Source organism: Sphingobium estronivorans (genome assembly GCF_008692605.1).
GTDB lineage: Bacteria > Pseudomonadota > Alphaproteobacteria > Sphingomonadales > Sphingomonadaceae > Sphingobium > Sphingobium estronivorans.
The window spans coordinates 57,672-114,702 of sequence record NZ_LFCT01000018.1 but is presented as its reverse complement, the minus strand read 5'-3'; the positions used below and the strand labels follow the sequence as shown (position 1 = coordinate 114,702).

Genomic DNA, 57,031 nt, shown 5'->3' with positions numbered 1-57,031 from the left:
TAGGTAGTTTCCATCGGCAATCAGGCACCTTTTAGTGTGAAGATTTCCTCGAGGTAACCAAGGGATGAGCATGACGGAAATAGGCTATCAGGCGTTGACGCTGGAGATCATGGACCTTGTGGGCAATAAATGGTCGCTGCTTCTGGTTTATACGCTAGACGATGGTCCGCTTCGTTTCTCCGAATTGCGGCGCCGCGCGGCCCCCATCAGCCAGAAGATGCTGACACAAACCTTGCGGGAGTTGGAACGCTTTGGCATGGTTAACCGTTCTGTCTTGCCGACAGCTCCACCGCAGGTCGAATATGCACTGACAGGCCTGGGGCGCTCATTCCTTCAGACCGCCCGCATTATGTGTCAGTGGACTAAGGACAACCTTTCCGATTTGGACGCTGCACGAAAACTGTTCGACACCGCTATACGTTGATTGGCTGACCACCCAGCCCGATGACCGCCTTCTGACATTTGCGAAAATGTGTGAGGTTGGTTCGTTGACGTCATGTTCTGTGTCTTTAAGGTGTGGAGCGGCCTGAAGGCGGCGGCAACGGTTTGAAACGTGCTGGCCTCGGGGCAAGCTGACGCGAACGCGATGCGAATGCGTGTGGCGGTTTCGATGACGCGGGCGGTGACCTTGAGCAGCCGCAAGCGCAAGGTGGCGAACTCAGCAACGGCGAGCGCGGTTGTCTTGGGGATTGCCTGCTGGATGCGCCACATCAGCCAGTAGGCCGCGGTATGCAGGATCAGCCGCATTTGGTTGGCGTTGGCCGAGCAGCACGAGGCGCGATCGCTGGCGAGCTGGGTCTTGTGCATCTTGATCAGATTTTCGGCCTGACCACGGGCGCAGTACAGCGTGTCGTAGACATGTTCGGCCGAGCCGTCTGCCAGCGAGGTGACGACATAGCGGATGTCTATGCCAAGCATGCTGGCTTCAATCCGGGCAACGACCCGGCGCTGGCATTTCCAACTCTTCGCGCCGTAGCGGGTTTCGGCATAGTGGCGCAGGGCCACCCGGTCTTCCTCGGCGCGCTTGACCGCGCAGGCATCGGCGGCAGCGACGATGACCGGATCGGCGCGCAGCGCGGCGTTGGTCGGCAGGCCGAACACGTAATCGACCCCGGCTTTCTCGCAGAAGGCCATGACCTCGGGCCTGCCATAATGCCCGTCGCCGCGGATGGTGATGTGCGTTTCGGGCCAGTGGCGACGAAGCTGGCGAACGAGACGCCAAATGTGCCCGGCCGCCTCAACGCCCGATGGTGTCTTCCCGGTACGCAGCAGCATCGCCACGGGCCGCCCTGTCGCGGTATCGTAAACATGGATCGGCAGGAAGCAGCGTTCGCCATGATGCCCGTTCCAGAAGGAAAGCTGCTGGTAGCCGTGAACGACGTCGCAGGTGTCATCAATATCCAGCGTCACCGCCTTGGGTGCCACCGGATAGCTGGCACAGTAAATGCCGACCATCGCGGCCATCATACGCGCCAATTCGCGCGTGGTCGGCGCGTTCTCCCACCGGCTCATCGTCGGCTGACTGGCAAGGCCCGCGCCGGAGCCCGGCAGCTTGCCCAGCGCCAGGCGGAAGCCAGGATCGTCGCGCAGAGCATCGAGGTCGTCGGCATCTTCGTAGCCGCAGCAGATCGCCAGAACCCGCGCCCGCAGGATGTCTTCCAGCGCATGGATCACCCGAGAGGGATCGCGCGGATCGGCAATACAGCTGGCGAGCCGCGCGCAAATCCGCATCTCGCGCTCGGCCTGTGCCAGCAGCAGAACGCCGCCGTCCGAGGTCAACCGGCCACCGTCGAATGCCGCGCTCACTTTCTTGCGTCCGATGGCTGGAAACGAAAACCGGGGCGCGCTCACCTCGCTGCCGGCGGGTTTGGCTTGTGGCATTTTCTGTCCTGAACAGGAGATGGCGTAGACAACCAATTTCCTACTTCAGAACAGTGCTTTAGGCCACTCCCGCCAACCCCCTCTCGCGCTCCGGTGAATAACAGAGGCTAGGATTTTGAGCGGCGTTCTGGAGGAGCGGCCTTCCTTCGTTGCATCCAGGGACAAGGCAAACGGGCCATTAGGCGGCGGTCCGGCCAACAGTGATCCCGGCACTTTGAAATTACCGATCGAGATCGAGATCAAGTGCAGCCAGAGGTCGATATGTCGGCCCGGCTTGCCCCATTCATCATCTTCTAGCGGTCGGACAACATAGAGACTGATATTCTGATGCGCAGCCTCCCGAATCGCACCGCTCTGAAAACCGCACGTAGAGAAGATGACACCGCGCGACGCACCAACTTCGCGGATTGTCGTCGCCATGGCATCGACCTGCTCGCGCTTGATCGGTGATTTGCGGAACTTGCATTCGACGACGATTAGGTGCTCGTAAAGCCCTTCCTTATGACGAACCAGCACGTCAATTTGGCGTGAAGCGCCCGACCTTCCGATCAGCGTGACGTTATGTTCGACGCTCACGGAGCCCGTGCGGTGGAGTTCTGCCACGAACTGCTCGAACCCACCCCAGTCGGTGAACATTTCTGAGAGCGAGGTCGCGGCGGGCATGGCAATCCTGTTAACGGTGATGCAGACTTTCTGAAACGCATAGCCGACGGTCGGCACTTGGTAATGAGAATTCGGCCGCTGAGCGGCAAGGAAGGGTCGCTCCCTTCGAGCGTTCTTCTGTCGGGCCATTGTGGCCCGAGGAGAAGTGTCATGGGATTATCAGAATTTGATCCCGCCGCACGCGAACGAGTGTCGTGGAACACTGGGCGCAAAGTAGGTGCAAAGCGTGCGCTCAAACCACGCCAAATCTGGGCAATCCGCTTCTTTCTTGATCAAAATGGGCGGCTCCGGGATCGCGCCCTCTTTGACCTCGCCATCGATAGCAAGCTCCGCGGCTGCGACCTGGTGAAGATCAAGATCGGCGACATCGTTTGCGACCGGACAATTCGGACACGGGCTATCGTCGTTCAGCAAAAGACCGGGCGGCCTGTTCAGTTCGAACTGATGGACGATGCCCGCGCCAGCCTGCTGCGATGGTTGGAACTGAGGGGCGGTGCGCTGGAGGATTACGTCTTCCCCAGCCGTACCGATCATAAGAACCACATGAGCACCCGCCAATATGCCCGCCTGGTGGATGAGTGGGTGACGGGCATTGGTCTGCCGGGCGAGGATTATGGCACGCACTCCCTGAGGAGAACAAAGGCATCGATCATTTACAAGGCGACTGGAAACCTCCGCGCGGTCCAGATTCTGCTGGGCCATACGAAGATTGAAAGCACGGTCAGATATCTCGGCGTGGATGTGGAGGACGCTCTGACTCTGGCAGAAGGTACGGAAATTTGAAGTCGGCTGACTCCTCGCGTCTGCGAGGAGCCAGACTCCATTCGCGTCTGTCAGGCGCAATTTCTAGCCGCCCCAACTCAATCTGGGTGGTCCTGTAACCGGACACCCAGATAACATCACAAAACGACGGCTCTGACTGGGGCTGGGATTTTTTCTCAGCCGAATCTGGAGCATCTAATGTTGAAAAGCCGCCGTTTTTCAGCCGTCCAATGTTGGCTTGTCGGGGTTGGACATAATCGGGGAGGAACTATACACATGGGGGTCGCCGCGCCCGGCGTGCTTCCATTTGGCTGGAAAAACATTTCAGTAGAGCGCTGTGAGCCGCCGGAAGACCGATGCGGATTGTCGCCGAGCACGGGGCAGGGTGCGCCTGTTCGAAACCGTTCAAGGCCATCTAGTCGCGTCGCGGGACAATTATTTCTCGTCGGCTGGGAAAGCCGCCGCCAGTTCCTCCAGCCAAAGGGTTGCGGTGGAATCCGATGGCGCCCGCCAGTCACCGCGAGGAGAGAGCGCCCCGCCCGCTGACACCTTGGGACCGTTGGGCAAAGCGGACCGCTTGAACTGGCTGATCGTGAAGAAGCGGAACAGAAAATTTTCCAGCCAGTGGCGGATGGTGGGGAGATCGTAAGCCAGTTTCGCGCTATCGGGATAGCCGGGCGGCCAATCCCCCTTGGCAGGGTCACGCCAGGCATGCCAGGCGAGGAAGGCGACCTTCGACGGCGGCAGGCCCGCACGCACAATATGATGCAGGAAGAAATCATTGAGCGCATAGGGGCCCACGCGGCTTTCGGTGCTCTGCATCGCGCCGCTGGAGTCGGCCGGCACCAATTCGGGCGAGATTTCCGTGTCCAGGATAGCGGACAGGATCGCCTTGGTCGGGGCGTCGAACTGATCGGTCGCGATGCACCAGCGGATCAGATATTGCATCAGCGTCTTGGGGACGCCGCTGTTCACGCTATAATGGCTCATCTGGTCGCCCACGCCATAGGTGCACCAGCCCAGCGCCAGTTCGGACAGATCGCCCGTTCCGACCACGAAGCCACCATGACGATTGGCCAGACGGAATAGATAATCGGTGCGGAGGCCCGCCTGCACATTTTCGAAGGCGATGTCATAAACCGGCTCGCCCCTTGCATAAGGATGGTCCATGTCCTTGAGCATCTGCATGGCGGCCGGGCGGATGTCGATTTCTTCTCCGGCGACGCCCAGCGCCCGCATCAGCGCCCAGGCGTTGGACCTGGTATGTTCGCCGGTCGCAAAGCCGGGCATGGTATAGCCCAGTATCGAAGACCGCGGCAGGCCCAGCCGATCGCACGCCTTGGCAGCGACGATCAGCGCATGGGTAGAATCGAGACCGCCCGAGACCCCGATCACGAAATGCCGGCCCGCTGTCGCGCGGAAGCGGGTGACGAGCCCCTCCACCTGGATGTTGAAAGCTTCATAGCAATCGGCGTCGAGGCGCAGCGGATCGGCAGGCACGAACGGGAAGCGGCGGACGGTTCGATAAAGCCTGTCATCTTGCGCAGGCGGGCGGCAAGGAAAACCAATGGTGCGAAACCGTCGTTCGGGATAGCCCGACGCCGCCGCATTGTCATGAAAGGTGCCGTTACGCATGCGTTCGAGCCGCAATCGCTGCACATCGACATCGGCATAGATGATTTCGGGCTCGTCGCCAAAACGAGTGGACTCGATCAGCAACTCGCCCATTTCATGCACCATCGCCTGCCCGTCCCAGGCAAGGTCGGTCGTGCTTTCGCCCACGCCCGCCGCGGAATAGGCATAGGCTGCAAGGCAGCGCGCCGATTGGGCCGCCGCGAGCAGATGCCGGTCCCGCGCCTTGCCGATGGTGATGTTGGATGCCGACAGGTTGCAGAGGATCAACGCGCCCGCCAGCGCCCCGAAGGTGGAGGGCGGCAGCGGCCCCCAGACATCCTCGCAGATTTCCATATGAAAGATGAAATCCGCCATGTCGTCCGCCGCGAACAGGAGGTCAGTGCCAAACGGCGCGCGGCGGCCGGCTAGGATGATCTCCAGCCCCTGCATGCCAACTCCGGGCGCGAACCAGCGCTTCTCATAATATTCGCGATAGTTGGGCAGGTAGCTTTTAGGCACCACGCCCAGCACTTTGCCGCCCGCTATCGCCAGCGCGCAATTATAGAGCCGCGCGCCGTATCGGATTGGCGCACCGACCAACAGGACGGGCAGGTCTACGCTGGCCTCGCACAACCGGTCGATCTCCGCTTCGACCCGGTCCAGCAGTGTCTCTTGAAGATGAAGGTCGTCTATGGCGTAGGAGGACAGGCAGAGTCCCGGGTAGACGATGAGATCGGCGCCCGCATCCTGAGCCGGGCGAGCCAGATCGAGTATCGCTTTGGCATTGGCCCCGACGTCCGCGACGCTGGCAGCCGGGGTTGCGGCGGCTACCCGCACCAGGCCATGCCGGCGAAGGGACTGGAAGGGTTCAGTCATGACCTAAAGCATCCATCATCATTTTGAGGGCTGTCCGGATCGTGGCGATCCTGATCGGACCGCGCCCGATGTCGCCGTAATGCATCTCCAGATGCTCGATCGCACCGCCGCGGCGGGCGCAGGCCAGATGGACCAGCCCGGCTTCTTCGCCGACGGGCGCTGCTCCTGCATAGCCGGTGACGGCCAGGACGATATCGGCGTGGGAGCCCTGCAACGCCCCCTTGGCCATGGCAATGGCGACTTCCCGGCTGACCGCGCCGCACCTGTCGATGCGATCCTTGGCGATGCCCAGCAATTCGCACTTTGCCTCCTCACTATAAACGACAAAGCCCCGCTCGAAGGCGTGACTTGCCCCCTCCACATCGGTGAGGAGCGACGCGAGTAGACCGCCGGTACAGCTTTCGGCAGTGCCCAGTTTCAGCTGGCGCTCGCAACTGGCCCTGAGCAGGCGTTCCGCGTCTCGCTCGACTTCATTAGGCAGCGCGGGGGACAGGGTTTCCGCTGGGCCTTCCATGATGGCTCAGCGCTGCGCCCCCTCATGATCTGATTGGGTTCCGGTATCCGGTTGCACCTTGTCCTGTTTGGTCACTCGAGTGGGTTCAGGGTCAGCCCCGGTCGCCGATTTTTCCTCGTCACGGGAGCCGATGTCGCGCGCGACATTCCCACCGCCCGTGCCGGACTGCTCCGGCATATCCTTTTCCTTATCGGTCATTTCTCATCTCCTTGCCGCCCCATCGCCCCCGCGCCTTCCCGGCCTACGCGGCTGTCGTCTTCCTCGCCCCGCCGCGTCATCGTCGCGGGATCGTAGTTGGAGGGAATGGGCGCGCCGCTCTGGGGATCGCGGTCAGGTTCGCGGTCCAATGTATCGCTTGGCCGGCGCGCGGCGCCTTCCGGCTGATTTTCGGTGGAAATATTGGGATCGCGCGTCTGTTTCGTCGGGACGACGCGCTCGTTGCGGCTCCTGTCTTCCATGATAGTCGCTCCTTGTCCTGCTCAGGCGAGCTTCAACCCTTCCTGGTTCATCCGCCGGGTAAGGCGCGTGGTCGCCTTCCGGTCCAGCGCAGCCTTGAGCTTGGGGAAAAGGTCGTCCTCCTCCTGCCGCATATGGCGTTCGATATCGGTGCGGAAGGCGGAGAGCCTGGCCTGGAAAGCGGCGTCATCCTTCACCAGATCGGTCAGATCGTAGAGATGTTGCTTCACATAACCATGATCGGTGTTGAGCGCGTCCGCTTCCGCCTGCATTCCCGCTTCGCGCAGCGCTGGATAGATGGCATTTTCCTCCTCCATCGCATGTTTCCCCAGCGCATGCTTGAGCTGCATCAGCAGCATCGTGCGCCGTCCGCTGGCGCTCCCATGACTATCCTGCAATTTGTCGAACAGGCCGAGCGCCATCCGATGTTCCGCCGCAAGCGCCTTGTCCCAGTCGCCCGCCAGCGCGGTAGGCGCCTGAACCGCCAGCTTGCGCCCGACCATGCCAATCAGCGCGAGGCCGGCGCCGATGCCAGCGCCCTTCCACGAAGACATATGAGACAGAGCCATCATGTTCCTCCAATGATGCAGGGCGTCAACGAGGCTGGATCGCGCCTGTTCCTTCCGCGCTTCTTCATCGGCGGCCTATGTGGGGCGAAAGTAATTTACATCAGTTTTATCTGCCTCATTTGCCCGTCATCCTTCATTCGACCGCAAATTCCGGTTATTTTATTGGATCGACGGAACAGGGGAAGCCGGCCGTTATTTGTGTCCATGAACCAAGATCAGGAGAATGTTCATGGGCGACGTGCGGGACAGCACGGGGCGCGATGATGCCCCCTTGACGGTGGAGAAGGCGGGAGGCGCCGGGGCGGCGGCGGACAAGCTGCCCGAGGCGCAAGGTCATAGCCTCAGCGGCAAGACGGTGACCATCAACCGCCCTCGTCAGCCGCTCTACGACTTTTGGCGTGATTTCACGAACCTGCCCGCGTTCATGGACAATGTGGTCGCAGTCGAGCTTCTGGACGAGAAGCGTTCGCGCTGGACGGTCAAGGCGCCCGGCGCGCGGACCGTGCAATGGACCTCCATCATTACGGAAGACGTGCCTGGCCGGACGATCGCCTGGACTTCCGAGGAAGGGGCCGACGTGCCCAACAGCGGCCGCGTCGAATTTCTGGACGCACCCGGCGGCAGGGGAAGCTGGGTCGTCGCGACCATTCTCTATGATCCGCCTGCCGGGATTATCGGCAAGGTCATCGCGAAGATGTTCCAGCGCGAACCGGCGATCCAGGCCCGACGGGACCTGAGGCGCTTCAAGCAATTGATGGAAACAGGCGAGATCGCGACGAGTGCACGGACCCGCAGCCAGCATGAAGAGGAGACGGACTGATGCGCGCGCTCACCTGGCACGGGAAGCATGACGTCCGCGTGGAGACGGTCGACGATCCCGAAATCATCAATCCGCGCGATGCCATCATCCGGATCACCTCCACCGCGATCTGCGGTTCTGACCTTCATCTTTATGACGGCTATATCCCGACCATGAAGGCCGGCGACATATTGGGCCATGAATTCATGGGCGAAGTGGTCGAGACCGGCTCTAGATCATCGTTGAAAAAGGGGCAGCGTGTCGTCGTGCCCTTCACCATCGCCTGCGGCGGATGCTTTCATTGTTCCAAACATCAATATTCGGCCTGCGACAATGGTCTGCCCGCCGACAATCAGGACATAGCACAGGCAATTTACGGCCAGCCCATGTCAGGGCTGTTCGGTTACAGCCACATGACGGGCGGCTATGCCGGGGGGCAGGCGGAATATGTGCGCGTGCCCTTTTCGGACGTCGGGCCTATCATCATTCCCGATGGGGTCGAGGACGACAAGGTGCTGTTCCTGTCCGACATCCTGCCGACCGGCTGGCAGGCGGCGGAATATGCCGAAATCGAGCCGGGTGACACGGTCGCCGTCTGGGGTTGCGGGCCGGTGGGCCTGTTCTGCGTCCAGTCGGCCTTCCTCATGGGCGCCGAGCGAGTGATCGCGATCGATCATTTTCCACGTCGGCTCGATCTGGCGAGGAAGTTCGGCGCGGAGACGATCAATTATGAGGAAAGCAAGACCTACGAAGCACTGATGGAGATGACCGGCGGCATCGGTCCTGACGCCTGCATCGACGCTGTGGGGCTGGAAGCGCATGGCTTCTTTGCCGACAATGTCTGGGACCAGATCAAGGTATCGACCTTCATGGGAACCGATCGCGCCCATTCGATCCGGCAGGCCATCCTTGCCTGCCGCAAGGGCGGGCGGGTTTCCATGCCGGCGGTCTATGGCGGCTTCGTAGACAAATTCCCGCTGGGCGCCTTCATGGAAAAGGGGCTGACGCTCAAGACCGGCCAGACACATGTGCAGCATTATATGCCCGCATTGCTGAACGCGATCATGGAAGACAAGATCGACACCACCTTCCTCATCAGCCACCGCATGCCGTTGGAACAGGCGACTGAGGGCTACAAGATGTTCCACGACCAGCAGAATGAAGTGACCAAGATCGTGCTGAAGCCCGGCATGGCCCTGGCCCCAGCACCGGGAGAGAAATCATGACGGACAAATTCGCAATCGTAACAGGCGCATCTACCGGCATCGGGCTTGAACTGGCCAGGCTGGCGGCGAAGGACGGCTATGACCTTCTGCTTGTCGCCGACACGGGCTTTACCGACGGGTCAGCGGGATTGGACCATTTCGGTGTATCGGTAGAAACGCTCGAAGCGGACCTTGCCACCATCGACGGAGTTGACCGTCTGCTGCTTGCGGCCGGGGCCCGGCAGATCGACCTGCTCTGCGCCAATGCAGGCCATGGCCTTGGCCATGGCTTTCTGGAACAGCCTGTCGACCAATGGCGCCATGTCATCGACACCAACGTCACCGGCACGCTCTATCTGCTTCAGAAAGTGCTCAGGCAAATGGTCGCGCGGAATAGCGGCAAGATTTTGGTAACGGGCTCCATCGCCGGCTTCATGCCCGGCACCTTCAATGCGGTTTATAATGGGACCAAGGCGTTCGTGGACAATTTCACCGATGCGCTGCGCAACGAGATCAAGGAGGCAAAGGGCGTGACATTGACCACCTTGATGCCCGGCCCGGTCGAGACGGAGTTTTTCGACCGCGCCAATATGAGCGACACGAAGGTTGGCGCCGATCCCGACAAGAGCGATCCGGCGGACGTCGCACGGGACGGCTATGACGCGGTGATGAGCGGCAAGGCGTCGGTCGTCTCGGGATGGAAGAACAAGATTCAACAGGCCGTCGCCAATGTCACGCCCGCTTCCGTCCTGGCGGAACAGCATCGCAAGATGGCGGAACCGGGAAGCGCGCGGCAGGACTGACGGTCAGCGCATCAGTTGCGCCAGCTCCGCGGGGCGCAGCTCGGCATGGAGCTGATCGCATGTGCATTGGCGGGGCGCTTTGTCCGGCCTCCAGCGAAGCAAGCGCGTGCCGTGGCGGAAGCGGCCGCCCGTCACCTGATCATAGGCGACCTCGACCACCAGATCAGGCCGCAGCGGCTCCCAGGGCGTCTCCTCGCCCTTGTTCCAGCGGCTGGGGCCTCCCGGTGCCTTCCCGGTAAAGCCGGGACCTCCGAGATGCTGCTCCAGCCTGGCGAGCAGCGCGGTTCGTTCACTCGCCTTGAAGCTGGAGCTGAAGCCGACATAGTGGAGCATGCCCCCCTCGTCATAAAGGCCCAGCAGCAGCGAGGCGGCGCCCTTGCCGTCCGTCATCCGACGAAAGCCGCCGATCACGCAGTCTGCGCTACGGACGTTCTTCTGCTTCAGCATCGCTCGCTCGCCGGACCGATAGGGTAGATCGAGCGGCTTGGCGATGATCCCATCCAGGGCGCCGCCGCTCCGTTCGAGCCAGCACCGCGCATCTTCGATTCTCTGGCTCGCTGGCGACAGCAGCAGGGTCGCGTTCCCGTTCGCGGCGTGGAAGAGTTCCAACGCCGCCCGCCGTTCCTTGAGCGGCTCATCAGCAATGGCTTCGTTGCCAAGGTGCAGGCAGTCGAACAGCATCAGCTGCGCCGGCGTCTCGCGCGACAGCCGTTCGATCCGGCTCGCGGCGGGGTGCAGCCGCTGCTGCAGGGCATCGAATGACAGGGTCTCGCCGACCGGCAGGATCAACTCACCATCCAGCACGAAGCGATCTTCGCGCGTGCCAAGCAGCGCCTCGACGATTTCAGGAAAGAAGCGGGCCAGCGACTTGCCGGACTTGGATCGATATCCGCTCTTTTGCCTTCCCGACCGACAAGGGCGCGAAAGCCGTCCCATTTGGGCTCATATTGCCAGCCCGGCGGCGCAGGCAGTTCGGTGACGGAGCGGGCTTCCATCGGCAAGGGAAGGGTCTGCATCATGATGTTTTCTGTCTCCGCAATCGTCACCCGATCCGGAACCGCCGTCCCCTCCGACCCGTTCCCGCTTAAACACCCAGGGACATGTTTGGAGAGCAATGATGGCAGGAAATGAAAACGGTCTTGATCCAGCCGCGGGGCAGGACAGGGAAATGCCCCGCCGGAGCCCTGCGGGCGATGTCCGTCCCAACCAGGATGATCCCGACCCCCGGACGCGCGGCGGACAGCCGCAGGAGGACGTGGAGGACCGACCCGCCGTGGGCAAGGTCAAGCCGGAGGATTATCCCGAACGCGATCGCGCCGACTCCCGTCCAGACTGACCCATTGACACATGCCACGACAATGCAAAGGCCGCCCTGGAAACTCGGGCGGCCCAGCCAGCCGTGAGCCTTGCCGCCCCAATTGGATGGGCAGGCAGCGCCCGCGCAGCGTCAGCTGTCGCTAATCTCGATCAGCACGATTCTTCGGAACGGCGCCGTTCTCTCACGAGTTTTTCAGTTCGCGCCATCCCGGCGCTTGAGGATAGCCGAAAATGGCAGACCAGAACCAAAATCAATCAAATCCCGGTCAGCAAGGCGGTCAGAGCATGAACCCCGGCCAGCAAAATCAGCAGGGTGGCGGCAGCGGCCAGCAGGACGGGAACCCCGATGAGCGGGGACGTAATCCCGGTCAGCAGAACCAGGAGGACGAACAGCGCCGCCAGCAAGGTGGTGGTCAGCAGAACGGCGCGACAATCAGGGCGACCAACAGAGGTGACACTCTGAAATTGCGAAGGAAGGCCGCCCCTCAAGGCGGCCTTTTTCTGCGCCTATCCCGCGTCCATATCCACCTTGAGTTCGCGCGGCCAGAAGCGCAGCGCGGCGATCGCCTCGACGAACGCCGTCGTATCCTTCGCGGTCGCGAGCGCCACGCATGCTTCGTCGAGATTTTCGGCGATCCCGCCTTTGACGAAGATCGGCTTCGCCTCCTGGGTGAAGCCGATATATTTGCAATGGCCAAAGGCGTCTCGCACGAAGTCCTGTGCCGCGGCGTCAGCCGCCAGAAGCGGGCCACCCTGTTCGGATACAAGAACGGCCACCGCGTCGAAGAGAACCGACGGGCCGCCATCGATCTTCTGCTTCGCCGCGACCTTCACGCCGTTTGACAGCGTCACGCCACCGATCCTTGGCGCGATCACCTCATAGAAGGCGCCCACATTGTTGATCGCCTTGAGCAGGGCGTTGAACAGCGCCGCGTCCGCGCCGTCACTCATCAGAATGCCGAGCTTTCTGCCCTTGAAAGTCGGCGGCCCATTCTTGACGATCGACAAGGCATCCGATGGCGCAAGGTCAGTGTTTGTCGGGCGTGCCGCCTGCGCGGGCGCCGGCAGTTCTGGAAGGCCCAGGCCCTCGGCGACCTTACCCGCCATGGTCTTATCAATGTTCAGGAGGTGCGAAACAAGTCTGGTCCGGATGTCGGGCCTTTCAACCTTGCTGAGTTCGAACACCAGCGCATCGGCGATATGTTTCTGCTCAATGGGCAATTGGCTGACATAGAATTGCCGCGCCTGACTGTAATGGTCGGCAAAGCTCTCGGGGCGAATGCGGAGCTTGGGGCCGTCCTCACTCGCCGCGAAACTGCTAAAGCCGCGCTCGGGATCCTCGCGCGGGCCGCCGAGGGTCGGACCCCAGCTATTGGGCTCGTAATTCACCCGCCCGCGCGGATTGGTCATCGCCATATGCCCGTCTTGCTGGAAGTGCGCGAAGGGGCATTTGGGCGCGTTGATGGGAATATGCGTAAAATTGGGCCCGCCAAGACGTTTGAGCTGGGTATCGAGATAGGAGAAGTTGCGGCCCTGGAGCAGCGGATCGTTCGTGAAATCTATGCCGGGCGGGACATTCTGTGTGCAGAAGGCGACCTGCTCGGTCTCCGCGAAGAAATTGTCGACGACGCGGTCCAGGACCAGCCGACCCACCCGCCGGACGGGAACGAGTTCTTCGGGAATGAACTTGGTCGCGTCCAGCACGTCAAATTCGAAACTGTCCGCGAATGCCTCGTCGAACAGTTGCACGCCCAGTTCCCATTCGGGAAAATCGCCGCCATTGATCGCATCCCAAAGGTCGCGACGATGGAAGTCCGGGTCCGCGCCATTGATCTTGACCGCCTCGTTCCAGACCACCGATTGGAGGGCCTGCTTGGGTTTCCAGTGGAATTTGACGAAGGTGGATTTGCCATCGGCCGTCACGAAACGGAAGCTGTGCACACCAAATCCTTCCATCGTTCGGAACGAGCGAGGAATGGCGCGATCCGACATGGTCCACATGACCATGTGCATGCTTTCCGGAGTCAGGCTGATGAAATCCCAGAAATTGTCATGCGCTGTCTGCGCCTGGGGAAACATGCGGTCGGGTTCGGGTTTGGCGGCGTGGATAAGGTCCGGGAACTTCATCGCATCCTGGATGAAGAAAACCGGAATATTGTTGCCAACCAGATCCCAATTGCCTTCCTTCGTGTAGAGCTTGACCGCAAAGCCGCGGACATCACGGGCGAGATCGAACGACCCCTTCGACCCGGCCACGGTCGAGAAGCGGACGAATGCCGGCGTGCGTTCACCCACACGCTGGAAAATGTCGGCGCGGGTAATGTCGGCAAGGCTGTCCGTCAATTCGAAGTAGCCGTGAGCGCCATAGCCACGGGCATGGACAACGCGCTCTGGAATGCGTTCATGGTCGAAATGGAACAACTTCTCGCGGAAGTGGAAATCCTCGACCAGTGTCGGGCCGCGCGCGCCCTGTTTCAGGCTGTTCTGGTCGTCGGCAACCGGAATTCCCTGCTGGGTGGTCATAACCGGCGCGCCCTCGACAGCTGTCTGATGGGTTTCCCCGCCGCTCCCCTGCGCCTCCACATAGGAATTGGCGATCAGCGCGTGGGCTGGAACGGGCGATGCCTTGCGAGGCGTCTCGCCGGAAAGCGGAGTGTCCGGCGCCAGATCAGCGGGGGCTTTCGATTTCTTGCCGGCTGCGGGTTTTTTGGCCATGTCTGCTCCTGGAAAGAAACGCGACAGGCAGCGTCGCCGGCGATGCCAGAGCGAGCCGCATCGTCGCGACCTAGGTCCATCCAAACCCCTCATGCGGCGGTAAGTTGCGCCGGCCGCATAATCCTTTTCACATCGCTTCTATCGGGCGCTGGTAGCTTGAAGCCCCGACCTACCCTTGCGAGCTCGAGACTGCACGATTCGGTTCAGCTATTGACCTGATATGGCGATCTCAGGGGCGGCTATCGTATACCGAAAGGTGCAGATAATCGGGGTTGAAGCCACTTTCCTGGCGCAGTGCTTCGATGTTGTTGATGCGAAGCGTGCCACCTTTTATCGTTGCGAGCTCGAATTCCCTTAGACGTTTAAGGACGCGATTCACATGAACCGGTGTCAGACCCGTGGCATCACCAATTTCTTCCTGCGTCAGTGGCATTTCGAGCGAATGATCCGAGGTCAGGCCGACCAAGCGGGCGCGCACATAAAGTTCGCCGAGCAGGTGGCCGACGGCCTCAAATGCGTCGCTACGCCCGCCCTTGACTAGCCAGCGCCGTAGAATCGCCTCATCTATAAGCGTGCTCCGCCAAAATGCGCGGGCGAGTGATGGGGTCGAGCCAGCGATGCTATTGATCTGCTCCGGCGAAACGAAGGCAACCTGGCAGTCGGTTAGTGCGATGATGCTGTGATCCATTTTCTTTAAAACGGTGGCGTGAATCTCGCAAAAGTCGCCGGGAAGGAGAAAGGCCGTGATGCGACGCGAGCCGTCCGGAAGCACATTGTAGCGGGCAGCCCATCCCTCCAGAATGATGTGAATCCGATCCGGGCTTGTGCCCTCGGAGACGATATCCTTACGGCGCGGAATAGCTCGAACATCATGACAAAGGGCCATGGCAGCCTGCTCTTCGGTTTCGGTCAGATGATCCACCGACGCCAGCTTTTTCAGCAATGGATTATGCAGCAACTTTGTCTCCCGGATCAGCCCGCGACCTGATTAATGCAATGGTTCCATAATGCGAAGTGCCCGGCAGGCTCGTAAGGGCGTTATCTTGATTTCAGCGGTTAGCGGCTTGACCTTTGCTTTTTAGAGACGCCGAGAGGGCCGTGCCGTTTCGTCCTGAATTCTGAGTCGCTGGCATGAGGATAGAACCCTTTGCATGCCGATGAGTTCTCCCCACAGTGAACGGATGATCGCATGCCTGCGGCAGCCGACGCCAAAGGAGATGATCGATGCCGCTCAAGGCCCTGGCCCTTAATTGCACGCTCAAGTCAAACGCCGGTGAGGCAAGTTCGACCGACGCTATGATCGCAGTGCTGGAACAGGCATTTTCGCAACGCGAGGTAACGATCACCGAAACCGTCCGGGTCGCAGCGCTCGACATCAAGGCGGGCGTCACCTCTGACGAAGGCAGCGGCGATGCTTGGCCCGCGCTGCGCGAGAAAATCCTCGCGCACGATATCCTGATCTTTGGCGGTCCGATCTGGATGGGGCAGATATCGAGCGTCGCCAAGCGGGTGCTCGAACGGATGGATGCCTTTCTTGAGGAAACCGACGATCAGGGCCGTATGCCCAGCTATGGCAAGGTCGCGGTGGCTGCCATTGTCGGCAATGAGGACGGCGCACATTTTTCATCAGCTCAGCTTTTTCAGGCGCTGAATGATGTGGGTTGGACCATTCCAGCAGTCGCCGCCTGCTACTGGGTTGGCGAGGCAATGGGATCGATCGACTTCAAGGATTTAAAGAAGACCCCCGACAAGGTGACGGAGACCGCCAAGATGGTTGCCGGCAATGCCGCCCATCTGGCCGGGCTGCTGCAGGCAACACCCTATCCCGGTTGAGCCGACATTTTGGCGTTGGAAAGACCAAAAGCAAGGGTTGAGCCTTGTGATATCTTGTCGCCCTCGGCGCCCGCCGAACGCGCCGAGGGCAATGCGGCGAAGTTTCTGAAAGTCGGGGATATGCGACGAACCGACCCGAGTGAGCCGAAGCCTAAACCACGGTGGCGCGTTGATGACAGGATGGGGGAAAGCGACAAGGAGACGGACCGTGCCCCGCGGCGACAAATCACGCTACAGCGACAAGCAGAAGCGCAAGGCCGAACATATTGAGGAAGGATATGAAGATCGCGGCGTCGGCAAGGAAGAGGCCGAACGTCGCGCCTGGGCGACGGTGAACAAGGAGTCTGGCGGCGGCAAGAAATCCGGCTCGGGCCGCGGCAAGAAGGAAGGCCACGAGAGTTCACGCAAAGGCGGTCACAAGGGCGGCTCTGGCCAGAGCAACGAGAAGCGTTCGGCGGCCGCCAAAAAGGGCTGGGAAACCCGTCGCAAGCAGGGGAATGCCTGATGTCCATCCATAAGATGATCGCGCTTCACCCGGATGTGGGTGACGACTTCAACGAAATGCTCGCGACCGCTGCGCGCCACGCGATGTTCTGCGCGGAGATGTGCACCTCCTGCGCCGATGCCTGCGTCGCCGAGGCGATGGACATGCGCCAGTGCGTCCGTTCCTGCCTTGACTGCGCCGATGTCTGCGCCGCTACCGGGCGGCTTGCCATTCGGCGCACCGGCCAGAATTTCGAGGCATTGCGATTGATGCTTGAGACCTGCGCACGGGTCTGTGATCTGTGCGCTGGGGAATGCGAAAGTCATGACCATGCGCATTGCAAGCTGTGCGCCGAAATGTGCCGGGAATGCGCGCGAGACTGCCGGGCAGCCATTCCCACGGTCAACTGAGATGGCCGTCACAGGCTGGAAGGTCGACCCCGCCGACCGCACGCGATTGCTGGAGCTTTTTCCGCCGGCGTGGCCCGATGTCATAGCCGATCATGTGACGCTCGACGCCGGTGCGACTGAACGCACGCCGCTCCCCCCCGCTTCAGTGGGCAAGATCGTGGGTCATGTCGACGATGGCTTGGGATTGCAGGTGCTCGTCGTTGCGGTCGACGGCACCACCGATAGGCCCGATGGCAGCACCTATCACATTAGCTGGTCGCTTGATCGTGCGCGCGACTGTAAGCCGGTCGAGAGCAATGAGGTGATCGCGCGGCTCGGGTTCGAACTGCTGGATCAATCCCTGCCGGTGCGGCTCATACCGGCGCGACTAAGCTGATGCAGCTTTAGTGGTTGGTGCTACAGGTCAGATCAGTTGCGCAAATCGTCCGGGACCAGCCCGCCATTTTCTTCCAGTCTTTGCATCACCGCCTTATGCAGAGCAATATTCTGCTCTGCTGATCCATTGTCGCCGGCATGGACGCCGAGTTCGTCGGCCAGCGCCTTGCGGGCTTCCAGACTAGAGTCCAGATCCAGCAGCTTGAGCAGGTCAACGATCGAGGTCCTGTAGTTGCCGCCGCCATCCTTGAGTTGCGCCATCTCGGCCAGCACCGCGCCGACATCAACATTCCCCGGGAGCGGCGCATTAACGGCCGGCGTCGGCGAAGCGGCTGGCCGTGCTGCCGTCGGCGCTTGGGCCGCAGCGGGGGTGGGTGCTGGTTGCGGTGGAGCGGCCTTTGCGGATGGAGCGGCCGGGTCTTTCCCCTCGGCGAGGAGCGCCTTCATCTCCTCGCGCCAGACCCGGGCGCGGTCGATACTGACGTCCGGAAAATAGCCGCCCTTGAGCGTCTTCTGCTTATAGTCAAAGCGATAGGAGAGGCGCCACTGGGCCTTGCCGTTGGGCAGAACGCAGATGTGCAGGCCGCCGCCATCGGCTTTCTTGACGGGGCGTTCGGAGGGTAGAATCGATTGAATGAGACTGTTGGTCAGCACCGGTCAGGACTCCTGAAAACGGTGCGTGGGATCTGAAATCCTGTCCCAAAGACCAACAAAAAGACCAACAAATCCCATGTAAACCACCTGAGCGGTCCTGATCCCATAGGAGACCATGGTACATGAGATAAGCACCTGAAAACAGGTGTTTTTTCGAGATCCTTTTGAGACTTTGTTGGTCTTTTTGGACCGAAGTTTGGTTGCGGGGGGACGCAACCATCGATACTTGCGCTTCCAACATCTGCGGGTCGCAGTTTTCGACCTCAAGGCAATGATCGCATCTTTCGCACAATCAAGCATGGAAGCGCAGCCGCTCACAGAGTTGGTAAGAGCCGCCCTCTGGGTCTGAAAACGCGCGTGAAGAAAGATTACCACAACTATCCGTGATGGCTGCACTCGATCTTGACCGGCTGCGGCACACCGTTGCCGATGAGTTGGAGGTATGCGACCTTGGCAACAATGCATTCATCGAAGATATCCGCTCGGATCACCGGTACGATGGACCCTTCATTGTTGGTGTCATTGTATGGGCGAGGCATATAGAATTGGCCTCGTCGGATACGCCTGCCTTACGTCCAGCAGCAGGAGCAGGATCGCGCCCAGCCTGCCTGCGCCGACCGCGACCGCATAGGCGACCCAAGCCCAGGCGGGCATGGCGGCGAAAATCTTCGCGGCATAGGGATCGGTCTTCGCCAATTGGTTGAGGTCGGCGCTATATTGCATGATGAAGGCGCCGATCCCCATCAGGTTCCAGAGCAGCAACAGGATTCCGATTAACTGGAAGGCTCGCGGTGCGGTCATGGCGGTTTCCACTCTGTTGGCGGCCGGTCTGCTGGAACCGCTTGCGAGGGATCATAGGAGCTTGCAGGACTTTGCGAAAGGAGATGCCGGAGATTGGCGGGTGAAGCTTCGGGTGCGCCGATCATTGTGACGGCCCTGATGGGGCCGGCGGATTTCGGCTGGGCTGAAGGGCTTCGTCACGCGCACTTCCCGCCTGCGCGCAATCTGGTGCCGGCGCATATCACGCTGTTCCATCATCTGCCCCCTTCGGCTCTGGAGGAAGTGAAGCGGCGGCTGAAGGGGCTTTGCGCAGGGGCTCCGCCCCTGATGGCAAAATTTATCCGGCATTGAGAAGGGCGATTTGCTCTCCCCGAACCTCATGTGGGGTCCGGTCGCCCAAGCATTTTCGAGGTGTCCGGTTGACCGATAGGCCACCGCCTGGACCTTCTTGTCGGATTGAACACTATGTCCGTTTCGGACGGCAGGGGCGGTTGTATCCGCCCGTTGCTGTTTTCCACGCTCCTTTTCTGCCAGGGGGCAGAGGCAGGCAGAAATAGCTCATCATGGCGAGTTTCTGCCGCAGAGACGCAAAGCACAAAACTAAAGGCGGCAAGTTCACACTGCGGCGACGGATCGTGGGCAAGTCAGATTATTTCGCGCCAGCCTTCTTTGCCTGTTGCCAGGTCAATACGGTCAATTCGGGCAGTATCTTTACCCGTTCCTTCGCCTGTGCCGACGAGGCCGTGCCGCGGATGACCCGCCCCTTGATGCCGTGAAAGATGGCGGCGAGGCGGAAAAAATTGAAGGCGACGTAAAAGTCATATCCGGGCATCTCCTCGCGGCCGGTCCGCGCGCAATAGGCCGCGACATAGTCCGCCTCGCTGGGTATAGCCAGCGCTGCGACATCCGCCCCGCCCAGCCCGGCGACGATGTGCGGCGGCATCCGATACATCATCGCATGATAGGCGAAGTCCGCGCCCGGATGGCCGAGGGTGGACAATTCCCAGTCAAGCACCGCCAGCACCTTCGGCGCATCGGGTGCGAAGATCATGTTGTCGATGCGGAAATCGCCATGCGTGATGGTCGTCGCATCGTCGTTGGCGGGGATGTTGGCGGGAAGCCATTCGATCATGCGGTCCATATAGGGATCGCGGCCAGCATCGATGTCTTCCAGATATTGCTTCGACCAGCGGCCGATCTGCCGCTCGAAATAATTGCCGGGCCGGCCATAGTCGCCAAGGCCGACCGCTTCATAGTCCACGCTGTGCAACTGGGCCATGGTGGCGTTCATGGCATCGAAGATCGCCGCACGCTCGGCAGGGGAAACGCCGGGGACGGTCGCATCCCAGAATATGCGGCCCTCGACCATGTCCATCACATAGAACCAGGTGCCGATGACGCTGTCGTCGGTACACAGGCCATGAACGGCGGCCACGGGAAAATCCGCCCTGGCAAGGCCGGTCAGCACCCTGGCCTCACGCTCCACGGCATGCGCGCCCTTCAGCAACTGCCCAGGGGGCTTGCGACGCAGCACATAGGATTTGTCGGGCGTGACGAGCCTGTATGTCGGGTTGGACTGACCGCCCCGGAACTGCTCAACCGCCAGCGGACCGGAAAAGCCTGCGACATTGACCTCCATCCACCGCGCCAGCGCGGCTTCGTCAAAGCCATAGCCGGGACGCACCGGGGTCGTCCCGACATTCTGGTCCGCCGCGCTGCTCATGCCGCGCCGCCCTTCAGGAAATCGCGCTTCACTTTCTTGGCGAGCGACCATTTGTGCACTTCCGTCGGGCCGTCATAGATGCGGAAGGCGCGGATTTCGCGAAACACCTGTTCGACGATGGTGTCGCCGCTGACCCCGGTGCCTCCCATGATCTGCACGCAGCGGTCAGCAACGCGCATCAGCGCCTCGGACACCGACACCTTCGCCATCGAGCTTTCGGCGGTGCCCAGCGACCCGCCGTCGAGTATATCGGCACACCAGTCGATCATCAGTTCGGACTGCTTCAGGTCGATGAGATTCTCGGCCAGCATGAAGCCCACGCCCTCATGATCGACCAGCAGCTTACCGAAGGCCTGCCGTTTGCAGGCATAGGCAGTCGCGATCTCGTGCGCACGCATTGCCGCGCCCAGCCAGCGCATGCAGTGCGACAGCCGCGCTGGCGACAGCCGCACCTGCGCATAGGTGAAGCCCTCGCCGCTCTTGCCCAGCATCTGGTCGGCGGGAACCCGCAGATTGTCGATCGTGACGATCGAGTGGCCGCCGGGCATCGAACTGTCGATCGTGTCCAGCACACGCTCGATGCGGATCGCGGGATCGGGCAGGTCGACGAGGAACAGGCAGGCGCCGCCCTTGCTGTCCTCTTCCTCCGACTTCGCCATGACGATGCCCACCCGCGCGCCCCGCGCGCCGGTGATGAACGCCTTCCGGCCATTGATGACCCAATGATCGCCGTCGCGATGGCAGACCGTCTTCATCATCGAGGGATCGGAACCGGCGCCGCCGTCGTCCGCCGGTTCGGTCATGAAGAAGGCCGAGCGCGCCGCGCCACTGACGAGCGGCTCCAAGAAGCGGGCCTTGAGTTCGGGAGAGCCGACCTTGCCGAGCAGATACATATTGCCCTCGTCGGGCGCCATCGTGTTGCAGGCGAGCGGCCCCAGCGGCGACAGGCCGGAACGGATCAGTACCTTCGCCGTCTCCCGCTGCGACAAATGGCTGCCATCGGCCAGGATATGGGGCGTGAGCACGCCCGCCTCGCGCGCTTTGGCGCGCATCTCCTGGACGAGCACATCGCTGGGCCCATGGCTTTCCCGGCGCGGGTCGCGTTCATAGGGGATAATGATTTCGCGGACGAACGCCTCGACGCGATCGGCGATCTCCATCGCCCGGTCCATGCCGATGCCGCTCATGCGAATGCCTCTTCATATTCTGCTTCAGTCAGGTCCCGTACCTCCTGCGCGGTGACGCCGGGCGCCAGGCGGCGTAACAGAAAGGCCGATTGCCGGTCGGGACGTTCGAAAATGGCCAGATTGGTGATGATCATGTCGACGACATTGGCCCCCGTCAGCGGCAGCGTGCAGCCCCTGCGAAACTTGGCCGCGCCCTGCTTGTCGACATGATCCATCAGCACGATGATCCGCTGCACGCCCGCGACCAGATCCATTGCTCCGCCCGGACCCTTCACCATCTTGCCGGGCACCATCCAGTTGGCGAGATCACCATTTTCGGCAACCTCCATCGCGCCGAGCACCGACAGCTGGATATGGCCCCCGCGGATCATGCCGAAGCTGTCTGCCGAGGAGACATAGCTGGTCCGGTCGAGTTCAGTGATCGTCTGCTTGCCCGCGTTGATGATGTCGGCGTCCACCTCGGCCTCGGTCGGGAAGGGGCCGAGGCCGAGCATCCCGTTTTCAGACTGCAGGGTCACGTCGATGCCGGGCGCGATATGGTTGGCGACCAGCGTCGGTATGCCGATGCCCAGATTGACATAGAAGCCGTCCTGCAACTCGGCGGCGGCCAACGCCGCCATTTCGTCCCTCGTCCAGGGCATTACTGGGCCTCCTTGCGGATGGTGCGTTGTTCGATGCGTTTCTCGTTATGCGTCGCGAGGATCAGCCGCTGCACGAACACGCCCGGCGTATGAATCTGGTCGGGCTCCAGCTCGCCCGGCGCGACAAGCTCTTCCACCTCAGCGACCGTTACCCGACCGCAGGTCGCGGCCATCGGGTTGAAGTTGCGCGCCGATTTGCGGAAGACGAGATTGCCGTAGGGGTCGCCCTTCCACGCCTTGACGATCGCCAGATCGGCGACGATTCCGCGTTCCAGCACGAAGGTCTCGCCGTCGAAGACCTTGGTCTCCTTGCCCTCGGCGATCAGCGTGCCGACGCCGGTACGCGTGTAGAAGCCGGGGATGCCCGCTCCGCCCGCGCGCATTCGTTCGGCCAGCGTGCCCTGCGGACAGAATTCAATCTCCAGCTCGCCGGTCAGATATTGCCGCTCGAACTCCTTATTCTCCCCGACATAGGAGCTGACCATCTTGGCAATTTGGCGCGTGCGCAGCAGCTTGCCGAGGCCGAAATCATCGACCCCGGCATTGTTCGAAACAGCGGTGATGCCGGTAGTGCCGCTGTCGACCAGCGCCTGGATCAGCGTTTCGGGAATGCCGCAAAGGCCGAAGCCGCCCGCCGCGATGGTCATGCCGTCGAACAGCAGACCGGCAAGCGCGGACGGCGCATCTGGATGGATTTTCTGTACCATTATGTCCTCAGAGTGAGCTGACGAGATGGCCGCCATCGACCTCGATCACCGATCCGGTCATATAGGCGGACAGGTCGGAAGCGAGCAGCAGCAGCGGACCGTCGAGATCCTCAAGCTGGCCAAGGCGGCGCTGGGGAATGCGCTTCATCATCGCCCGGCCCGCGTCGCTTTCCCAGAACTCGCCGTTAAGCTCGGTCGCGAAATAGCCGGGGGCCAGCGCATTGACGCGGATGCCGAAGCGCGCGAGTTCCAGCGCGAGCGACTTGGTCAGCTGGATCGCGCCGGACTTGGATACGGCATAGGGCAGCACCGCTCCCGCCTGCCGCAGACCCAGGATCGAGGCGATGTTGATGATCGAACCGCCCGCGCCGCGTGCACGCAAAGCCCGCCCCACGGCCTGGGACATCAGGAACATGCCCTTGAGGTTAGTGTCGATCACCGCGTCCCAGTCGGCTTCGCTCTGGTCGAGCGCCGCGCCATTGCGGACGACGCCAGCATTGTTGACCAGAATTTCGACCCGGTCGAGAACCGGCTGGATTGCGGCGATGCTGGCCGTGTCGGCGACATCCAACGCCACCGTCTCGCACCGCCCTCCTGCGGCACGGATATCGTCAGCCACGGACTTCATCGCCTCCTCGCGGCGCGCGCCGATCACGACCTCGGCCCCGGCCGACGCCAGCACCTGCGCGAAATAAGCGCCGATCCCGCCCGAGGCGCCCGTCACCAGCGCCACCTTCCCGTCAAGCCGCCACCGATTCATCGCATCCGCCCCTTCCTGTTTCATTATTAAATAGGACATTATTGTCTAACAATCAATGGGAAGTTGATCGGGGATCAAGATTGATCTCCGGCCCCCGCTTAACCACGCGATCCACGCTTGCAAGTGAGGTCGATTGTGCTAACAATAAACCTGTTGTACAATTTCGTAACATGAAAATGGCCGAAACACGACTGCCGACGAATATCCTAGCCTCAGGGTGGCAAATGTATCTTCAGAAAGCCGATCTCCCGGAAATCGACGACGACACGGTCAGTTCCTCCGACCGCGTCGTCGATGCAATCATCCGTGGCATATGGTCGGCTCGATATGTGCCCGGTCAGAAGCTGATCGAAGCTGGCCTTACCGACGCCGTAGGCGTCAGTCGCGGCCCCGTGCGCGAGGCACTCAAGCGATTGGCGGCGGAGGGAGTGATCACGCTGACGCGGCATCGTGGCGCCTATATCCGCGCCTATGGCCGTCTGGACGCCGACGAAATGCTGGAAGTGCTCGAAGTGCTGACATGTCTGATGGCCCGTCTGGCAGCCGAAGCCGCGAACAGGGACCAGAATGCCAAGCTCATGCGGGACGCCTATGAAATCCTTGACGGTCAAGGCAACCGGCATGGCGAAGATGCCCTGTTCATCGGGCAGCGCCATCACTTCTACGACACGCTCCTGGCCATAGCGGGCAATATTCAACTGGCGCGCCTTCTGCCGACAACACAGATCCAGTTGCTGCGCCTTCAGATCATGCCCTATCTCACTGCGCAGGACCGGCAGGCGCAACTCGACGAATATGCCGCGATTACCAAAGCAGTACTTGCGGGTGAACCCAAGACTGCCGAGAGCGCCATGCGGCGGCACATGCGCCGTTCACGGGAACGCTTCGCCAGAGCCCCCGATGAAGCTTTTGCCGCTCTCGTCTGATTTGGCGTTGGCTGCCTTCGGGAGGAAAGGTCGGGTGCTTTCCGATTTGCTGACCATCGGTCCGTCACCCCACTCCGCTGAACCTTGAAACTGATCAGCTTGGAATGAAGAATGGATAGCGACCAGATGGATTTCGAACCCTTGCATGTGGCCGAGCGCCAGATTCCGTTGCCCATGTCGGTGAGCAGTCAGGCCAGGGAAATGCTGGCAGCCTTTGCGCGCGGCGAAACGGCTGCTTATCCGGCCAGCGACGATCTCGCTTCGTGGAAGGCGATGATAAAGGCCAGTAACGAGGGCGTCAGCGCGATGATATCCAAGCCAGCGCATGACGCCGCCTGTCAGGCCGAGCAGATCGACCTAGGCGGCGTCCCGTCCTACCGGGCGGTGCCGCGCAGTTCCGCTAATGGGACCCCCGACATACTGTTCGATCTGCATGGCGGAGGACTGATCCTGGGCGGAGGCGATCTCGCGCGGCGGTTTGCGCTGAAGACGGCGACGGAATATGGCGTGGAGGTCTTCGCGCCCGATTACCGCATGCCGCCGGATTTCCCCTATCCGACGCCGCTCGACGATTGTGTGGCGGCCTTTCTCGCGCTTCTTGAGCTGCATCCCGCCGAGCGCATCATTGTCCAGGGGGCCTCAGCCGGCGGCAATCTGGCCGCGGCGCTGATGCTGCGCCTGCGCGAGATGGGCGCGCCCTTTCCCGCCGGTCTGATCCTCCAGACCCCGGAAATCGACCTGACCGAGTCAGGCGACAGCTTCCAGACCAATCGCGGCGTGGATGTGGTGCTGCGCGACAGCCTGATGCCCATCAATATCCTCTATGCGAACGGCCACGACCTGCGCGATCCGATGCTCTCGCCGCTCTTTGCCGATTTTTCGAAGGGCTTTCCTCCGACGATAATCTCGACCGGAACCCGCGACCTGTTCCTTTCCAACGCGGTCCGCTTTCATAATAGACTCCGCCGCGCGGGCGTGCCGAGCGAACTGATAGTCATGGAAGCCATGCCTCATGGCGGTTTCATGGGCGCACCGGAAGATGCGGAATTGCTGGACGATCTGGGCGGCTGGGCTCAGCGGATCTGGCGCGAAGCGTCCCGGCCCTGAGATTCGTATTTGCGCGGGTTCACGGACAGCGCCATGACGGGAGCCGGCCTTCCCGTCATGGCACCGCCAATGGCGTGCGTCAGCCCAGATCCCAGCCTGCGGGCTTCGGCCAACCGCCCTCGCGCGCCATCATTTCCGCTTCTTCCCGTGACAGCACGTCAGCATTGCCGCCGCTGCGTGCCGGATCGGTGCCCCGGTATCGCGCCACTTCCAGCCTCGCAATCTGATTGCGGTGCACCTCGTCCGGGCCGTCGGCCAGGCGCAACAGACGCGCGGTGGCAAGTGCGGCCGCCAGATAATGATCGTTATTCGTGCCGCCACCGCCGAATATCTGGATGGCCCAGTCCACGATCTGCTGCGCCATCATGGGCGCGACGACCTTGATCATGGCGATTTCCTGACGCGCCGCCTTGTTTCCGACGGTGTCCATCATCCAGGCGGCCTTCATCGTCAGCAGGCGTGCCTGCTCGATCCTGATGCGCGCCTCGGCGATGCGTTCCAGCGTCACCGTCTGCTCGGAAAGCGCGCGGCCGAACGGAAAGCGCTGCTCCGCCCGCCGGCACATCCGCTCCAGCACCCGCTCGCACAGGCCGATGAGCCGCATGCAGTGATGAATGCGGCCCGGCCCCAGCCGCCCCTGCGCGATCTCAAAGCCGCGCCCTTCTCCCAGCAGGATATTGGACGCCGACACGCGGACATTGTCGAAGAACACCTCCGCCGCCTTGTCCGGCACGCCGTAAGAGCCGAGCACCGGCAGCGCACGCACGACCCGAACGCCCGGCGTATCCTTCGGCACCAGGATCATGGATTGACGGCGATAGGCATCCTCCCCTTCAGGATCGGACTTGCCCATGACGATAAGAATCTTGCAGCGCGGATCGGTGGCGCCGGTGGTGTACCATTTGCGTCCGTTTATGACATATTCGTCGCCATCGCGCATGATGGAGGTGCCGATGTTGGTGGCGTCGGACGAGGCCACTTCAGGTTCGGTCATGGCAAAAGAGGAACGGATATCGCCCGACAGCAGCGGCTTCAGCCAGCGGTCCTTCTGCTCCTGCGTGCCGTAACGCAGGATGGTTTCCATATTCCCGGTATCGGGCGCCGAACAGTTGAAGATTTCGGGCGCGAAAAGCGATCGTCCCATGATTTCGCACAGAGGTGCATAGTCGACATTGCTCAACCCTTCCTCGCACTCATGCACCGGCAAGAACAGGTTCCACAGCCCGGCATCGCGGGCCAGCGGTTTCAGCTTTTCCACGATGGGATAGACGGCCCAGGGGCCGAGCCGTTCTGCCTCCAGATAATATTGGCGCTCATTGGGATAGACATGCGTCGCCATGAAATCCTTCAGGCGTTCTCCCAACTCCACGCTTTTCCTGCTCGGATTAATATCCATCGATCCTGTTCCTTATTCGACAACCGTCGCGCCGCCCTGATGACGGCAATCTTTCCTGTATGACGATCAAATCCGCTCGATCACCATGGCAATCCCCTGACCGCCGCCGATGCACATCGTCACAAGCCCATAGCGCCCGCCGATACGCTTCAACTCGTAGATCGCCTTTACGGTGATGATCGCTCCGGTGGCGCCCACCGGATGACCCAGCGAGATGCCGCTTCCATTAGGATTGGTCCGCTCGGGATCGAGGCCCAGTTCGCTGGCGACCGCGCAGGCCTGCGCCGCGAAAGCCTCATTGCTTTCGATCACATCAATGTCGGAAAGCGCCAGCCCGGCGCTCTTCAGCGCGAGCGGCACCGCTTTCACCGGGCCGAGCCCCATCACCTCCGGATCGACGCCGGCATGCCCCCAGCCCAGAATGCGCGCCATCGGCTGCACGGATTTCCGCGCGGCCTCCTCGCCGCTCATCAGCACCAGGGCGGCCGCACCGTCGTTCAGGCCCGAGGCATTACCGGCCGTGACGGTGCCATTCTCCTTCAAAAAGGCGGGCTTCAATTGGCTCATGCTGTCGAGATCGGCCTCGGCGCGCACATGTTCGTCAGTGCGGAACAAGGTTGTCCCCTTGCGCGTGCGTATCTCGACCGGCAGAATCTGTTCCTCGAACCGGCCCTCCGCCATGGCTCGCGCGGCGCGGCGATGGCTTTCCACCGCCGCTTCATCCTGCGTCCGCCGGCTGATGGCGTGGCGTTGCGCCACATTTTCGGCGGTAACACCCATATGACCATGGCCGAATGGATCGTGCAGCGCCTCCAGCATCGCGTCGAGCATCGGCGCTTCGCCCATCCGCTTTCCCCAGCGCATGGCCGGTACGATATGGGGCGCGCGGCTCATGCTTTCCGCTCCCCCCGCCACCGCTGTCTGGCATTCGCCCAGACGAATCATCTGGGCCGCGGAGACGATCGCCTGCACCCCCGACCCACAGAGCCTGTTGAGCGTCAAGGCCGGAGCGCTCGTCGGGATGCCCGCCTTTACCGCCGCGATGCGCGCCAGAAATATGTCTTTCGGGTCGCTCTGGATGACCTGTCCCATGACGATATGCTGTATATCGGCGGGCAGCAGGCCGGCGCGATGCACGGCCTCCTGGATCACCAGCCGGCCGAGTTCGGAGGGGGATATATCCTTCAGACTTCCGCCGAAGTCTCCGATGGCCGTGCGAACCGCCGACACGATAACAACGTCATTGAACATGGAATGGGCCTCCCAACCTCGCGCGCCCGCGCTCGACAAGCGTCTCTGCCGCGATCCGCCCGAAACTATCACCTCAGGCCGAAAGGTCAAGATTTAAAGCATTTTTGTCCTACAATATTGAACCATAAATCGGAATGCCGGCTTGACTTATCCCTAATAATGTAGGACATAGATGTATGATAAAATCCCGTTACAGGGTGTGAAGGAGGGTTATGAGCAGGATTTTGGACGCCAAGGGCTTTGAGGGCATTTGGGAAATGGACACCGAAAGATCCAAGATCTGGTCCTACGAGACCGACCAATGGGTGCCGGAACCATGGCTGAGCCAGACAATCTCGATGCAGCATTTCGGCAATGTGATGGCCTACACGCACAAGAATGAGAGTCAGCCGGGCATTTTCGCCTATATGGGCTATCAGTGCGCCTATGATCAGGCGGATTGGGTGCCTTACGTCCTCGATCGGGTAGAGGGCGATCTCTCGACGCCTGAAGGTCAGAATACCTGGATCGAGATCAACGGTTTCAAACCCGGGCTGGCCGTCGGGATGGTCAAGCAGATATATGTGGACAATCGATCGCATTATCGTCTGAGCCTCGATATGAACGGCATCATGAACTACACCATGCTTCGCCGCCTGAGCGAAGATGGATTGAGAATGGTCTCGCATGTGTATGATCCTGAGGGTCATCCGATGATCCAGAAGCACTTCAGGAAGGTATCGGCGGTCGCCTGACGACCTGCCCCCGGGCGTCGATGTCGCCCCGCCACGACTGGAACATGCTCCGACCGGATTGAGTCGGAGCATGTTCTATTTCGGATTGCCGACCGTCCCGCACGCGACGACTTGCCCGGCATGGCGACGCCTGTCACGGGTAGCGGTAGACAGGCCGCGCACCATGCCGGTCTGAGACTAAAGCTTCGGAAAAACCTCCACGGGCGCTCCTATTCCGAGCGGAGCCTGTACGGCAAGAAGGGCGGAGCGAAATGCCTCGTCCACCAGTTCGGCTGTCCAGACCGGCTGGTTCAGAACGGGCGCCATGACCTGGGGATGGGTGCAGAGCGACAGTTCGAGGCCGCTGATCCTAACCACCTGCCCATTCACTTCCCTCGACGCGTCGGAAAGCAGATACTCATAGACCGGCGTATTCAGGAACGGCGATTCCGGACGGTTTTCGCCTGCGGGCATGCCGTGCGAAGACCGGAAGGAACTGGATATGTTCCGCATCTGGGTGCCCGCGCGAGGCGAAACCGCATTCACCCTTACCGAACTTCCCTTCGCTTCAGCCGCCATCGCATAGGTAAAGGATGCCACTGCCCCCTTGGTCGCCCCATAGGCCGCCATGCCGACCATGCCGGATTGAGCGCCCGATACAGTGTTGATGATCGAACCGCCGCCAGCCACGCGCATGAAGCGCAGGGCGTGATGACTGCACCCGATGGTTCCCAGCACGTTTACTTCCCACAAGGTGGCGAGATCGCGAGGATTGAGTTCCTCAACCATTTCCATGCGGAAAATCCCGGCATTATTGATCAATCCGCTTATCGAACCGAATTCCTTCACGCAGCGCTCGATCAAACCGCCCGCAGCGTCCCAGTTGCCGATATTCGCTTCGTGGGCGATGGCTATTCCGCCGCTCGCGCCAATTTCCGAGACGAGCTTGTCCAGTTCATCGCTGTTGATATCATTGACTATTATTTTCGCGCCGCGCGAAGCGATCGCTACGGCGCAGGCGCGGCCGATTCCCGCCGCAGCCCCGGTAATCACGACGCATTTTCCGTTCAGGTCAATCACCACATCTCTCCCCGATCCGGCTACGCCTCACGGCGCAGCCTCGTCCATTTTCGATTTCCTAGCCTGCGCCCGCAGAAGGTGCGCTGCCCGACCTGCATTCTGCATCGGCCTCACATTTCCGCGCCTGGCGCGATCCCGACAGCCCGGGCTGTCAATTCACAGGTTCTGCGATATGGCTTCAGCGCGAGCAGGGTCAGAATGAACCCCGCTATGAAGGCGGGCAGCGCCACCAGAATCACAGACTGTCTGAGCATCGTTGGATCATGAAAGACATTGTCCGTCACAAGCGCCACCGCCGTTGGCGCGAAGCCGATCCCCACCATGGTACCAATGAGCAGGAAAAGGGTCGTGACCTGTCCTCGCATCTCGTTCGGGACCATCAGCGTCAAGGCCGGATAGGTGGCGCCCGCGATGATGTTGCCCAGCAGCGGGGCGCTCACGGTGAAGACCAGAATCGCATAAAAGGGACCATCCAGGAACCACCAGCTGAACTGGAGCAGCGCCAGCAAAGGATAAGCGATCAGCAAAGGACCAAGGCGGCCGATCGCCGGATATCGACGGCTTAACCAATCTCCCACCGCCCCCCCGATGGGCGGCGTGATCACGCCGACCGTCAGCAGCACGGCGCCTATGATCGTCCCCATCTGCGCAGGCGGCATGTGATGGATGCGCATGAGGATAACAGGCAGCCACGCGACGAACCCATTTAGCGCAAACATGTTGGCCGTAAGGGCCGCGAGGGTCAGCCCGAACCCCGAAGGCTGTTGCCGGACGAATTTGAAGAACTTCTTGTTGTCGATGACCGCCTTGGCCTTTTCCAGCCGCACAGGCTCCCGCACCGCCAGCAGGAGCAGGGCGACCAATAGTCCGGGCGCACCCACAACAATGAATACAAGTTGCCAGCTCGATACCGCGCCTAATATCGGCAAGTTCAAGACGCCATGTAGACCGAAGACTTGCAGCAACAGCCCGCCGATGAAAACCGACCCGGCATTGCCAAGGGCCGTTCCGCCGACCATTATCCCCATTACGGCTCCACGACGCTTTGGCGGAATCATATCGGAAACGATCGAGAAGGAAGCGGGCGCGAGACAGGCCTCTCCGATACCGACAGCCAGTCGAGACGCGAAAAGCTGCCAGAAGTTTTCGGACAGGCCGCAGGCAATGGTTGCCAGACTCCAGCATGAAATCCCGAAAAGAAGGACGTTACGCCGGTTGGTTCGATCCACCAGACGACCGATAGGTATTCCCGCGACGACGAAGAACAGGGCGAAGGCCATCCCCTGCACCAGGCTCAACTGCGTGTCGCTCAGCGACAGCGATTGGCGCATGGGCTCGATCAGGACGCTGATGATGTAGCGATCGAGATAGGCCATGACCCAGCCGGCCGAGAGGACGCCCATAGTGTACCACACCATGCCGCCGTGGGGATAAACGCTCCCGGCTCGAGTTATACCGATATCGTCCTGCCCGGCATAATTCATCAGATGATCACTCCCCGCGGTCTTGTTTTCACTTCGATTGTTCGCTGATCCCACGGGTGGAAACCAGCACCCCGAATTACGGCATCAGAGGTGCTTTATTGGAAACAATCCTCCGATACTCAAGCATTCGGAATTGTTTCGCGTTTCCGATATGTGATCCGCATTTTGCCCTTATCCCACCTTTTCGGCATATTTGGCGATGGCCATGTCCTGAGCCTGACGGAATTGGCTGCCGACCGCGTCGCGATCGCCGTACATATTCAGCCAGGAGGCAAGAGGGCGCCGCATCGAGCCCTGAAACTCAGGCATGACCTGGCGGGCGAACAATTCCAGCGACCGCAATGTCGCCGCGGGATCGGCGATATCCGTCATACGGACCAGAAGGCACCCGAAGCCGCCCGACTTGTCCCACAGGCGCTGTATCTGCTTGCGGGCCATTTCCGGCGTGCCGATGACCGAATAGCCGCGAGCGTTCGATTCATGGATCAACGTCTCGTGATCGGTATTGGCGAGGATATCCTCAATGTCGGGCGCGCCTTCGATCCGGAAGGGACCGGTCGATTCGAAGCGGCGCTGATTGGCATATCCATATCTGACGTCCTCGATCGCCTGCTCCAGCGTGGGAGCGATATGCATCGGGGCGATGAGACGCCAGCTACGGCGATCCGCGGATTGTCCATATTCGGCGGCCGCAGATTCCACCTCTTGCCAGGTATTGGCCAGATACTCGAAACCGCCCCGGTCGTCGGTTGCGGCGACGCCGAGGAGACCGGCGCCATAACGGCCCGCGAGACGCGGCCCGGTCGGTGAGCGCACCGCTGCCACGGCAAGTTCGATGCCGGAAGGGTTGAAGGGAGAAAGCTGCAACCGCGCGTCGCAAAGCTTGAACCAATCGGTTTCCATCGTGAGGGGTTCGTCATTGTTGAGCAGATGCGCGATTGCTTCCACGCCCTCCTCAAGCCGCCGCCGCTGGATGTTGTAATCCATGCCCAACATCCGCGCGTCGGTCACAAGCGACCCCGGCCCCATGCCGAACATGACACGGCCCCGGGTAATATGATCGAGCAGGACCATCCGGTCGGCGAGGATGAGCGGATGATGATAAGGCACGGACGCGACCCCGGTGCCGAACCTCAGCCGCTGCGTGCGCTGGGAAGCGGCGGCGATGAAAACTTCGGGCGAACTGATGAGTTCGAACCCGCCGGAATGGTGTTCACCGATCCATGCTTCCTCGAAACCGAGCGCGTCCAACGCCTCCATCATCTGCAAGTCGCGCTGGATTGCCAAGGTCGGATTTTGTCCAGGCCCGTGATAGGGCGAAAGAAAGACGCCGAAGTTCATGCGCATAATGATTTTCCTTAGATGATCCTGAACGTATCATATATAAGATAAGCGTTCTGTATATAATATCCTGTCAGACACATCGAGAACTGTCAATTTGATTGTTTGCTCCTGTTGCTCTTGATCCGCACGGGCTCAGGAACGATCGAACTTCGGTTTTCTTTTTTCCTTCAAGGCCGCGACACCTTCCTCATGGTCATCCGTCAGGAAGGTGAGGGTCTCCAGGCCGAGCGACATGTCCATATGCGTGGAGGCCTGTTGCCGCAGGGAGGCGTTGAGCGCCCGCTTGGTCATCGCGACGGCGGAAGAGGCCGCGCCCATCATCCGCTCCACCCAGTGATCCGTGCGCGCATCGAGATCGGCTTCCGGGACCGCTTCGGTGATGAGGCCGATCTCGGCAGCCTCCCGACCGGTCAACACGTCGCCCGTCAGCAGGAAGCGTTTCGACCGCATCAAGCCGACCAGATTGGGCCACAGCAGCGAACCCCCATCGCCGGCGGCCAGCCCCACCTTGACATGCGTGTCCCCGATTTTCGCACCCTCCGCCATGATGGTGATGTCGCAACACAGCGCGATGGAACAACCTTTGCCGACCGCATGTCCGTTGATCCTGCCGATCACCGGCTTGTCGCAGTCCAATATGGTGAGGATAAGCTCGCGGGCCTGCTGCATGCCCTTGACCCAATAGGCGTTTCGCTCCCGCTGATCCCTGGGCGCCGCCGATCCGCCGCCACCGACACAGAATATCCGCTCGACCGCCCCCGTCAGCACCACGACCCGGACATCCGGATCGTTACTGGCCTGACGGAATATATGGATAAGGTCCGCATTGAGTTGCGGCGTATCGACCAGATTGATCCAAAGCGCGGATTTCCGAAGCTCAACCTTGAGCGAATTATCCTTATACATTCTTCCTGCCTATATCATATATGAGCCACGTATTTCATAGGTAATAAATGAAACAGTGCGCGGCGGGTGTCAAACCGGTTATCGATGGCCCGGCAGCGCTGGCCCTCGTAAACCCCCTAAAGATCGGCCATGTCGTGGAGCTGGCATAGCGTCATGCGTTACTCCCCCTGGCGACAGGGGCGGCAAAACCCCGAAAATCCGGTGAGCAATTGGCTTCGGCCAGTTCCATGAAATGCGGCCGATGACCATTGCGAATATCAGGCTGCCGACTTCAGGGGGCAATGACGAGTAGATGTACCAGGAAGAGATCGAGGCCCTGAGCGACAGCATGGCCCGTGTGCTGACGGATGAATGCGACAGCCTCGCCCTGCATGCCTATATGGACGGCAAATCCGATCTCGACGATCAGGTCTGGAAGCGGGCGTCGGAACTCGGCTGGATGGCCGCGGCGTTGCCGGAAAGATTTGGCGGCATGAATGTAGGGCCTTATGGGCTGGAGGCGCTGCACACGGCATTGGGGCGCCGCGCCGCGCCCGGCCCCTTCGTCGCGACATTGAGTGCGGCCCAATGGCTTTCCGAGATTGGGCCGGAAGAGCTTCAGGCCGAATATCTGCCCCTGATCGCGAGCGGGCAGCTCAAGGTGGCCATCCCGGTCGCCGTTGGCTCCGGCCCCATGTTGAGCCACACCGGTTCCACCCTGTCGGGGCAACTGGATGTGCTCGGCCCGGCGGACGCGGGATTGATCATCGCACCTGTCGGATCGGGGCAAACGGTCGAAGCCTGGGGTCTGCTGAAGCCCGCGACAGCCCGTGTGACCCTCAGTCCTCAGGAAATCTGGGACCCCACGCGCGAGATTTGCACCCTGAATTGCGTCAGTGCGTCCATGATCGCGCTCCTGCCCGACCCGGACGGAAATATCGGGCGGCGGCTTCAGCGCCATGTGGCGCTGGCGCTGGCGGCCGATAGCCTGGGCGCGGCATCGAACATATCGGCGCAGACCATCGATTATCTCAAGACCCGGGTGCAGTTCGGTCGGCCGATAGCCTCCTTCCAGGCGATCAAGCATCGCACGGTCGATATGATCGCGAGCATTGCGATGCAACGGCACCTGCTTGCGCAAGGTGTCGAAAGCGCCGCCGCCGATTCCCCCGATGCCGACATGTGGGCCGCGCTGGCCAAGGCGGGCGCGACGGAAGCTTTCGCCTTCGTATCCGGCGACTGCATCCAGTTGCATGGCGGCGTCGGCCATACCTGGGAGTTCGATCCGCACATCTATGCGAAGCGGGCGAGACTGAACGAGGCGTTGGCCGCAGACAACCGCGCCCTTCGCGACTTCGCGGCGAATGCCCTCGCCGCCATCACGCGACAGGGACACAGTACGACGGAGCTCGGGATTTGATCGGCAACGCCGATCCCGAGGCACAGGTGAAGGGACACAGGACCAGATGAATTTGTCGTACTCGAAGGAATACGATGATTATCGGGAGGAGCTTCGCGCCTTTCTGGCGGCGAACTGGCCCCTCCCGGACTCTCTTGGCGACCTCCGGGAACGGACCGCCGAATTCCATCGCCGCGCCGCGAAAGCGGGGTACATCTTCCGTCATATCCCCGTGAAATATGGCGGCGGCGAGCAGCAACTCGATTTCCTGCAAAGCGAGATCATCAAGGAAGAGTTCCGTAGGGCGGGCGCGCCCAGGGAGCCCGAAGTCATCGGCATCAACCGGGTCATCCCGGTCCTGTTGCAATGGGGCACGGAGGAGCAGAAGGACTTCTTCATCCCGCGCACGATGAGCCGGGAATTTCTCTGGTCCCAGGGATATAGCGAACCCAATGCGGGCAGCGATCTGGCGGCACTGCGCACGCGCGCTGAACTGGTCGGTGACAAGTGGATCATCAATGGCCAGAAGGTCTGGAGCTCCAACGCGTACAAATGCCAATATATGAATGCGCTGGTGCGGACGGAGTCCGCTCCACGGCATCTGGGAATCTCCTATCTTCTGATCGACCTCCAACAGCCCGGCATCGAGATCCGCCGGATCAAGCAGATCACAGGGGAATCGGAATTCTGCGAAGTCTTCTTTAACAACGCAGAGACGCCAGCCGACTGGGTTGTGGGAGGACGCGGCAATGGATGGGCTGTATCGCGCACGACCCTGCGGCATGAGCGGTCCGGCTTCCGCAGCGTGAACTGGCTGGACACCATTCTGCGCCGCATCGTGAAGCTCGCCCGCGAGACGATACGCGACGGAACGCCCGCTATCGAAGAGCCGCATCTGCGCCGGGAGATCGCGCGTGTTCAGGCCCGGCTCTATGCCATGCGCTATTCGACCTACCGCGATCTTTCCATGGAAGCGGCCGGAGAGCCCTCAGGCGATTATCTGCTCACCCAGAAACTGTATCTGACGGACACGATCCATCTGGTCGAGCGGCTGACACGCGACCTGCTGGCGGACGATTATCTTCTCATGAGCCCCGGCGAAGGAAGGGACGGCCTGAAAGGCAACGCCAAGTGGATCTACAATTCGTTTCACAGCCTGAAGATCGCCATCGCAGGCGGCTCGTCAAATATTCAGCGCAATGTCGTGGGTGAGCGCGTTCTGGGCCTGCCCCGGGACAATGCCGGCGTCGGCGGACGCGAAGCTTCTGGGATGGACCAATGAACTTCAAACTCTCGGAAGAGCAGCATCAGCTGCAGGACGCCGTAAGGCGCATCGTTTCGGCTGCCGGCTATCACGAGCGGCTCAGGGCCGTGGTCGACGGTCAGCTATCGTGGGATGAAGGGTCATGGCGCGATCTGGTCGAATTCGGGGTGCCGGGCATCGTCGTGTCCGACCGATTTGGCGGCATCGGACTGACGATGATCGAGCTTGCGCTGGTAGCCGAGGCGCTTGGCTATGCCGGAGCGGCTACGCCGTTCCTGGGGCATGTGCTGGCGACGATCGCGATTGCCGAAGGCGGCAGCGAGCAACAGCGGGAAAAATGGCTTCCCATGCTCGCAAGCGGCGAGAAGATCGCCTCGGTCGCCCTTTCCGATCAAAATGACGGCTGGGCTCCGGAAGATTGGAGACTCGCGCCGAATGGATCGCGCATCAGCGGCCGCAAGATCAATGTCCCCGCCGGTCAGATCGCCGACATATTCGTCGTCGGACTCGCGGGCGGCCAACTGGCTGTGGTGGAGGCTCTGACGCCGACGGTGACGGCGGAAGCGATGGACGGCATCGACATGACCCGTCCCCTCGCCGCCGTCGAATTCTCCGACGCGGAGACGGAACTGCTGGAGAATGGTTCGGCCGGCGCCGCGCGAATGCACGATGCCGCACTGGTGCTGCTCGCCGCGGATGCTTTTGGCGGAGCCTCCCGCATTCTCGACATGACTAGGGACTATTCGTTGGTGCGCGAGGCGTTCGGGGCCAAGCTGGCCCAGTTTCAGGCCTATAAACATCAACTCGCCAACCTCGCCGTCGAAGTGATCCCGACAAGAGGGCTCTATTGGTTCGCGGCCTATGCCTTCGAAAATTATGTCGAGCGCTCCAGCCATGCCGCCTGTCTGGCGAAGGCGCATTCCGCCGAACTGTTTTTACAAACCGCCCGTCTGGGCACCGAGCTTCTTGGGGGCATCGGCTTTACGTGGGAATATGATTCCCAAATCTGGCTGAAACGGGCGATGTTCGACTTCGCGTGGGGAGGCAGGCCCGAGCGTCTGTTCGCCAAAGCCGCCGATCTCGCCGGATGGTGATAGCAGCCCTTCGCCTCGACGAGAGCGCTGCGACGCCGTGCGACATGGCGACGCGGAGCGCGATCCCTTTCAATCTTCTGGAGCCATAGACCGATGATCGTCCCTCTTCGCACCCCCAGGCACGCATTCCTGTCCCCGATCGAGGAGATCATCGACGAGGCAAAGAACGGCCGCATGTTCATCCTCGTCGACGATGAGGATCGTGAGAATGAGGGCGATCTCATCATCCCCGCGCAGATGGCGACGCCAATGGCCATCAACTTCATGGCGACCCACGGCAAGGGCCTGATTTGTCTGGCCATGACCAAGACACGCGTCGATCAGCTGGGCCTCCGGTTGATGAGCTCGGCAAACGGTACCCGGCACGAAACGGCCTTCACTGTTTCGATCGAGGCGCGGGACGGTGTGTCCACGGGCATCTCGGCAGGCGACCGCGCCCGAACGATCGCGGTCGCGATCAACGGGTCCATGGGATCCGAGCATATCGTGACGCCGGGTCATGTGTTCCCGCTCATCGCCAGGCCCGGCGGTGTGCTGGTGCGCGCCGGGCATACCGAAGCAGCGGTGGATGTCGCGCGCCTAGCCGGTCTCAATCCGTCAGGCGTGATCTGCGAGATCATGAAAGCCGACGGGTCGATGGCACGACTCGACGATCTGGTCAGCTTCGCGGAGCTTCACGGCCTCAAGATCGGTACGATCCGGGATCTCATCGCCTACCGCCGGCGGCATGATCACAATTTCGAGCGAGTCTCCGAGACGAAGTTCGAAAGTGACTGGGGCGGCGACTGGACGGCGGTGACCTTTCGTAACAAGTCGATCGATACCGAAACCGTGGCCATCATCAAGGGCAAGGTCGATCCTGCCAGGCCGACAATGGTCCGTATGCATTCCCTGGGGCTTTTCGCCGATGCTCTCGCCTTGACGGGCGAACGCAAGGGCCTGCTCAGAAAGGCGATGGAGACGATCGCGGCGGAAGGAGTTGGCGTCATCATCCTGCTGAACCAGCAGTTGAAGTTATCGCAGGAAGCCAATGCCATCGCGACCGAAAAATTCTCCGAAGTCCACCAGTTACGGGATTATGGCATCGGCGCGCAAATTCTGGCCGAACTCGGCATCCACGACATGATCCTGCTGACCAACTCCCACCACACGCTGGTAGCGCTTGATGGCTATGGCCTGAACATTGTCGCGGAGCGCCCGCTCTGAGACGAGTTCCGAAACAGCCCCCACCAGCGCAGTGGATGTTAGCCGTGGTTCGTTCGTGAGGCTCTCAAGCGCCTAGCGGCTGAAGAAGGATAAAATGGACGAACGCCGGAAAAATTGGGCAAAGAAGGAGAGGAAAGATGAAGGCCTTGGTGATGCACGGCAAAGGCGATCTTCGTTATGAAGATGTATCGGACGCCAAGATCGAGCAGGACGAGGACATCATCGTCAAGATGAACCTCTGCGGAATTTGCGGCAGTGACCTGCATCTTTTCCGAGGCAAAACGCCTTCTGCACGGCCCGTCTATTGCATCGGGCACGAGGCAGTTGGCGAGGTGGTGGAAACCGGACGCGCAGTGTCCTCCCTGCGGGTTGGCGACCGGGTCATGCTCTCCGCTGCGACAGGGTGTGGCGCCTGTCGGCCCTGCCTTTCTGGGGAGATAAAGCGTTGCGAAAGGGCGCCGGCGGAAGTCTATGGTATCGGCGGCCCGCTCGAAGGATGCCAGGCCGAAGCCATCCGCGTGCCGGTCGGCGAGTTCAATACCACTCGGATTCCTGAAGGATTGACCGACGAGCAGGCAGTTCTTCTAACCGACAATGTGCCGACGGCCTATGCCGCCTGTGTTGGCGCACAGGTGGGCCCCGGCCGCAGCGTGGCGGTGATCGGCCTCGGCCCAATCGGCCTCATGGCCGTCGAACTCGCGCTCGTGATGGGCGCGTCCGTCGTCTATGCTATCGATCCGATCGAGGACCGTCGGGAACGCGCACGCAAATTGGGTGCGGTGGCGCTACCGCCCGATAATCTCGTCGACATCATCGCCGAAATGACATCGGGCCGCATGATAGACAGCGTGATCGAGGCCGTGGGCGGCACGAGTACCGTGGATCTTGCCTTGTCGCTGGTGGGGACCGGGCGCAACCTCAACGTGCTTGGGGTCGACAGCAATCTGGATTTCCGCATCCCGATAATGGCCTGCGTCCGGGGCATCACGATCCGTGCCAGTATGATGACCGAAGTCAGTCGCTATTGGGGAGAGCTGGTGCCAATGATGCAATCGGGACGCATCCGTCCTGAAAGACTCATCACGACGACCGCAGCACTGCGCGACGGTCTCGATACTTATGAACGTTGCCTCGAACGGAGCGGTGACGTGCTGAAGGTGATGATGAAACCATAGGCACAGACCCCAACCACCTCGCGACTTACAGGACTTCCCACATACGCAGTTGTTGCGACGAACCTCGCAGTTTCATCATCCTACGGCGTCGAACTCGTGACAGGCTGCGGCTTTCAATGAAGCGCCTGTCCGGCCGGATGCGGTTTGGAGAAGTTGGGCATGCCGCGCCGGACATTCACCATTGATATGACTGCTACCTCGATAGCGGCCGGGAATCGCTGGAAGGCCGGCCTTCGGCGTTGAGCCCGGTGGCTACGATTACGACCTCTTCGCTTATATCCGGCTCTTCCCTCGGGTCCTTTCGGCGCGATCGGGGTCGAAGCGCGGGCGGTCGATGCTGAACTGGTCGCTGGTGCGCGCATACCAGCCACCGCCATGCGTGCGCCCGACAAGCTTCATCGCCGGCGTATCGAAATAAAGCTTCGCGGGATCGGCGATGAACTCGTCCTTGACGTGCGCGACCAGTATCTCCCCGATCACCACGGTCTGCAATCTGCCGATGTCGAGCATTTCGACCTTCCGGCACTCAAAGCTGACCGGCGCCGTGACGATTCTCGGCGGCGCGACCGTCTCCGATGGCACGGTTTCGATCCCGGCATAGTCGATCTCGCCAATGTCGCGCGGCGCATCGACGCTCGAAAGATTCATCGCCTCCATGTCGGCTTCCCCGACAAGATTGACCACAAACTCTCCGCTCGCGGCAATATTGGTTGCCGTGTCCTTGTACGAGCCGGTCTTCATGTCCTTGAGCAGACCGAGCATCACCAACGGCGGCTCAATCCCGCAGGCGTTGAAGAAGCTGTAGGGCGCAGCGTTGACCAGCCCGCCTTCCCCCACCGTGGTAATCCAGGCGATGGGTCGCGGCGTGATCGTCGAATTGACGATCTTGTAGCGCGCGCCGAGGTCGAGCTCGGCCATGTCAAATCGCACTGTGGTCAACCCTTCTTCCACGCGGTCCCAGCGGCAAGAAACGCCATCTTGGCGCATACCAATATTATTTCGAACGCTCCCTGATGCGGGCCGCGGCGTCGGCCATCATCTTCGCGCCCCGCTCCGCCAACGCCAGGTCCGGCGTGGGAAGGATCACAGACCCCCCGGCTTTAGATGGCAGGATGACCACAGCCCTGCCGGTGCAGGAGATTTCCTCGCGCTGGTTCGTCCCTTTAAGGTCCAATTCCACGGCATGGTGGATACCCTCGATCCGCTTGTCCACCACGCTTCCCGTGATGACCGTCGTGTCGCCATGGAAATTGAACATCCGAACGTCGGTCTGCATCGACATGATCCAGGCCTCATCGCCCATCCAGTTGGTGAGAGCGTGGGTAAGCCAGTTGGAGCGCATCTGGCCGTAGTCATAGGGCGCCGGCAATCCGAGATCCTGCGCGCGCTCCGGGTCCCAGTGCACGCGCATCATGGACCCGGGAACGCCATATCGGTCCTCGCTGTAGAAGGCCGGGATTTTCTGGCGGATCTTCCAGCCATAGCGCAAGGGGCCGCCACCATAGGTCGCGCCCAGGCCCCAGCCCATATGCGCCCCGATGACCTCCACCATGCCCAGCGGTCCCTTGGCCACCGGCACGATCTGGTCGCCGACCAAGACGTCGTCCCACCACCTCGGCTCAGCCCCGCGCCTTTCCTCCGCCGCGTACAGGCGGTCGATCGCCTCGATCTCTTCCTTCGTATAGACGTGCCGTTTGGTGTCGGCGTGACGGCCGACCTTTTTCGATCCGCCCCGTTCGGCATTGACGAAGCTTTCGTAGCGCACGGCCACAGGTTCGCCATCCATGTTCACATAGAGGTGCCGATAGGTTTCAAGCACGGTACGCGCGCCCGAGAAGGACGATGTCTCCTTGACCTGAACGTCATCGACACTCAGGTCGTGATAAAGCTGGTCGCCCGGACGCATCGGCTTGAACAGCAGCCACCGGGTTCCGACATTGTAACGGCCGACCCCTCTGTAGAGCCCTTTGAACAGCGCCTTCATCTCGGGCGTCGCGGGAGGCGGCGTTTCATTCAGGCCCGTCGTGGTGGCGAACAGGGGCGGCGCGATCTGGCCGCGCCAACGGGTCGTGCGGGCGTAATCCGGCTCATGCCACAGCGGATTGTCATCGCCGATGAAGCCGAAGGCGAAGTGCCTGATCCCATCTTCGGAGACGATCCGGTTATAGGGCAGGCCATGCGTCGATTGAGGCACGCCCATCTGGCGCCGCTGCCGGTCGATATCCTCATCCTTGATCCGGGCGTCGATGGCCTTGGGCGCCGCATGCTCTGCTATGTCTGACAAGATTTCCTCCATGCCTGGTCGTTGAGCGGCGTCAGGGGATTGCCGCTCTCTTCTATTATTGTCGCCAGCCCCGACGGGGTCGGCTAATTCATCGCCAGCGCAAGCAATTCGGACCGGATGATCTTCATCGAAACGGTCCTGGGAAGCTTGTCCACGAACTTGAAGGCCACCGGGACCTGATAGGGGGTGAGATGTTCCCTCGCGAATGCCTTCACGGCGCCCTCATCCGGGGCGCTCTCGCCGTCCCGAAGCTCGATCACCGCCACCGGCACATGACCCAGACGGGCATCGGGAACGCCGACGACGGCAGCATCCTCGACGCCGGGAAAGCGGCGAAGCACGTTCGCAACCTCTTCCGGCAGGACTTTGAACCCGCCCCGGACAATGGCATCGTCCGCCCTGCCATGGATGAAGAGGAAGCCATCCCCATCGATGCGGGCGAGGTCGTTGGTGCCGACCCAGCCGGTTGTCTTCTTGTCGACCTGCACCTCCAGCAAGCCGACGCCACCGTCGAGTATCTCCTTGCCCGTCACAGGGTCCATCACGCGAATCTGCGCGCCGACTATCGGTCGGCCCGCGCTGCCGCGCTTTTCCCTGGAATAGCGTTTGTGGTCGGCCAGCGACCAGCCGGCCACGCCGCCGAATTCCGTGGCGCCATAGTCGCAGAGAATGGGAACCCCATATTTGTCCTCAAAAGCCTGCTGGAGGTCGGAATCCAGCGGTGCGGTGCCGGTTCTTATAGCAATGAGGCTGGTGAGACGTTCCGGGGGGACCTGCGCATCCCAGATCATCCTGATCATCGCCGGCACCAACGAGAGTACCTTGGGGCGATACCGCCCGATCGCGTCGATCGTCCGTTCGATGTCGAACTTCTCGTGCAGCGAGATCGGTCGGCCGGAATAAAGGGCAAGCAGCACCGCGAACGAGCCGGAATGTGCGAGCGGGCGAATGACGAGCGCCGGGGACTGGCTCAGCCGCGGCGGTCCTTCGTCAACTCCTGCTTCCTTCCGCTGGCCGAGCGACAGGGAGGCAAGAACCGCCTCCTCGCGCTGGGGCGTCCGCTTCGGCGGCCCCGTGGTGCCGCTGCTCACCCGCTCGATCACAAAGCCCGGCATGGGATCGCGGTGAGTCTCCGGACCGACGAACTCCAGTCCCGGATAAGGTTCAATCGATGTCGTGAGGTCTGACCAGCTCGCGACGATCCCCGCGGTGCCCGATGCCCGGGCGGCTTCGACCACGCCGGGGATCGCCCAGAATTGCGGATCGCCGATGATCAGCGGGAAGCGCTGCGTCCGTATCTCGTCCGCCAGAACCTGCGGGGCCATATGGGGGTTCAGGACACAGGCGCAATGTCCGGAAAGCACAAGCCCCGTCAGGGACGCCACGGAGGAAGGTACGTTCTGCGCCGCCCATCCCACGACGTGATACTCCTTCAAGCCCGCCGCCCGCAAGGCTGCGGCAATCGTCAGGGCAACGCCGCTCAGCTCCTCCCAGGACCATCGATGCCCCTCGAACTCCAGCGCCCAGGATTGAGGGTTTATGGCGAAGATAGTTTGTAGACGCTTGGCGAGTTGCATCGTTACCTCAATGAGACCTGACGGAGCTGTCCTGAATTGCCGTCCCGGCGCTTCTGGATGAAGATTGCCATGCCGATTCCTAGCCGGACGCAACCCTTCAAAACTTCACATTCATCCTTCGCGAGCGCGGAGGCCAAATCCAAGGAGAGTATAGCATCCGGGCAGGTCAATGACGCATTGACGGCAAGGATCGGCATATTTCCCAGAGATTTATCCGCGCGGCATGGCCAGCCCACGCTCAGCGATCAGGTTCCGCTGAATCTCGTTCGCACCCGCCGAAATGGTGGAGCCGTAGGAGTCCAGATAGTCATACATGGGAACGGGCAGCACCGTGTTCTGCGGACCGATCTTCTGCCCTTCCATGCCCGCGATACGCAGTTGCAGCTCCGCAAGACGCGTGCGCAAGGATGAACTCAGCAGCTTCACGAGCGAGGGGGTCATCGACCAGACGCCCGGCTCCCTCGTTTCGCGCAGCAGCGCCCGGATCTGCCGGCGCACCGCATGCTGCTCGGCGAAAAGGCGCATGAACTCCCGCCGAAGCTGATCGTCTTTCAACCAGGCCGCATCGCTGGTAAGTTCACGCTCATAATATCTCTGCAAGGTGGCCCGTTCGCGCTCCAGCCGGTCGAATGCGAGCACGCCGCGCTCCGCCGAAAGCGTCGCCTGCGCCACCGCCCAGCCCTCATTTTCGTCGCCGACACGATCCTCGATCGGGATACGCACATCCGTCAGGAACAGCTCCGCGAAATTGGACGCGCCGGTCGATTTGCGGATGGGGCGCACCTCCACCCCCGGCGCCTTCATGTCGAGGATGAAGTAACTGATCCCCGCTTGCTTGCGCGCATCCGGATCAGTGCGCGCCAACAGGATGGCCCAGCTCGCATACATGGAATGCGACGACCAGATCTTCTGGCCGTTGATGACATAGTGATCGCCGTCCCTTACCGCGCGCGTTTGCAGCGCCGCCAGATCCGATCCCGCGCCCGGCTCCGAGAAGCCCTGACACCAGACCGTGCCCTGCGCGACGGTGGGAAGATATTTCCGCTTCTGATGCTCGGTGCCATAGGGGATGAGCGTCGCCGGTATATGGTTCATCGCCACCGTGAAGGCCGATGTTTCCGGCGCATCGGCTCTGGCAAATTCATCTGCGATGATGATCTGATGCTCGAGGTTGAGGCCCGCGCCCCCATATTCCTCAGGCCAGTGGGGCGTCGCAAGTCCGACCTTGTTGCGCTCGCGCATCCACCATCTCTGGACCTCGACCTGAGCGGCCCCCTTTGCCTGCTGCCAGCGATGCGCCTGTTCGGGAGGGGCCAACTTCCTGACCCACGCCCGCACGCCCGCCCGGAATGCCTGAAGGTCGTGACGCAAGTCCGTGATCGAGCTGTCCCGCAGACCATCGGAGCAGGCCGAATCCATGTCATTCCCCCCTGCCGGATTTTCTCGCGAACGATATGAATCGGTGCTCATCGGCTCTCATATTCCCTGAAACTGGCTATATGGCCGGATTTCAGCGTTCCTCGACCCCGTTGGCCAAGGGTAGGAAGTCATGACGGAATGTGAGACTGTCCTTCCCGACGTTCTTCATCCGCTTCCCAGAACGGGCAGCACATTCGCCGGCGTGAAGGGAAAACGCCGCAGGATCTTGCCCGTGGCGTCATGGATCGCGGCGGCGATTGCGGGGGCCGCCAGAACATTCCCGCCTTCCGATCCCCCGCCATAGCAGCCGACTTCCGGCCGATTGAGAAGCACGACCTTTATCTCCGGCATCTCCGCCATGGTCAGGATCGGATATCCGGCCCAGTCGGTGGCGGTGACGCCGCTCTGGTCGAACATCACCTCTTCCTTCAGCGCCTGGCTGAGCCCCATGGTCACGCCGCCTTCGACCTGACGCTGGAGTTGCTTGGGATTGATGACGATGCCGGGATCGACCGCCACGACGCAGCGTTCCACCGTGACGACGCCCGTCGAAGGGACAAGCGAAACCTCGCAGACGCTGGCCCAATAACTGTCCAGCCGGTACAGCATCGACACCCCACGACCGCGCACCGGCCTCTCGCCGTCCGAGGCATGGTCAGGGGCTGGCGACGGGCGAGGCTGCCATCCGGAGGCGTCACGAACCGCCTCCAGGACGCCGACGACACGCGGATCGGTCGCGTGCCGGATGCGGAACTCCAGAGGATCGGCACCGGCAAGGGCGGCCGCTTCGCTGATCGCCAGTTCGCGCGCGAAATTCTGCTGGAACTGGCCGGGCGAACGCATGCTGTGGTCGCGCAGGCCGATGGCCAGGGGCGAGGCGTCCTGCCCGATCTGGCGCGTGCCGTGCGCCCGCTCCATGATCTCGGTCGTGCCCTCATAGGTCCAGCGGTCCCACAGGAGGTTCAGCGTGGACTTACCGTACACAGGCGGCTTCTCGGTCGGCGGCGGGAGCGTCGGCAGACCCGCGAGCACCGCGCCGATGAGCCGATTGTCGTTCATCGCCGGCATATGGTGATCGACCTGAAAGGCGATCATCCGGCCCTTCGCGTCAAGGCCGATCTCGATGTCGGAGAAGGCGGCGGGCGACTGGGTCGACCATTGCATATCCTCCGCACGCGTCCACTGGACGCGGACCGGCCGGCCCAGCTCCTTCGAGAGGATCACGGCCTCGTCCTCGGCCCCCGCATTCCCGCCATTGGAGCGTCCATAATGGCCCGGCCCGGCGAAAGTGCGGATGACCACTTCGTCCAGCCCTACGCCAAGCATCTGCGCGATCTGCCGGCGCAACATCTGCGCGTTCTGCGTATGGGTGTAGACCGTGGTGACATCGTCGCGCACATCCGCGACCGCCATGGTAGGCCCGATCGGCGCGTGTTTCATATAGGGCACCTGATAGGTCGCCTTCAGGGTCCGGGCGGCGCCGTCCAGCAGCGGACGGATGCCCTCCTTGCTGTTCTTTCCCTGTTGCACTGGCGTCGAAGCCCAATCGGCCTTGCGCAACGTCTCATAGAGACCGGCATTGGTCGGCAGTCCCTGCCATTCCGTCCATTTGGTGTCGCCAGTGACCTGCAACGCGGCCTGACTCGCTTCCCATTCGTCGGGCGAGACGACGGCGACCAGATCGCCCTTCACGACAATCCTTGCGGTGGGAAAAGCCTTCGAGTCCACTGCGCCGGCCGAGACCAGCTTCGAACCCAGCGTCGCCGGTCGGACGATCCGCGCATGCCACATTTCCGGAAGCCGGACATCGGTGACCCATTGCTCGGTGGCCGAGACTTTCGACTTTATGGCGCTGTTGTCGATGGACTTGCCGATGATCTTATACTGGCTGACCGGCTTGGTCGGCGGGTCCCCGACGATCCTCATTCCCGCGGGCCAGCGCTCCTGGACAGAAATGGTCAGCGTCAAGTCGCGTCCCTTGACCAGATCGCCATAGGTGACTCTCCTGCCTCCCACCGAAAAGGCGCCGTCTTCGCCCACGAGCTTCTCGCGTGGCACACCCAGCCGCTCGGCGCCGAGGTCCAACAGCGCCTGATATGTGTAGGCGGCGGCCTTGCGGACGTTCGGCGATCCGGCCTCCAGGAATCCGTAGGAGCCGCCGCCATCGGGCGTCCGGTCCGTATCGCCCGTGACGATCGTGGTGATCGCCTCGATCGACATGTTCAGTTCTTCCGCGACAATTTGGCGGTAGGCGGTGAACACCGTGCCCTGACCGAAATCACTGTTCCCGGTGCGCAACAGGACGGTGTTGTCCGGGCGGATCTCGATCCAGGAGTTCAGCATCGCCGGATTCAGCGAGCGGCCAACCGGGCCAGCCGTCTGCAGGCGGTACAGTGCGACGCCCACCATCAGGACGCCCCCGCCCTGCAGAAGTTTGCGGCGGGTGAGCACCGGCAGGCGGGCACTATCAGCAGGTGGTACGGGCATCAGTCAGCCCTCTCGCATGATGGCCGAAGCGCGATGCACAGCCTCGATTATGGCGGTGTAGCTGCCGCAGCGGCACAGGTGCGGCGAGGGGCCGGATGTCGTGAACGCCTCCTTGATCTGCGCAGTGGTTGGCTCGGGCGTATGTTCCAGAAGCTCCGTGGCCTTGATCATCATGCCGCTCTGACAGAATCCGCAAAGCGGCGTCTGTTCCTCGATCCAGGCCTGCTGAACGGGATGCAGGGGCGACTCACCATGGCTGGGCGCGCCACGGCTGCGCGCCCATCGACCGGGCAAGCCCTCCAGGGTAGTGATTGCCTTGCCGACCGCCTCAGCCAGCGGAAGGACACAGGAACGAACCTCCTCGTCTCCCAACAGGACCGAACAGGCGCCGCACTGCGCAAGGCCGCAGCCGAACTGCGGTCCAGTCAGGCCCAGCTCGTTGCGCAGAACATGAAGCAGGGGCGTGTCCGGCGACGACTTGACCGGAGTTTCGGCGCCGTTGACGACGATCGTAACCATCAAATCCAACCTATTCCCAATTCGAAGGTTTCAGCCATCTGCTGTTGCGGTAGCGGCAACTTCATATCGACAACGCATCCCCAGTTCACGACGCCAGCTGAAGCACCCGATCAGCCACGCGATACTCCTCCTCTTTTTGCGTCGCCAGCTCCTCTCCAAGACGCCAGAGGCGATCCATCGCCGGGGATGTTATGCCCTTGCGCTTGACCAGATAGAGATTGGCGCGCGGCTTCGGCCCGTGAATGGGACGCCGCACAAAGCGCGGAGGATTCTTCTCGCCGGGCGCCAGGTTGATGAAGAACAACCTTTCGCGCTCGGCAGCATCGGCCATGAACGCATGTCCTTCAGGGACCATCACGGATATGGCGCCCACCCTATCGACCCATCCGTAGATAAAGTCGCGCCGGGCCTCATTCGATACCGGCGTGACCGCGACCCTGCGACCGCGCAGATCCGAGAGCGCTACCGATTCAGCCGCCGCCAGGGGATCTTCTTCCGGGATCGACAATGTCGTGTGGCCGCGTTCAATGCACAATTCTTCCATATCCGCTTCACCGACGGGACCCATCACAAGACCGACGTCGACGGTCCAGCTGCGCAACATGTCCAGCACGCCCTCGGTCGTCTCCGTGGCGGTGAGGTCCAGGTTCACGCCCGATCGGACGGCCTTATATTCCTCCAGAAGAATGTTTCTCGCCTGAAACCAGTAGGTGAAACGCGCCACACCGATCCGCAGATTCAACCTGCGCCGACGTTGCATCTCCTCTGCCTTACGTGTGGTGGACTCACTGATCTCGGCCAGCTTTTCAGCATAGGCCAGGAATTCCTCGCCATCCGGCGTCAGATAGATGCGGCTGGCTTCCCGCTTGAACAGCGCAAACCCAAGCCGGCCTTCCAACTGCATGATCTGACGCGATAACCACGGCTGGTCCGTACACAACCGGTCGGCAGCCCGCGTAAAAGATAATTCCTGGGCGACGACGGCGAACTTCAGGACTCGATCAAAATCTAACCTCATGACTGCACCGTTCCATTTACTCTGAGCCCGGATGAACGCGGCGATACCGCCCCGCTTACCCTGCTCCCTGCAGCTAAACCCTTTCAAACGCCGATATTTCTTCCCATCTCGCCTTGCCCGGGAGGCTGACTCGCCACCCTCTCCGACCCACGAAATCGAACCGTCGGAACGATATCCACCGGGCTTTGTCGAAGCCGAAACTATCAAGCGTTACCGCGAATATAGAGGCGCGCTGGCCGGTAGAGGTCGGGCGGGCCGACTTGCCGCCGGTCCAGCGATGGCGCGAGGGAAAGGCATGAAAATTCATGCGCATATGCCCATGCTCCTGCTCCTATTGTCTCATATACGGTCTTTATGTTCCGCTATTGGTCCAATTTCGCAGAGATATGGGCGGGTGTCAACTCGTCCTGCGCTTTGTTCCCGGTCCTTCGCTTTAATGGGCGCACAGGCGCGCAGCCGCTGCTCATGGACGCGGCTGTCGGAATAGCCTTGACGGCACGGATCACGGATCGATGGCGTACAATTGCAGGCCCAGCCGGGCGTCGCTGCCGCTATCGAAGCCAGCGAGGAGGGCCGTTCCGCGATCGAGCAAGCGGGCGGATGGCGCACCTAGCCAGCGCCTACTGCTCCGCGCTTGAGCAGCATAGCAGTCGACTCGACGGGCAGCGCAAAGACGAGCGTTTTTCTTACGGTGCCCGTACACAGCGATTCTTGATGTCGCCCACCAAATGCGCGGCGATGCCCGGATCGTCCAGACTATCAAGATCCCATCCCTCTGGATTGAATGTTGACCGCATCACTTCGACCTCCGGGAAGAGCCCGATTTCGCCGCCCTGCACGTAGAATTCGCGTCCGCTCACATGGGCGGTGGCGTCGGTACACAGCCAGACGGCCAGGGCGGCCGCATGCTCTGGCCGGGACGGAATCACCGACTTGGTCGTGCGATTCCAGATTCCCGACATTCCCAATTCCACGGATTCGGCCATCAGCTGTTGCAGCAGCGGCAATTTCATATTGGTGATCGACGAAGAGGGACGAACGGCGTTGCAACGAACGCCGAATTGCCCAAGGTCCCGCGCGACCGAACGCGTCAGACCTATGACCCCCTCCTTGGCGGCGCTGTATGCCGACATGCCATAATGACCAAGACCTGACGCCGAACTTGTATTGACTATGACGCCGCCCGTGCGCTGTTCGATGAATATGCGGGCCGCAGCGCGGATCGTCGCGAAATAGCCTTTCAGATTGACGTCATGCACAATGTCCCAATCTTCTTCCGACAGGTCCTGGACCTTGGAAGGCCGAAGAATCCCGGCATTGTTGATCAGAATATCCAGTCGTCCAAAATTGTCGAGCGCGGCGTCGATCACCGCCTGCCCCCCCTGCATGCTGGCGATGCTGGAGGTTTCGGCCACCGCCACGCCGCCGGCGGCGATGATTTCGCTCACGACATGGTCCGCGAACGACCTGTCGCCGCCTCCGCCGGTCGGCGCTCCGCCCAGATCGTTGACGACCACCTTCGCGCCATTGGCCGCAAGGAGCAAAGCTTCCGCACGACCGATCCCGCGGCCGGCGCCTGTCACGACGGCAACCTTGTTTTCGAGGCGAAGCTTGGGTGTCACGGGGTCATTCTCCAAATCTGTAAGGCCAAATCCGTCAGGGACGCGCCCATCAAAGGGGATTCGGGATTATCAGGCAACACGTCTCAAGCCGAGTGCCCCTGTGGCTGCAACAAAGCCCGCAGGTCGGTCTTTTTCACCTTGCCTCGCGGCGTGCGGGGAAAATCCTCAACGACCTCAAGCTGTTCCGGCATTTTCTGTTTGGCCAGCCCAAGTTCGGCAAAATGGGCCTGCACCGCCGCAAGGCTTATGGATTGGCCAGCACGCAAGGAGACAAAGGCGCAGACCTTTTCGCCATATAAGGGGTCAGGCATGCCGATCGCAGCGGCTTCCGAGATCGCGGGATGGCCGCACAGGGCATCTTCAATCTCCTTCGAAGAAAGATTTTCACCACCCCTGATGATGATGTCCTTCTTCCGGTCAACGATGGTGAGATATCCCTCCCCGTCCCGCACGACGATGTCGCCCGTGCGGAACCATCCGCCGGGCAGGAAAGCGTCGAGATCCAGCGTCTCATCGAGATAGCCCACGAAGAGATCCGGCCCGCGCACCAGCAACTCGCCGGATGTTCCATCCGCGACGTCATTATCTTCGTCATCCACGATGCGAACCTCGACACCCGGCAGAAGCCGGCCCTCGGTATAGGCGCGCTTCCCGATCGGGTCTTCCTTGCGGCCCGCGCAGATCGTCGGCATTTCCGTGGCCCCGTAAGTCCGCAGGCCCATAATCCCGGCTTCTTCAAGTCGCAATATTTGCGAAGGGCTGATCGACGTGCCGCCCATTGTGAAATATTTCAGGCTGCTGATGTCGCCAAGGCCCTTGTCCACAAGATCGAACAGGGTGAGCATGAAAAACGGCACACCGTTGCTGGTGCATGGTTTGAGCCGGGTGATCAGGTCCAGACAGGCCTGCGCATCCCACCGGTCGCGCGTGACATTGCTGTTTCCCGTCAACGATCCCCTGATCAGTTCCAGCGCGCTGCCGATATGGCCGAAAGGCCCCGCCGACAGGAATAGCGGGTTCTCCGGATCGGCGGGACGGTAAAGAGGAAAGGTCTTCGTCTCTGCGATCAGCGTATTGTGGGTATGTCTGACGCCCTTGGGCGCAGATGTCGTTCCCGATGTGAACATCAACAGGCAAATGCTGTCAGGGGAAATATCGACCGTTCCCAATGGCGGCGGCTCGATGGCGAGGAATTGATCCCAGTTCATGGCCCCGCGACGGACTTCCTCGCCGACAATCAGGATATGTTCCAGATCAGGCAAGGAGCCGAGCGATTCCAAGCGTTCCAGAAAGTCGATATTGCGTGTCCGCTGGGGTACGATCAACATCTTCGCCCTGGCGGTCGCCAGAATATATTGCAGGTCGCCCGTCCCATAAATGGGTATGATGGGCAACAGAACCGCGCCCACCATGATGATCGCCTGGCTCAGGATCACGGCTTCCCACCAGTTGGGCATCTGGACCGCGACGACGTCCCCCGGCCCGATGCCCAACGCCTGCAAACGGGCGGCATAGGTCAGGCTCAGATGGTAGCTTTCGTGCAAGGTGAACACGCGCTCCGGCCTTTCGGCGGAGTAGAAGTGGCGCTTCGCGTCGGGATAGGTTTGCGCGCCGATCCGCAGAATATCGCCGATGGTTTCCTTTCCATAGAAACCTTCAGCATGCCAGCGCAGCCGAAGCCGTTCCCGGTCCTCCCGGATTTGCGTGAGCGTAACCTCCTTGGAGGCGCGCGACCGTGGATCGAGAGCGTCTTTACGCATGGCCGGTATTTGTTGTCCCTCTGAACTTATTGTCATCGGTGGATGAGGCGGATCGCCGGAAACGTCCCGATCGTCGTCCACCGGCTGGCAAGCTACCGCCGCCGGGCCGATGCTTCCATAGCTAATCCGCCGGTCCCAATGCGCAACCCGCATCGGACCAGTTTGAACTCCCCTGGCCATGGACGCCGCGCCCCGATGACCAGGGCCAGGGTCCCGCACGATCGCGCGGGCCCCTCGCTCACCTCATCGCCGCCCTCGACCTTCAGGGCGCTCTTCCGTCTCCCGTCAAAAATCGAACCGCAGTTCAGCGCCATACATGCGCGGATCGCCATAGGCGACGCTGTTGAACCCAAGAGCAGCCGCCAGCGGATTACCCTGCTGCATGTACTTGGTGTTGAATATATTGGTGCCAAAGAAGGCGACGGACAACGGCTTGCCGCCAATATTCGACCATTCGGCCCGCAAATTCACTAGATTATAGCCGGGCGCGCGCGATTCGGGATTGTTGAAATTCAGGTCCCAAAAATATTGATGACTCTGGTGATAATAGCTCGCCCGGAAACTCAGACTGCCATAGTCATCAGCCAAAGGAGCCGTGATCTCGGCCGTTGCTCCGAGCTTGGTCTTGGGTGTATTGGCGAATTCCGATGCTGTCGCATCCCCCTCCGGCGAGGGAAAGGATTTGTAGAAGGCGTCCGTGTAGGAATAGAAAGCCGACAGATTCAGCCAGGATGTGGGGCGAATGCTCGTTTCGAAATCCGCGCCCCTGATCGTGCCGCTTGCAGCGTTCAACGTCGCTGTCAAAAGCTGGCCATTGACCGGAATAGCCTCATTCTTCTGAATATCGCTGTAATTTCCGGTATATACACTGATGTTCGTTCGGCCCGCCATGCCCTGGAAATGCCAATCCGCTTTCAGGCCCGCCTCATAATCCGTTATATATTCCGGCTGAAAGGCGGTAAGCTCCGGCGTGGGCGCATGGGCGTTGAAGCCACCGCTCTTATAGCCGCGACGCGTGGCGAGATAGACCAGAACGCCGGGATCGATACGATAATCCAGGCTGAAATTATAGGTGGGAGCCTTGAATTTCGCGGTCAGGTCCGGCGTTCCGTCAAGCAGGTCGAGCTTTCGGATATCCCAAGTGTACCGGCCACCGGCGGTAAACTTCAGGCCGGGCAGGATACCGCTCAGATCATAGGTTGCCTGTCCATATATGGCCTTGCTGCCGTCGCGGCGCTGGTTCGACGCGACACCGTTGGGGTTGCCGAATATCTGCGCATGTATCGCAGTGATGCCGGTCGGCGACAATTGCTCATAATATAGCCCTCCAATGAAGGAGAGGTTGCCATTCAGCGCCTTGCCGGACAGCTGAAACTCATCCGTCACGAGCTTGGTATGCACGGATTGCGGAAACCACAGAATATTGAACGAACTGCCATCCTGATCGGTAACGAAATTCTGATCGAACCGTTGATGGCCGAAAATATTTTTCAAGGAGAAGTCAGACGAGACCTGATAGGTGGTTTCATTGACAATGACGAGCTGTTTGCTCTTGTTGAATGTATTGACATCAGACTCGATCACACGCGGACCGCGAGCATTCTGCGTCTGAACATATTGCAATGTATCCGGGTAAATCTGGGCGACGAGGGAATTGGGCCGCACCGCATTCATCATGAACGACCCGCCGCTGTCGTTCACTCTCGAATATTCCACGACCAGATAATTCGAAAAACCCCCGGATGGAGTGAAAAGCACACTGCCGCGATAGGCCTGGCTGTTGACGTTGTCGCGATATGTGCCATCCGTGAGGTTGAGCGTGTAGCCATCCCGCTTGATCCTCTGAGCGTTGAGGCGCACCGCCAGCACATCGGGAACGATCGGAACGTTCAGCGCGCCTTCGGCATGTCTGAGATTGTAATCCCCCAGTTTCGCCATGGCATAGCCGCCAAATTCGCTGGTGGGCCGCTGCGGAGCGAACAGGACCGCGCCCCCGGTGGTGTTGCGACCGAACAGCGTTCCCTGCGGCCCCTTCAACACCTGGACGTTCTGAAGATCCAGGAACGACGCGGTCGCTTGGCTGATGATCGGTATATCGGCGAAATAGGAAGCGACGCCTGCAAATGCGCCGCCATATGTCTGTGTTTGGCCGCGCATCGCGAAATTTGTCTGGGTACGGCTACCCCCCGCCCCGACGGTTGTCAGCCCCGGCGTGTGAAATTGCAGGTCGATAACATTCCTCACACCTTCGGCGGCAAGCGTTTGACCTGAAATCGCCGTGACCGACACCGGAACAGACTGAAGGGATTCAGCACGTCTGCGGGCCGTCACTACGATGTCCTCCAACTCAATCGGAGCCTTGCCCGGGTCATGAGTGTGAGTTCCTTCCGGCGCCGCCGCACGTGCCTGTGGGGTTTCCTCCGCAAAAGCCGGCGTTGCCGCCGAGTAGATCAAGACTAACGGCAAAGCGCTTGCACCCAGGCACTTCAGACCTCTGGAAAACTGCATAGTGAATCCCCTCTCCTGTTATCTTGTTATCGCGTCCTGCCCGGTCATTTCGGCTCGTGAATCCCTCCCGAGGTTTCATGCCCGGGCGTCCCTGTATTGAAGGGATGCGAATAATATAGAGGATGCTCAGCTATAATATTTCAGGCAGCAAATGCGTGACCGACATCGGCATATGCGTTTTATTTCTCTCCATGAAACTTTGAACGACGTTCCCGCCTGACGGAACAATATTTCTACATGAAGGAGATCATGGATAGCGCAACAGGAAGATGCCCTCATGGCGAGTCCGCCATGAGGGCATTGAGAGATCATCTGCTATGGACTTGTCCGTCCCGAGCATGAGTACCCGGGGCGCGACCAACCCGTTTCAGGGGATTTTCCCCTTCACTGGTTCAATATTTGTCGATCCACCTATCTTATTTGCGATATTGCTGGATCATTTTATCTTGAGCACCACGAAATTCCGAGGAAACTTTGTCCCTGTCACCGTACAGATCGTCCCAGGCGGCCTGGGGACGGTGCAGCGAACCTTGAAACTCCGGCATGACTTCCCGCGCGAACAATTCGAGCGAGCGCACGGTCGCGGCCGGATCGGCCACTTCCGTCAACAGAAGGCACAATGTTCCAAAGCCTCCGGACTTGTTCCAAAGCCGTTCGATCTGCGCCTTGGCCATTTCCGGCGTTCCATACACCGCATAGCCGCTGTCATTGGCCTGCCGGCAAAGGGTTTCGTGATCCGTCGTTGCCAGGACCTCTTCAATATCCTTCGCGCCTGGGGCGCGGAACGGTCCGGTCGAGGAAAAACGCAATTCATTGGCGTAACCGTACTTCATCTCCTCGATCGCCTGATCGACGGTCGGCGCCAGATGCATCGGCGCCACCAGACGCCACGAACTGCGATCCACCTTCTGCCCCGACACGGCGGCGGACTCTTCGACGACGCTCCAGGTATCGCTCAAATAGTCGAAGCCTCCCAGATCGTCGGTGGCGGAAACGCCGAGCAGGCCGGTTCCATATTGCCCTGCCAGGCGCGGCCCGGTCGGCGAGCGCACGGCGGCGACGGTCAACTCGAAACAAGGCTTGGTATAGGGCGAAAGTTGCAGTCGCGCATTCTCAAGCCGGAACCAGTCCGTCTCCATCGTCAGCGGTTCGTCGTTGCGCAGAAGATGGGTGATCGCGGCGACCCCCTCTTCCATCCGCCGGCGCTGCTGCGAATAGTCCATGCCCATCATGCGCGAGTCGGTCACGAGCGATCCCGGCCCCATGCCCAGCATGGCGCGACCGCGCGTCAGATGGTCAAGCAGAACCATCCTGTCCGCCAATATCAGGGGATGATGATAAGGGAGCGATGCCACCCCGGCCCCAAGCTTGATATGCTGCGTCCGCTCGGCTGCCGTGGCGATGAAAACTTCCGGCGAACCGATAATTTCATATCCGCCCGAATGATGCTCTCCGATCCAAACCTCATCATAACCAAGTCGATCCAGATGCTGGATCAACTCGAGATCATGATGCAGGGCACGGGTCGGATTCTGACCCGGCGCATGCCACGGCGGCATCATCGCGCCAAATTTCATCTGCATCTTTCTTTTATCCACCGAATGCTCTCCCAAAGCGCTGAACATCCCGACTCTCGAGGAATTCCACTCTCGAGGCAAGATAGCTGCCCTAAAACTGAGCTAGCGTCGCCTGCCGCCCGGCAATTAGCAAAGGCGCGAAAGACATGGCGGCATGCGGGCGCCCCTCTTCCGCGAAAAAAATGGCTGCCTAATCTTGGCAGAATTT

General features: G+C 61.0%; 51 protein-coding genes and 4 pseudogenes. 19 read left to right on the top strand and 36 right to left on the bottom strand.

Features of this window, described 5'->3' with window-relative positions:
• Nucleotides 1-64: 64 nt before the first annotated feature.
• A complete protein-coding gene (locus F7P65_RS13745; protein ID WP_162854622.1) occupies nt 65-424 on the top strand; it encodes a winged helix-turn-helix transcriptional regulator in 360 nt (119 codons plus the stop codon).
• Nucleotides 425-522: 98 nt separating this feature from the next.
• Here the strand turns inward: F7P65_RS13745 and F7P65_RS13740 are convergent.
• Nucleotides 523-1,881: pseudogene (locus F7P65_RS13740) on the bottom strand (IS1380 family transposase); the annotation flags it as partial.
• A 45-nt stretch (nt 1,882-1,926) separates the two neighbouring features.
• Nucleotides 1,927-2,544: a restriction endonuclease gene (locus F7P65_RS13735; protein WP_162854621.1), complete on the bottom strand. Its 618-nt coding sequence runs from the start codon at nt 2,542-2,544 to the stop codon at nt 1,927-1,929.
• A gap of 150 nt (nt 2,545-2,694) precedes the next feature.
• On the opposite strand from F7P65_RS13735, the gene F7P65_RS13730 reads away from it, so the two are divergent.
• On the top strand, nt 2,695-3,327 hold the full coding sequence (locus tag F7P65_RS13730; RefSeq protein ID WP_150292622.1) for a tyrosine-type recombinase/integrase: 633 nt from the start codon (nt 2,695-2,697) through the stop codon (nt 3,325-3,327).
• Between the two features lie 414 nt (nt 3,328-3,741).
• Here the strand turns inward: F7P65_RS13730 and F7P65_RS13725 are convergent, their stop codons facing one another.
• From F7P65_RS13725 to F7P65_RS13705, 5 genes are read right to left on the bottom strand one after another with little or no spacing between them, the layout of a single operon-like run.
• Nucleotides 3,742-5,796 (bottom strand): NAD(+) synthase, encoded by a 2,055-nt coding sequence (locus F7P65_RS13725; RefSeq protein ID WP_150292620.1) that lies wholly within the window; start codon nt 5,794-5,796, stop codon nt 3,742-3,744.
• The gene (locus F7P65_RS13720; protein WP_150292618.1) at nt 5,789-6,310 is read right to left on the bottom strand and encodes a CinA family protein; all 522 of its coding nucleotides are present in this window, start codon (nt 6,308-6,310) and stop codon (nt 5,789-5,791) included. The genes F7P65_RS13725 and F7P65_RS13720 overlap by 8 nt, the downstream gene beginning before the upstream one ends.
• Before the next feature lie 6 nt (nt 6,311-6,316).
• Nucleotides 6,317-6,508, bottom strand: coding sequence for a hypothetical protein (locus tag F7P65_RS13715; RefSeq protein WP_150292616.1), 192 nt, complete (start codon nt 6,506-6,508; stop codon nt 6,317-6,319).
• Nucleotides 6,505-6,768: a hypothetical protein gene (locus F7P65_RS13710; protein ID WP_150292614.1), complete on the bottom strand. Its 264-nt coding sequence runs from the start codon at nt 6,766-6,768 to the stop codon at nt 6,505-6,507. The genes F7P65_RS13715 and F7P65_RS13710 overlap by 4 nt, the downstream gene beginning before the upstream one ends.
• Nucleotides 6,769-6,789: 21 nt before the next feature.
• Complete coding sequence (locus F7P65_RS13705; RefSeq protein ID WP_150292612.1) at nt 6,790-7,338, bottom strand: hemerythrin domain-containing protein; 549 nt, start codon at nt 7,336-7,338, stop codon at nt 6,790-6,792.
• 226 nt (nt 7,339-7,564) lie between these two features.
• Here F7P65_RS13705 and F7P65_RS13700 point away from each other — a divergent pair, with 226 nt between their 5' ends.
• The 3 genes from F7P65_RS13700 to F7P65_RS13690 are packed head-to-tail and all read left to right on the top strand — an operon-like array spanning nt 7,565 to nt 10,142.
• Nucleotides 7,565-8,155, top strand: coding sequence for an SRPBCC family protein (locus F7P65_RS13700; RefSeq protein WP_150292610.1), 591 nt, complete (start codon nt 7,565-7,567; stop codon nt 8,153-8,155).
• Nucleotides 8,155-9,360, top strand: coding sequence for a zinc-dependent alcohol dehydrogenase (locus F7P65_RS13695; RefSeq protein ID WP_150292608.1), 1,206 nt, complete (start codon nt 8,155-8,157; stop codon nt 9,358-9,360). The genes F7P65_RS13700 and F7P65_RS13695 overlap by 1 nt, the downstream gene beginning before the upstream one ends.
• Nucleotides 9,357-10,142: an SDR family NAD(P)-dependent oxidoreductase gene (locus F7P65_RS13690; protein ID WP_205452069.1), complete on the top strand. Its 786-nt coding sequence runs from the start codon at nt 9,357-9,359 to the stop codon at nt 10,140-10,142. Before F7P65_RS13695 ends, F7P65_RS13690 begins: the two co-directional genes overlap by 4 nt.
• 3 nt (nt 10,143-10,145) lie before the next feature.
• Here the strand turns inward: F7P65_RS13690 and F7P65_RS13685 are convergent, their stop codons facing one another.
• On the bottom strand, nt 10,146-11,078 hold the full coding sequence (locus F7P65_RS13685) for an ATP-dependent DNA ligase (RefSeq protein ID WP_205452067.1): 933 nt from the start codon (nt 11,076-11,078) through the stop codon (nt 10,146-10,148).
• A 232-nt stretch (nt 11,079-11,310) separates the two neighbouring features.
• On the opposite strand from F7P65_RS13685, the gene F7P65_RS22045 reads away from it, so the two are divergent.
• On the top strand, nt 11,311-11,478 hold the full coding sequence (locus F7P65_RS22045) for a hypothetical protein (RefSeq protein WP_162854620.1): 168 nt from the start codon (nt 11,311-11,313) through the stop codon (nt 11,476-11,478).
• A gap of 236 nt (nt 11,479-11,714) precedes the next feature.
• On the opposite strand, the gene F7P65_RS22040 is transcribed toward F7P65_RS22045, so the two are convergent.
• From F7P65_RS22040 to F7P65_RS13670, 3 genes are all read right to left on the bottom strand, one after another.
• Nucleotides 11,715-11,948, bottom strand: a complete 234-nt coding sequence (locus tag F7P65_RS22040) for a hypothetical protein (RefSeq protein ID WP_162854619.1) — start codon at nt 11,946-11,948, stop codon at nt 11,715-11,717.
• Between the two features lie 18 nt (nt 11,949-11,966).
• Entirely contained in the window at nt 11,967-14,174 is a 2,208-nt protein-coding gene (locus tag F7P65_RS13675; RefSeq protein ID WP_150292604.1) for a catalase, read from the bottom strand.
• 229 nt (nt 14,175-14,403) lie between these two features.
• The gene (locus tag F7P65_RS13670) at nt 14,404-15,132 is read right to left on the bottom strand and encodes a Crp/Fnr family transcriptional regulator (protein ID WP_150292602.1); all 729 of its coding nucleotides are present in this window, start codon (nt 15,130-15,132) and stop codon (nt 14,404-14,406) included.
• Between the two features lie 266 nt (nt 15,133-15,398).
• Between F7P65_RS13670 and F7P65_RS13665 the strand changes: the two genes are divergently transcribed.
• From F7P65_RS13665 to F7P65_RS13650, 4 genes are all read left to right on the top strand, one after another.
• The gene (locus F7P65_RS13665; protein ID WP_150292600.1) at nt 15,399-16,007 is read left to right on the top strand and encodes a flavodoxin family protein; all 609 of its coding nucleotides are present in this window, start codon (nt 15,399-15,401) and stop codon (nt 16,005-16,007) included.
• Nucleotides 16,008-16,215: 208 nt separating this feature from the next.
• On the top strand, nt 16,216-16,512 hold the full coding sequence (locus tag F7P65_RS13660; RefSeq protein WP_150292598.1) for a plasmid stabilization protein: 297 nt from the start codon (nt 16,216-16,218) through the stop codon (nt 16,510-16,512).
• Complete coding sequence (locus F7P65_RS13655) at nt 16,512-16,901, top strand: four-helix bundle copper-binding protein (protein ID WP_150292596.1); 390 nt, start codon at nt 16,512-16,514, stop codon at nt 16,899-16,901. Before F7P65_RS13660 ends, F7P65_RS13655 begins: the two co-directional genes overlap by 1 nt.
• A 1-nt stretch (nt 16,902) precedes the next feature.
• Nucleotides 16,903-17,277, top strand: coding sequence for a hypothetical protein (locus F7P65_RS13650; protein WP_150292594.1), 375 nt, complete (start codon nt 16,903-16,905; stop codon nt 17,275-17,277).
• Between the two features lie 32 nt (nt 17,278-17,309).
• On the opposite strand, the gene F7P65_RS13645 is transcribed toward F7P65_RS13650, so the two are convergent.
• Together F7P65_RS13645 and F7P65_RS13640 are read right to left on the bottom strand one after the other, a co-directional pair.
• Nucleotides 17,310-17,930, bottom strand: coding sequence for a DUF3597 family protein (locus F7P65_RS13645; protein WP_150292592.1), 621 nt, complete (start codon nt 17,928-17,930; stop codon nt 17,310-17,312).
• A 579-nt stretch (nt 17,931-18,509) separates the two neighbouring features.
• A pseudogene (locus F7P65_RS13640) lies at nt 18,510-18,731 on the bottom strand (sugar transporter); the annotation flags it as partial.
• A 138-nt stretch (nt 18,732-18,869) separates the two neighbouring features.
• Between F7P65_RS13640 and F7P65_RS13635 the strand changes: the two are divergent.
• Nucleotides 18,870-19,034: pseudogene (locus tag F7P65_RS13635) on the top strand (2'-5' RNA ligase family protein); the annotation flags it as partial.
• Nucleotides 19,035-19,047: 13 nt separating this feature from the next.
• Here the strand turns inward: F7P65_RS13635 and F7P65_RS22635 are convergent.
• The 6 genes and pseudogenes from F7P65_RS22635 to F7P65_RS13605 all read right to left on the bottom strand — a co-directional run.
• A pseudogene (locus tag F7P65_RS22635) lies at nt 19,048-19,302 on the bottom strand (IS30 family transposase); the annotation flags it as partial.
• 57 nt (nt 19,303-19,359) lie between these two features.
• Entirely contained in the window at nt 19,360-20,433 is a 1,074-nt protein-coding gene (locus tag F7P65_RS13625; RefSeq protein WP_150292590.1) for a phosphotransferase, read from the bottom strand.
• Nucleotides 20,430-21,620: an acyl-CoA dehydrogenase family protein gene (locus tag F7P65_RS13620; RefSeq protein WP_205452064.1), complete on the bottom strand. Its 1,191-nt coding sequence runs from the start codon at nt 21,618-21,620 to the stop codon at nt 20,430-20,432. Before F7P65_RS13620 ends, F7P65_RS13625 begins: the two co-directional genes overlap by 4 nt.
• Nucleotides 21,617-22,261, bottom strand: a complete 645-nt coding sequence (locus tag F7P65_RS13615) for a 3-oxoacid CoA-transferase subunit B (protein WP_150292588.1) — start codon at nt 22,259-22,261, stop codon at nt 21,617-21,619. The genes F7P65_RS13620 and F7P65_RS13615 overlap by 4 nt, the downstream gene beginning before the upstream one ends.
• A complete protein-coding gene (locus tag F7P65_RS13610; RefSeq protein ID WP_150292586.1) occupies nt 22,261-22,968 on the bottom strand; it encodes a CoA transferase subunit A in 708 nt (235 codons plus the stop codon). The genes F7P65_RS13615 and F7P65_RS13610 overlap by 1 nt, the downstream gene beginning before the upstream one ends.
• 7 nt (nt 22,969-22,975) lie before the next feature.
• A complete protein-coding gene (locus F7P65_RS13605; RefSeq protein ID WP_150292584.1) occupies nt 22,976-23,728 on the bottom strand; it encodes an SDR family NAD(P)-dependent oxidoreductase in 753 nt (250 codons plus the stop codon).
• A 224-nt stretch (nt 23,729-23,952) separates the two neighbouring features.
• Between F7P65_RS13605 and F7P65_RS13600 the strand changes: the two genes are divergently transcribed.
• On the top strand, nt 23,953-24,654 hold the full coding sequence (locus tag F7P65_RS13600) for a GntR family transcriptional regulator (protein WP_162854618.1): 702 nt from the start codon (nt 23,953-23,955) through the stop codon (nt 24,652-24,654).
• A 111-nt stretch (nt 24,655-24,765) separates the two neighbouring features.
• The gene (locus F7P65_RS13595; RefSeq protein WP_240334293.1) at nt 24,766-25,761 is read left to right on the top strand and encodes an alpha/beta hydrolase; all 996 of its coding nucleotides are present in this window, start codon (nt 24,766-24,768) and stop codon (nt 25,759-25,761) included.
• A 79-nt stretch (nt 25,762-25,840) separates the two neighbouring features.
• Here F7P65_RS13595 and F7P65_RS13590 read toward each other — a convergent pair whose 3' ends face one another.
• On the bottom strand, nt 25,841-27,157 hold the full coding sequence (locus F7P65_RS13590) for an acyl-CoA dehydrogenase family protein (protein ID WP_150292578.1): 1,317 nt from the start codon (nt 27,155-27,157) through the stop codon (nt 25,841-25,843).
• Nucleotides 27,158-27,223: 66 nt separating this feature from the next.
• Nucleotides 27,224-28,408 carry a beta-ketothiolase BktB gene (gene bktB, locus F7P65_RS13585; RefSeq protein ID WP_150292576.1) on the bottom strand — a complete coding sequence of 395 codons (1,185 nt, stop codon included), beginning with the start codon at nt 28,406-28,408 and terminating at the stop codon, nt 27,224-27,226.
• Nucleotides 28,409-28,632: 224 nt separating this feature from the next.
• Between bktB and F7P65_RS13580 the strand changes: the two genes are divergently transcribed.
• Nucleotides 28,633-29,142, top strand: a complete 510-nt coding sequence (locus F7P65_RS13580; RefSeq protein WP_150292574.1) for a hypothetical protein — start codon at nt 28,633-28,635, stop codon at nt 29,140-29,142.
• A gap of 177 nt (nt 29,143-29,319) precedes the next feature.
• Here F7P65_RS13580 and F7P65_RS13575 read toward each other — a convergent pair whose 3' ends face one another.
• The 4 genes from F7P65_RS13575 to F7P65_RS13560 all read right to left on the bottom strand — a co-directional run bounded on the left by F7P65_RS13575 (nt 29,320) and on the right by F7P65_RS13560 (nt 33,935).
• Complete coding sequence (locus F7P65_RS13575) at nt 29,320-30,201, bottom strand: SDR family NAD(P)-dependent oxidoreductase (RefSeq protein ID WP_162854617.1); 882 nt, start codon at nt 30,199-30,201, stop codon at nt 29,320-29,322.
• 110 nt (nt 30,202-30,311) lie between these two features.
• Nucleotides 30,312-31,685: an MFS transporter gene (locus F7P65_RS13570; RefSeq protein ID WP_150292570.1), complete on the bottom strand. Its 1,374-nt coding sequence runs from the start codon at nt 31,683-31,685 to the stop codon at nt 30,312-30,314.
• A gap of 171 nt (nt 31,686-31,856) precedes the next feature.
• Nucleotides 31,857-33,032 (bottom strand): LLM class flavin-dependent oxidoreductase, encoded by a 1,176-nt coding sequence (locus F7P65_RS13565; RefSeq protein ID WP_150292568.1) that lies wholly within the window; start codon nt 33,030-33,032, stop codon nt 31,857-31,859.
• 129 nt (nt 33,033-33,161) lie between these two features.
• A complete protein-coding gene (locus tag F7P65_RS13560; protein ID WP_150292566.1) occupies nt 33,162-33,935 on the bottom strand; it encodes an enoyl-CoA hydratase/isomerase family protein in 774 nt (257 codons plus the stop codon).
• A 292-nt stretch (nt 33,936-34,227) separates the two neighbouring features.
• On the opposite strand from F7P65_RS13560, the gene F7P65_RS13555 reads away from it, so the two are divergent.
• From F7P65_RS13555 to F7P65_RS13535, 5 genes are all read left to right on the top strand, one after another.
• On the top strand, nt 34,228-35,334 hold the full coding sequence (locus tag F7P65_RS13555; protein ID WP_150292564.1) for an acyl-CoA dehydrogenase family protein: 1,107 nt from the start codon (nt 34,228-34,230) through the stop codon (nt 35,332-35,334).
• Nucleotides 35,335-35,380: 46 nt separating this feature from the next.
• Nucleotides 35,381-36,595 carry an acyl-CoA dehydrogenase family protein gene (locus F7P65_RS13550; RefSeq protein ID WP_150292562.1) on the top strand — a complete coding sequence of 405 codons (1,215 nt, stop codon included), beginning with the start codon at nt 35,381-35,383 and terminating at the stop codon, nt 36,593-36,595.
• The gene (locus F7P65_RS13545) at nt 36,592-37,671 is read left to right on the top strand and encodes an acyl-CoA dehydrogenase family protein (RefSeq protein WP_150292560.1); all 1,080 of its coding nucleotides are present in this window, start codon (nt 36,592-36,594) and stop codon (nt 37,669-37,671) included. Before F7P65_RS13550 ends, F7P65_RS13545 begins: the two co-directional genes overlap by 4 nt.
• Nucleotides 37,672-37,764: 93 nt before the next feature.
• Nucleotides 37,765-38,877: a 3,4-dihydroxy-2-butanone-4-phosphate synthase gene (ribB, locus tag F7P65_RS13540; RefSeq protein WP_150292558.1), complete on the top strand. Its 1,113-nt coding sequence runs from the start codon at nt 37,765-37,767 to the stop codon at nt 38,875-38,877.
• Nucleotides 38,878-39,014: 137 nt separating this feature from the next.
• Complete coding sequence (locus F7P65_RS13535; protein ID WP_150292556.1) at nt 39,015-40,052, top strand: alcohol dehydrogenase catalytic domain-containing protein; 1,038 nt, start codon at nt 39,015-39,017, stop codon at nt 40,050-40,052.
• Nucleotides 40,053-40,325: 273 nt separating this feature from the next.
• On the opposite strand, the gene F7P65_RS13530 is transcribed toward F7P65_RS13535, so the two are convergent.
• The 11 genes from F7P65_RS13530 to F7P65_RS13480 form a co-directional block, all read right to left on the bottom strand.
• Nucleotides 40,326-40,970, bottom strand: coding sequence for a flavin reductase family protein (locus F7P65_RS13530; RefSeq protein WP_338053905.1), 645 nt, complete (start codon nt 40,968-40,970; stop codon nt 40,326-40,328).
• Between the two features lie 76 nt (nt 40,971-41,046).
• A complete protein-coding gene (locus F7P65_RS13525) occupies nt 41,047-42,336 on the bottom strand; it encodes an FAS1-like dehydratase domain-containing protein (protein WP_205452062.1) in 1,290 nt (429 codons plus the stop codon).
• Between the two features lie 83 nt (nt 42,337-42,419).
• Complete coding sequence (locus F7P65_RS13520; RefSeq protein ID WP_150292550.1) at nt 42,420-43,913, bottom strand: class I adenylate-forming enzyme family protein; 1,494 nt, start codon at nt 43,911-43,913, stop codon at nt 42,420-42,422.
• 210 nt (nt 43,914-44,123) lie between these two features.
• Entirely contained in the window at nt 44,124-45,383 is a 1,260-nt protein-coding gene (locus F7P65_RS13515) for an acyl-CoA dehydrogenase family protein (RefSeq protein WP_150292548.1), read from the bottom strand.
• Between the two features lie 114 nt (nt 45,384-45,497).
• Entirely contained in the window at nt 45,498-47,819 is a 2,322-nt protein-coding gene (locus tag F7P65_RS13510) for a xanthine dehydrogenase family protein molybdopterin-binding subunit (protein WP_150292546.1), read from the bottom strand.
• Nucleotides 47,820-47,822: 3 nt separating this feature from the next.
• Nucleotides 47,823-48,338 carry a (2Fe-2S)-binding protein gene (locus F7P65_RS13505; RefSeq protein WP_150292544.1) on the bottom strand — a complete coding sequence of 172 codons (516 nt, stop codon included), beginning with the start codon at nt 48,336-48,338 and terminating at the stop codon, nt 47,823-47,825.
• An 85-nt stretch (nt 48,339-48,423) separates the two neighbouring features.
• Nucleotides 48,424-49,356, bottom strand: coding sequence for a LysR family transcriptional regulator (locus F7P65_RS13500; protein ID WP_150292542.1), 933 nt, complete (start codon nt 49,354-49,356; stop codon nt 48,424-48,426).
• Between the two features lie 686 nt (nt 49,357-50,042).
• Nucleotides 50,043-50,978 carry an SDR family NAD(P)-dependent oxidoreductase gene (locus tag F7P65_RS13495; protein WP_150292540.1) on the bottom strand — a complete coding sequence of 312 codons (936 nt, stop codon included), beginning with the start codon at nt 50,976-50,978 and terminating at the stop codon, nt 50,043-50,045.
• 83 nt (nt 50,979-51,061) lie between these two features.
• Entirely contained in the window at nt 51,062-52,738 is a 1,677-nt protein-coding gene (locus F7P65_RS13490) for an AMP-binding protein (RefSeq protein WP_162854616.1), read from the bottom strand.
• A gap of 285 nt (nt 52,739-53,023) precedes the next feature.
• Nucleotides 53,024-55,246 carry a TonB-dependent receptor gene (locus F7P65_RS13485; protein ID WP_150292536.1) on the bottom strand — a complete coding sequence of 741 codons (2,223 nt, stop codon included), beginning with the start codon at nt 55,244-55,246 and terminating at the stop codon, nt 53,024-53,026.
• Between the two features lie 416 nt (nt 55,247-55,662).
• Nucleotides 55,663-56,829, bottom strand: coding sequence for an LLM class flavin-dependent oxidoreductase (locus F7P65_RS13480; RefSeq protein WP_150292534.1), 1,167 nt, complete (start codon nt 56,827-56,829; stop codon nt 55,663-55,665).
• Between the last annotated feature and the right edge of the window lie 202 nt (nt 56,830-57,031).

Bases quoted from the DNA above. Each gene is read 5' to 3' on its own strand.
- F7P65_RS13720 (WP_150292618.1), bottom strand. From the start codon at position 6,310: ATGGAAGGCCCAGCGGAAACCCTGTCCCCCGCGCTGCCTAATGAAGTC.
- F7P65_RS13715 (WP_150292616.1), bottom strand. From the start codon at position 6,508: ATGACCGATAAGGAAAAGGATATGCCGGAGCAGTCCGGCACGGGCGGT.
- F7P65_RS13490 (WP_162854616.1), bottom strand. From the start codon at position 52,738: ATGCGTAAAGACGCTCTCGATCCACGGTCGCGCGCCTCCAAGGAGGTT.
- F7P65_RS13745 (WP_162854622.1), top strand. From the start codon at position 65: ATGAGCATGACGGAAATAGGCTATCAGGCGTTGACGCTGGAGATCATG.
- F7P65_RS13515 (WP_150292548.1), bottom strand. From the start codon at position 45,383: ATGAGCACCGATTCATATCGTTCGCGAGAAAATCCGGCAGGGGGGAAT.
- F7P65_RS13555 (WP_150292564.1), top strand. From the start codon at position 34,228: ATGTACCAGGAAGAGATCGAGGCCCTGAGCGACAGCATGGCCCGTGTG.
- F7P65_RS13675 (WP_150292604.1), bottom strand. From the start codon at position 14,174: ATGGCCAAAAAACCCGCAGCCGGCAAGAAATCGAAAGCCCCCGCTGAT.
- bktB (WP_150292576.1), bottom strand. From the start codon at position 28,408: ATGTTCAATGACGTTGTTATCGTGTCGGCGGTTCGCACGGCCATCGGA.
- F7P65_RS13685 (WP_205452067.1), bottom strand. From the start codon at position 11,078: ATGGGACGGCTTTCGCGCCCTTGTCGGTCGGGAAGGCAAAAGAGCGGA.
- F7P65_RS13605 (WP_150292584.1), bottom strand. From the start codon at position 23,728: ATGAATCGGTGGCGGCTTGACGGGAAGGTGGCGCTGGTGACGGGCGCC.
- F7P65_RS13600 (WP_162854618.1), top strand. From the start codon at position 23,953: ATGTATCTTCAGAAAGCCGATCTCCCGGAAATCGACGACGACACGGTC.
- ribB (WP_150292558.1), top strand. From the start codon at position 37,765: ATGATCGTCCCTCTTCGCACCCCCAGGCACGCATTCCTGTCCCCGATC.
- F7P65_RS13665 (WP_150292600.1), top strand. From the start codon at position 15,399: ATGCCGCTCAAGGCCCTGGCCCTTAATTGCACGCTCAAGTCAAACGCC.
- F7P65_RS13730 (WP_150292622.1), top strand. From the start codon at position 2,695: ATGGGATTATCAGAATTTGATCCCGCCGCACGCGAACGAGTGTCGTGG.
- F7P65_RS13620 (WP_205452064.1), bottom strand. From the start codon at position 21,620: ATGAGCGGCATCGGCATGGACCGGGCGATGGAGATCGCCGATCGCGTC.
- F7P65_RS13700 (WP_150292610.1), top strand. From the start codon at position 7,565: ATGGGCGACGTGCGGGACAGCACGGGGCGCGATGATGCCCCCTTGACG.
- F7P65_RS13550 (WP_150292562.1), top strand. From the start codon at position 35,381: ATGAATTTGTCGTACTCGAAGGAATACGATGATTATCGGGAGGAGCTT.
- F7P65_RS13560 (WP_150292566.1), bottom strand. From the start codon at position 33,935: ATGTATAAGGATAATTCGCTCAAGGTTGAGCTTCGGAAATCCGCGCTT.
- F7P65_RS13505 (WP_150292544.1), bottom strand. From the start codon at position 48,338: ATGGTTACGATCGTCGTCAACGGCGCCGAAACTCCGGTCAAGTCGTCG.
- F7P65_RS13695 (WP_150292608.1), top strand. From the start codon at position 8,155: ATGCGCGCGCTCACCTGGCACGGGAAGCATGACGTCCGCGTGGAGACG.
- F7P65_RS13480 (WP_150292534.1), bottom strand. From the start codon at position 56,829: ATGCAGATGAAATTTGGCGCGATGATGCCGCCGTGGCATGCGCCGGGT.
- F7P65_RS13690 (WP_205452069.1), top strand. From the start codon at position 9,357: ATGACGGACAAATTCGCAATCGTAACAGGCGCATCTACCGGCATCGGG.
- F7P65_RS13625 (WP_150292590.1), bottom strand. From the start codon at position 20,433: ATGAGCAGCGCGGCGGACCAGAATGTCGGGACGACCCCGGTGCGTCCC.
- F7P65_RS13595 (WP_240334293.1), top strand. From the start codon at position 24,766: ATGGATAGCGACCAGATGGATTTCGAACCCTTGCATGTGGCCGAGCGC.
- F7P65_RS13705 (WP_150292612.1), bottom strand. From the start codon at position 7,338: ATGATGGCTCTGTCTCATATGTCTTCGTGGAAGGGCGCTGGCATCGGC.
- F7P65_RS22045 (WP_162854620.1), top strand. From the start codon at position 11,311: ATGCCCCGCCGGAGCCCTGCGGGCGATGTCCGTCCCAACCAGGATGAT.
- F7P65_RS13650 (WP_150292594.1), top strand. From the start codon at position 16,903: ATGGCCGTCACAGGCTGGAAGGTCGACCCCGCCGACCGCACGCGATTG.
- F7P65_RS13735 (WP_162854621.1), bottom strand. From the start codon at position 2,544: ATGCCCGCCGCGACCTCGCTCTCAGAAATGTTCACCGACTGGGGTGGG.
- F7P65_RS13565 (WP_150292568.1), bottom strand. From the start codon at position 33,032: ATGCGCATGAACTTCGGCGTCTTTCTTTCGCCCTATCACGGGCCTGGA.
- F7P65_RS13710 (WP_150292614.1), bottom strand. From the start codon at position 6,768: ATGGAAGACAGGAGCCGCAACGAGCGCGTCGTCCCGACGAAACAGACG.
- F7P65_RS13570 (WP_150292570.1), bottom strand. From the start codon at position 31,685: ATGAATTATGCCGGGCAGGACGATATCGGTATAACTCGAGCCGGGAGC.
- F7P65_RS13485 (WP_150292536.1), bottom strand. From the start codon at position 55,246: ATGCAGTTTTCCAGAGGTCTGAAGTGCCTGGGTGCAAGCGCTTTGCCG.
- F7P65_RS13655 (WP_150292596.1), top strand. From the start codon at position 16,512: ATGTCCATCCATAAGATGATCGCGCTTCACCCGGATGTGGGTGACGAC.
- F7P65_RS13500 (WP_150292542.1), bottom strand. From the start codon at position 49,356: ATGAGGTTAGATTTTGATCGAGTCCTGAAGTTCGCCGTCGTCGCCCAG.
- F7P65_RS13535 (WP_150292556.1), top strand. From the start codon at position 39,015: ATGAAGGCCTTGGTGATGCACGGCAAAGGCGATCTTCGTTATGAAGAT.
- F7P65_RS13510 (WP_150292546.1), bottom strand. From the start codon at position 47,819: ATGCCCGTACCACCTGCTGATAGTGCCCGCCTGCCGGTGCTCACCCGC.
- F7P65_RS13725 (WP_150292620.1), bottom strand. From the start codon at position 5,796: ATGACTGAACCCTTCCAGTCCCTTCGCCGGCATGGCCTGGTGCGGGTA.
- F7P65_RS13520 (WP_150292550.1), bottom strand. From the start codon at position 43,913: ATGCAACTCGCCAAGCGTCTACAAACTATCTTCGCCATAAACCCTCAA.
- F7P65_RS13615 (WP_150292588.1), bottom strand. From the start codon at position 22,261: ATGCCCTGGACGAGGGACGAAATGGCGGCGTTGGCCGCCGCCGAGTTG.
- F7P65_RS13590 (WP_150292578.1), bottom strand. From the start codon at position 27,157: ATGGATATTAATCCGAGCAGGAAAAGCGTGGAGTTGGGAGAACGCCTG.
- F7P65_RS13610 (WP_150292586.1), bottom strand. From the start codon at position 22,968: ATGGTACAGAAAATCCATCCAGATGCGCCGTCCGCGCTTGCCGGTCTG.
- F7P65_RS13545 (WP_150292560.1), top strand. From the start codon at position 36,592: ATGAACTTCAAACTCTCGGAAGAGCAGCATCAGCTGCAGGACGCCGTA.
- F7P65_RS13530 (WP_338053905.1), bottom strand. From the start codon at position 40,970: ATGGCCGAGCTCGACCTCGGCGCGCGCTACAAGATCGTCAATTCGACG.